Consider the following 55672-nt stretch of genomic DNA (forward strand, 5'->3'; position numbering starts at 1 on the left):
ACGGAATTGAAGCCACAACCACAGACCAGATCGCCGCATGACCGAGAACCCTCAAACACCAGATTTGACAATAACTCATATTTGTGAGCGCATTTGCTTAGGGTACTCTTCAAAAACGTACCTTAGGGTACTCTTCAAAAACGTACCAGGTGTCCAGAATCTTATCTCGGTCGCGTCCAAATTCTTGAAACTCTTCCGTAATGCCTTGAAGCTCGCCTTGCACTAGAAACATGGCGCAGAAAGGTTCGATAACTGCCTGAATGTATGGAGGATCGACGCGTGGGAGTTTTGCTGCGCACTGAAGCCGTTCATCGCGCAGTTTTATTTGAAGCTTAAAACACTCATACCTCAGCCAACGCTCTTCGGCCTTGATATCGCCCAGCCAAAATAACTGGAATACAAATAGCGCTAAAAGAGCTAATAAATTATGAGGCGCACCTAGACCTCTGTCGATAAATAAACCAACCCCTAAAATAATGCCCCAGAGACCCACCTGGGCCCACACATAACGACGTAAAGTGCCAATCGCTGCTTTTTGCTCCAAATCCTTAAAGTAGTGCGATCCTAACGATGCGGCATAGGAGAAGATTGCCATTTGAGCGGCATCCGCCTGTGCAAAGCAGCGGTCTCGCTCCTCTTCAGATAAGTTTTCTGCAACAGCCTTCCATAGGTCTTGATGGAATTCCGTATATGTATCTGGACCAGCCCTCATAATTGCAAGCTAGCTGGGCCATTCCAATTCAACAAGCAAGTATTCAGCAATATGCTAAGTGGTCAGTTTTTTCCAGAAATAGACTTAATACTAGCGTTTTCCGCTATAAGACGCGGATGTGGGACTTCCCACTCCGTTCCATCTTTCCACCGGATCGTGACGGTGTCACTTTCCAAAACGGCAACACGCTTGGCTTCAAGCTTTGCGAGACGAGCCTTTAATCTCATGTTTCTGCACTTTCAAGCGCAGACAAACGGATCTCAAGCTCGCTTGTTTCTAGTGTCTTGCGATATGCCTCCAACAAAGACATGATGTGCGCACCCTCGGTCGGCGTCAGGTCGCCCAGCGCGACAGCATCCAGGACAGCCCCAGCGGCTTTAGCGGCGTCAATCGCTGACTGCATGGGCGGCAGATCAAATTGCACCGGGGCGTCCCTTCGGACTGGCGCAATACGCTCAAGGCAAAGTCGGAGGGCGACGGTGTCGCCTTCTAAGGCAACCTCAATGGCTTTGCGGGATAGCGCTTCTGCCTCGCCTTCTAGAAGCGCCAGGGTCGCCTGTGTGGCCTTGTGACGGGTTCCCTTCGGCTTGCCCGGATTGCCTGGGCCAAACGTTCCATCCGCATTGCGTCCGCTTTTTCGGGGCATCTCAACACTCCAGCATTTGGGGTGTTTAAATACCACATATTTCACATTTGCGAAATATGTGAAGGATTAGAAAATATTGATCAGTAAACTGATGATGCTCCAAACTGAAATCAGACCTCCTAGGCACTGAAAAACATAGCCGAGCGAAGTACTTATTAACCTACCGTAAACTGCCCCAGCAATTTGGGCCTTCAACATGTTTTTTATGGCAAACTTATTTTCTGAGTAAACATAAGCAGAGTCTGTATTAAGATTTTTTCCTAATCGCTGAATCTCCGCGTTGTGCCGTGCCTCTGAAAGCATGAGATAACAGCCGGGTAAGTATAGACAAACCACGCCAGTAATAAGGGCCAACAAAGCTTGTTCAAGTCCGAGCATTATACCACCTTATTGACTGAAACATTGTATTCATGAGCGTGAACAGTTGTGAACAAATTTATTAGCCAATCAGCTCATAGGAAAGTAAGCATAGAACAACGACGTTCAAAAGCAGGCTGACTGTTACAAGCTTTCTTGCTCTGCAGATTTCTTGATAAGCGTCATGCGCTGCATACACTGCAAATGCAGCGTCTTCGCGGGCATGGGCTAGAAAGCGATTTTTCTGGATTTCTGTGAACTCATAAAATTCAGCAGTGCTTTCGTCTTCCAAACCATCTTCCCGATCTATGTGAAAAACATGGTTTGCCATCACACTCCACTCTCTCATTGGCGCTTTGCGCCCCTCCAACCGTTTAACGGCTTCCAGGCCAACCCGAAGCTGTTCAGCCCTTTCCTGCCGAACCTTTTCACTTACCATCAGGAAATCTCCTTCTAGTCCTACGTCGACGTTAGCAAATTACAGTTCCAACCATTTATCACTCAACTTTTTATAATATCTTTCAGCCATTTGCTTAGAGGCAAATAAACCGTCAAACTCATACCTAATGCCGCCTTGGCCTTCAGAATACCCCGTAAAACAAGCAAATATCTGGTAATCGGCACCGATAGCGAAGGAGGAACCCGAAACATACAGGCCTTCGCCTTCCATCGACATCAGCTGTTCCAACGCCAGCTCTTTTGCTGCAAGTCGCTCGAGGTCGCTGAGAACAGCACCGGCGTCAATTTGCTTGGCGCGCTCTTCGTCTACGGCACCCAGCACAGTTCGCAAGTGTTGCCCCAGCGAACAATCAGAATGAGAATCCAGCAAGTCATCCAACCATTCCTGATCAAGTACGAATGCTACGCCAAAAGCCTCGCTGTAGATTTCACAGATCAAGTCATCCAGGCTCTTGGAAGGGAAGTGGCTAAGCAACCAGCATGCCTGAAACTCTGGCTTCGTGTGCATCATATTCATATGCATACACCAAAATTTACTAGCCAGATAATCACCCAGATACGGCGGCCGCCCATCAGAAGTAGTGCAATCATATCCTACCAATCTTCGGCTCCCAGTCGCACTCATAGCCTTTCGTCGGCAACTCGGCGCCGTTGAAAAAGTCAACCAGCCCATAGATTTGGGAATTTGTAAGTTTCCATGCTTTGCATGTTGGCCGGTCGTCGAAAAACTCGACGTCTATATGCGACAGCCAACTTGGTTGGTAGCTCATCCCCCCAAGTGGGCTCGCCCATAAGACCATATCCGACTCTTCACCGTTATCAGGGCCAACGAAGCCATAACCTTTGAGGGCATCAATATTTGCGTGGAGGTCCATGCCGTTCATAGAGCCAAAGACCATTAGTTCGCCATCAAAATTTGAAGCTGGATTGACGCACTGAAACAATGCTCACCAACCAGCTGCAGAGATTTCTTGCTCTACGTCCACGCGCAGGATCAGTGTATAAAACGGCATCTCGATAATAGCCATGCACCCTCCAATTTAGCAGGCTTAAGACTGCACACATCTAGCCGCCACAGTAAAGGATCAACACTAAGAAAGCGTTTCAGCGCAGAAGAGCGGCCGCCTTAAAATTCCATTGCCGGCTCGGGGTCCAACTGTGGCGCTGGGGCTGGGAATAGGTGTGGATCTATCCTTTCACGTTTCGTGGTGCCGTCTGGGTGGCTGGCTACAAGCAAGCGTGTCGCGCTGTAGGAAACCAGCCGGCAGGCTGAAAAGCATTGGCAGAGAGCAAGCTGCATTATCTCGCAATGGGCTCTTTTGCTGCGCAGCGTTCAGATCTGTGGATCAGCGTTCTGGGGCTGAATAAGTCTGTTGATGGCCATAGCTATCTGACTGGCTGAACCCGGCGTAGCCTAACGATCCAACCTAGAATATAAATCACCAACGGCACCAGCGCCGCGCCTACGGCGAACAGCCCGAACGCCACCGGCATCGCTGGTGCATCCGCCAGCGCAGGAATGGCTTGTGTCATGAACCCCGGCAGCCCGCCTGTAACGGCGGCGGCGCCAAGGGTGGTCACAAACCAGCTAAAGACAACCCCGACCCCCGCCAGCATCGTCAGCTGCACGCCTCTACTGCGACAGCGCAGCCCGTGACGCAACGCAGCCCTAAGGCGGTCAATATCGTGCTGCATAGCAACGATGGCGGGGACCAGCAGCAGCACCAGAACCATGCCAAATCCAAGCCCGTAAACCAGAGTGATCACCGTGGGCTTGATGAATTGTGCCTGCGTGGATTGTTCGAACAAAAGCGGCGTCAGACCAATTACCGTGGTGAGCGTCGTCAACATCACGGGCCGCAAACGATCCGCCGCGCCGTCGATGATTGCGGGCATGATGCCGCGTTCACGGGAATGTTCATCAATCGTGGTCACCAGCACGATCGAATCGTTGATAATAATCCCAGTCATCCCCAAAAGCCCAACCACGGTGAACATCGAGAGCGGCACATCCCAGTGCGCATGGCCATAGATGGTACCGACAAGGCCGAAGGGAATGATCGCCATGACAACAGCGGGCCTGGCCCAGCTGGCAAAGACCCATGCCAGGACAAGGTAGATACCCAGTAGGGTCAGGATCAGCCCCGTTCGCGCATCGTTCAGAAAATCCCCCTCTTGCTCAGCTAACCCGCTAAGCTGCCATTCAACCTGATGCCAGCTGGCGATTTCAGGCAGGATCTCATCCCGCAGCGCCTCGTTGATTTCGGTGGCGCGCGCGGGGTTGTCTTCGGATATGTCGCCGGACACGCTGACGTGGCGGATGCCGTTTTCGCGGCGGATCGTAGAAAAACCAGTGCGCTGCTGGACGGAAACGATATCAGCCAACAGCACATATCCCCCGGCCGGGGTGCGGATCTGCATACGTTCAAGGAAATCGGCGGTCAGCTCCGCCTCGGGCAGTTCGACACGGATTTCGGCGCTGCGGGGCCCATAGGGATAGGTCGCCGCCTCGATCCCGTTTAGCCGCGCCCTCAGCGTTCGGCCTAGATCGTCGATGGTGAACCCAAGCGCCTTACCCTGCGGCGTTAGATCGAGGATCAGCTCCTCTTTGTCGTAGGAAAGGTTGTCCTGCAAGCCCGAGACCTCTGGAAAGCGGGAGACGGCCGTTTTCAGATCCTCTGCGGCAGCCTTGAGTGTTTCAGCGGAAGCACCGAAGAATTCGACATCCAGCGCATCGCCCCCCGGACCAGAGCGCCAGCCGCGAAAGCTGACTTCTTCGGCCAGCGGGTGGCGGTTTACCTTTTCTTGCAGATCGGCCACGAAGACAAAGCTGGAATAGGGGCGCAGGTCGGCGTCGATCAGTTCGATGGAAATGCCGCCCAACTGGTCGGGATCCTTGGTATCAGCCCCGGTCAGCCCGCGCCCGGCATTGCCGCCAAACTCGGCGATCACGAATTCCAGCGGATTGCGCCCATGCTCGGCCTCATATTCGCGGCCCAGCTCCTCTGTCGCGCGCTGCATCTCGGCCATCATCTCCAGCGTGTCTTCGCGGGTCGCGCCCGGCGCCATGCTGAAATTACCGGTCACGCTGCCCTGTTCGGGCGCGTTGAAAAAGCGCCATTGCACATCGCCACGGATGAACAGCGCCACCTGACTGGCCAAAAGCACGACCATCACGGCCACCACGACATAGCGCCCGCGCAGGACCAGCCCCATGAAGGGGCGGAACAGCCGTTCACGCACCCACGTAAAGCCGCGATTGACCGTGCGCGAGGGCCAGTCATACCAGTGATCGCGCTCACCATGGGCAAGCGCGTGAGACATGTGATGCGGCAGGATCAGAAAGCATTCCAAAAGTGAGGCGGTCAGCACGACAATCACGGTAAAGGGAATGTCGATGATCAGGTCGCCAAAGCGCCCACCGATCGCAACCAGCCCGAAAAACGCGATCAGGGTGGTCAGGGTCGCAGAAAACACTGGCAGGGCCATGCGTTGCGCTGCGCGCTCGGCGGCCTGCACCGGCGTTTCGCCGTATTTTCGCACCCGCGCATCGGCATGTTCGCCCACTACGATGGCATCATCCACCACGATGCCAAGGGTGATGATCAGCGCGAAAAGCGAGATCATGTTAAGCGTGATGCCCGCCGCGTACATCAGCGCGACCGCCGCGCACATCGCAACCGGAATGCCCGCCGCCACCCAAAAGGCCGTGCGCGCATTCAGAAACAGAAACAGCAGCCCCACCACCAGCGCCAGACCGGTCAGCGCGTTGTCCAGCAACATATCCAATCGCCCGGAAATCGCCTCGGACCGGGTGCGGATCAGCTTGATCTCCGTGCCCGCAGGCAGGGTGATTTCCATCTGCCCGGCAACCTCTTCGACCTGCCGCTGGATGCCGATGGCATCGCCGCGCGCGGAGCGGTCAACGCGGATCTGTATGGCCGGATCGTCGCCCACGAAATAGCTGCGGTTGCGGTCGATCCCCTCGATCCGCACATCCGCCACGTCGGCAACGGTCAGGTTGCTGCCATCGCGGTTGGATCGCAGCACCAGCGCACCGATCTGATCCACAGCACGGTTTTCAGCGCCCACGCGCACGCGCGTGGCCCCGCCGGTGATATCGCCCGCCGGGTCCGCATCGGCCTCGGCCCGGATGACGTTGGCAATTTCCGTCAGGGTGATATCGTAGGCGATAAGGTTGGTGCCGGGCACCTCGACAACCGTGTGCGGGGCCGCGACGCCGCGCACCGTGGTCCGGGTCACACCGGCATCATAAAGCCGCACCACCAGTTCGTCGGCGAATTGCCCCAGTTGTTCGACCGCGACGGGGCCGGTGATGACGATATCCGTCACCCGATCACGCCACGCGCCGCGTGTCACGGTTGGTTCCTCGGCCTCGTCGGGCAGGTCAGTGATCGTGTCGATGGCGGCCTGCACCTCGTCGGCGGCGCGGCCCATGTCCCAGCCCGGCTCGAAGTCCAGCGTGATGGTCGCGCGGTCCTCGCGGCTACTGGCAGAGCTTTCAGCCACGCCCTCGACAGCAAGCAAGGCAGGCTCCAGCACCTGTACAATGGCGCTGTCCACATCCTCGGCGCTGGCCCCGTCCCAGAACACGCCGACTGTCACGTTGTCGATGATCACATCGGGAAAAAACTGTGCCTGCATACGCGGCGCTGCGGCCAGTCCCAGCACGACAAGCACCACCAAAAGCAGGTTGGCCGCCGTCGGGTGGCGGGTAAAATAGGACAGCACCCCACTGGCCCGGACAGGCAGATCGCGCACCATGCCCTAGCCGCCCATCCGGCGTTCCAGCCGCTCGACGGTGCTGGTGGGCACGCGCCGTTCCGATAGTTCAGCCAGAAGGCGGGTGCGCATGGCATCGGGCATGTCGCTTGTCTGCACGAACCCGCGCAGCCGCGCGCGGCGTTCCTCGCTCAGCTCGATCAGGTCGGCGGCGGCTTCTTGTTCGGCGGCCTCGGCGCGCAGTGGGCGCACCTTTATGCCGGGCCCCAGAAGCGGGCTACGCTCAGCCACGATTTCGGCGCCATCAAGCCCGTCGCCGCGCACCAGTATATCATTGCCCTGCCGCCGCATCAGCGTCACTTCCAGCACGCGCAAACGGTCCTCACCCGACAATGCCAGCACCGTGCCATCAGCACCAAGCGCGGTGGCTGGAAGGCGCGCCACGTTTTCGATGGGTGGTTCCGTCACCTCGACAGTGACGAAATCGCCGGGCTTGAAGCCGTCCGGCTCGTCCATCCGCGCAAAGATCAACCGGCCGGTTTGACCCTCTGCGACAGAGGCACTGTCACGGGTGATATGCCCCGTGGTTTCGATATTTTCGCCATAGGCCTCAAGCTGGATGCGCACCGGCGCGCGCGTCAGTTCGCCATCCTCGTCCAAAAGGCGGGCATATTGCCCAGTCGAGATCCGGAACGCCACGTCAAGCGCGCGAGGATCCACAAGAACTGCCATTTTCTCGTTTGCGGACACAAAGCGCCCTCGCACCACCGCCACAGCGCGCAACGTGCCGCTGAATTCGGCGGTGATTTGGGTGTCGTCCAGCCGCTTTTCAGCCTCTGCATACGCAGTGCGCGCGCGCGCAAGCTGGGTCTGCGCTTGCGCCACACGGGCGTCAGCCGCCGCTTCGGCCTGTCGCCGCGAAACAACGGCCTGATTGCTTTGCGCGGCGACCAGTTCGGCGGTTTCGACCGCCGCCGATGTGCCGACCCCACGCTCCTGAAGGTCAAGCTGGCGTTGGAAGGCGCGCTGTTGCAGCTCTGCTTGTATCTCTGCCGCCTCAAGATCCTGTCCCGCCAAATCCAGCGCGCGGCTGGCCTCGCGCACTTCGTCGCGTGCATCGGTTAGGCCGCTTTCGGCGCGTTCCAGCGTGAATTGCGCCTCTGCCGGGTCGATCCGTGCCAAAAGCTGACCCCGGCGCACACGCCCGCCATTCTCGAAATTTTGTGCCAGATCGACGATCATACCACCTGTAAGCGCGCGGATTTCCAATGTGCGCCGGCTCTCAACGCTGCCATAAGCAGTCAAGAGAGGTGTCTGCGTTCCCAGATGCGCCTCGACAAGATTTACAGAAAACACCCGCTCGCGGCGTTGCGGCAAAGAGGGCTCGTCGTTCATGCGAGCCTGCACGGCGGAATATACAAGATGACCGGCGTACACCATCAGGCCCAGAGTCAGTGAAACGAGGAATAGACCCATCAGACTGAGACGAAGAAACCGCATTCGCAAACCCTTTCAACGTGTCGGCTTTACGCAGCCTTTTGGTAAACCGTACTGCTATCCGCTGAACTCTAAGGCATATGCGGCGCTTGCAGTTTTTTTTGGCATTTTTATCCGCGCGTACAAAACGAGACTAAGTGCGATATGTAGCAGTTTAGCACCGTTATAAACAGTTACACAGGAGCGCTTGCGGTAATTCATTGATCAACAAAACCTTTTTGTTGCGACACGCCACCACCCACCATCATGGTTTTTGACCAAGGCTGGTTTCGAAAGGCTGTGCTAAATATAGCAACATGACCAGACTAGCCAGCATCAGCAACAACCACCTCGGACTCCAGTGTAAAGCCTGTGAGCATAGCTCACTGTTGGCAGTTCAACTATTGATCGACAGGCTTGGGCGTGAGACCACTGTGCATAATGCTGTGGCTAAGCTGAGGTGTTCACACTGTGAGGTCAAAGGTCAGGCATCGTTCGTTATCACATATGTTGGTAGCTCAGGTCAGGCTATGCTTGGGGCTAAAACTAAAGGGGATTAGATTTGGCGAAGTGTGTGGAGTGCGGAACCGAGATAGGGATGCTAAACTCCTATGGGCCGGGTGGAACCTATTGCAAAAAATGCAACAAAGAACGCCTTGCTGACGACAACAGCCCCAAAGTCCAAGAAAGAAGGGCTAAAGACGTTGCAATCGAAGCGGTAATGCTAACAACCGAAACATATCCCGAGGGCCTAAAGATCACCAAACGCATAGAGATTGTGACAGCAGAATGTGCGTTCGGTATGAATGTTTTCAAAGACCTTTTTGCTGGTGTGCGTGACGTTGTGGGCGGTCGATCTGAGGCAGTCCAGAAGACGCTCAGGGATAGCAGGCGTACCGCTCTACACGAACTTAAGAAAGAAGCCTTTGAGGTCGGTGCCAACGCTGTGGTTGGCGTTGACTTGGATTATGTCGAGCTAAGCGCCTCTGGCAGTATGGTGTTGCTTGTCGCATCAGGAACGGCGGTTCACGTCGAATAGACGGTCGCCTGTTCCTCTCTCGCCAGCGCCTCTATGTCCTCAGCCTCGCGCCTCAGCGCAGCCGCCACCAGATCGAGTCGCTTCACATATTCCCGTGCCTGCGCGTCATTATTGCCTTGGGCGTGGGCGTCTAAGATGGTCTCAATTGCCTGTTCGACTTGGCGGCTGATCTTGATCTCGGTGGTGATCATACATCGTTTTCCTTTCGTGCGGTGGCGGGCCAGCGCCTCAAAAATCAATCTGCGGTTCGTCAGGCTTCGGCTGCGGCTCTGGAAACAGGTTCGGGTCAATGCGCTCACGTTTCGTGGTGCCGTCCGGGTGGCTGGCCACGAACCAGCGTGTGCCGTCTGGGGTGGTGACGATACGGTGTGTCATTCGTCAATGTCCTTTCGTGATGCTGCGTAGTGTCTGGCCACCTCCTCCGCCCAATCCCAGACAGCGTCTATCGCCTCGGGCGAACGGGCTACGCCGTCTGGATCAGCCAGCGACGCCACACGGGCTGCGATTGCAGCGAGGTTGTGCAACTGGTCTACCGGTATTGTTTTGGTATCCGGTGCTCGTATCGTTCCTACTTTTCCGACCTCGGCGGGCGATCCGTAGGAACTGTTGGAAGTGTAGGAAGGGCTCGACTTTTTGCGTGCTTGTTGCAGCGCCGCCTTGGCGTCGAAGGCAAAGACGTTCATGGCTGCACCTCGCGCACGATCCGCCATGCCTCGCGTCGGGGTCTGCATTCTACCTCTGCCCCGTTGGCCTCGATCAGCCAGCCGTGAGCTTCCAGCTTGCGCAGCGCCTTGCGCGCACGATCCGTCACCTTGAACGGGCCACGCTGCGCCGCCGCGCGGGCCGAGATATGCGGCTCACCCCATGATCCCAGCAGCCAAAGGCGCATCCGCTCCGCGTCGGCCACTTCGGGCGGCACGATTGCCGCATCCGCTAGGCGCGCGGCCTCGTTCGCGTAGAACGTGGCAACCTCGATTGCCCCGGCCATTGTCTCGCCTGTCACCTGCGCCGCGTCCGAATCCGCATAGATCGTCAACACCGCCGAGAGGCGCGCCGCGTGCTCTGCGGTCTTGCTGGCGAAGGCGCGCGCATCCTCGAAAGGTCCGCCCGGTGCCTGCGCCTTTTCCACCTCGCGGGCAAAGGCGGTCAGCACGTCGCGCGCCTCCCGGCTCATGGGCAGGATCGGCGGCGCAAGTTCGTTTCGCTTGTGATCCGCCAAGGGCAGATCGCGAGACAGAAGCGACCGGACTCGGGCGGCAAAGCTGGCAATCTCCGCCTCTGCGGCGGCGTCTTTTTCCATGCGCAGGCGGGTGCCGATGCGCGAGGCCGGGCGGCACGTCAGGAAGCGGGCGAGAAGGCCTTGTCCGTTTGCCATCGGATCCGATAGCAGCGCCTCCGCCGCGACCGGCTGGACGAGGATATGTGCCGAGAAGCGCCGCCCGGTATAGCTTTCCACGCCATCGCCCGCGCGCCACCTGTCGAGCGGTGATCCGTCCCACATGGCGCTGAAGCTAGCGCAGGTCGCCAGTTTGTTCTCGGCCTTCATGCTGTGGCCGCCGATCAGCGCGCCGCCTTCCTCGGTCATGATCCCGAGGCTGGCGCGCAATTCGGGCAAGTGCTTTGTGATCCCTTCGATGGTCGGCGCGCTTGCCACGATATGCGGCTTCAGCGGCGCGGGCGGCTCCGGCCCCAGCGCTTGCAGATCGGCCCGCTTCGCGGCGCTGTCGGCCTTCTTTTCGCCCACGATCTTCGCGCGGGTGGCCTTCCATACCTCGTGCTGATCGCGCCAATGATCGCGCTGGATGTCATAGTCGGTGCGCAGATCGGCCTCGAAGTCGCGCACGCCCCGCATGGCGAGGCGGTCGGCAGTGCTCTTGCGTTCGCCGCTCTCGGCCACCGTCAGCAGAAACAGGCTTGCGGGCGCGGTGCCGTTCAAGGTCTCCGCGTCCCGGTGCCCCTGCGCGGCCAGCGCCGCCGATGCCAGGACGGATGCCGCGCACATGGCAACGGGTGCCTCGGTCGCGCGGGCAATGGCCTCTGCAGGATCGCGCAGCGGCCCCAATGCGGCAACCGGAAAAGGTGCTGACTCAGGCATCTCGCGGATCAGGGGCGTTGGCTCTGGCGCCTTCGTTCCTACCTTTCCTACTTTTCCTACACTGGCGCTGCCTCGCGTCCGGTTGAAGGTCTCGTGCCATGCCGCCGTGAAACGATCCGGTCCCACGGCTTGTTTCAGAAGGCGGAGCGCCGGCCCGATGCCGGTGACTTTCTTTGCTTTGCCCGCCGAAGTCCAAACATGCCGCGCAGCCTCCACCGTGCAGGGATTCCGGCCGACATAGCCCAGACTAAAGTTGATGAAGTCGTCTCGCAGCGTGTCGCCGTATGCGGCGCGTAGAGAGAAGGCCAGCTTGACCCAATCCTCGCGGCAAAGATCGTTCGACGCTTCGGCCAGCAGTGCGCCGACAACCTCGATCGTTTCGGCATCCGTCGCCTCGGTGCGGTCGGCGGCTGTGTGGATAATGAAGCTCTCGCCATCGTCGCCCGTCGTGCTGGCCTTGGCCTTGCGCGCGGCAATGGCGGCCTCGACGACCTCGACGGGATAGGGTGGCAGATCGCCGGCCCGCAGCGCGGCTGCGAGATTACGGCTTTCATAGCGGTAGCTTGCCGCGTTTTGCATCCGCGCGCCGGGCGCGACGATGTAACCGCCCGCCCCGCGCGTGTCGATGTGCGGCGCGGCCTGCTTCGACGATGTGCGAGCGCCTTCGGCATGGCGGTAGAGCAATTGGACGCCGCCAGACTGCGTGCGGACGCGAACAGCGCCGGGAAGGTCTAAACCCAATGCGGCGATCTCCGACTCTCCCTCCGGCTCGCCGGTCTCTCGGTTGATGTCGCCGTCAATTACGGCAAGCCCGCTCGCATCACCTGTCGGGATGCCGGGAACAGCACCCGGCCATTGTGCCCACCATGCTGCGACCGTGTTGGCATCCGTTGTGGCATCGTGGAAGCCGCGAGGTGTGTAGGGCGCTTTTGCCCGCTTCGGCATACCGCCCTTGTCATGGGCGAGGCCATCGGCCTCAAGACAGGGGAACACGGGGAAACCGGCTCGGGCGAGAGCAAGTGCGAGGTCGCGGTTGGTGCTGCCTTGTGCGCTCATAGCAACCCCTCCGCCATTTCGAGGGGGCTGTAAGGTCCTCCGCCCTTAACGCGAGCCAGAACGCGCCCGTGGTCGTCTTTCAAGACCCGGTCTGGATTGCAGTTGCAAAGGCGCGTCGGCGTGTAGATCGCGCAGTCGTGATCGTGGCGGAATTCCACGTGATAAAGGTTGCCGCGCTTTATGTGCTTGCGGCGGGCGGCAGCCCATGCCCGGCGCGCCTGTCGGTTCGATTGTGTCATTGCTGGTGCCTTTCGGTTTGCCCAATCGGCGCGGCGGTGCTATTGTCAGGGTTCACTGTAAGACCCTCGACTGCCCCGTCCGCGCGTATGCGGGCGGGTTTTTTATTCAGTGGATCGGGTGTGATACCTCAAGAGGGAAGCGGTCATTTAGCACCGCCATCTGCTGGGAAGCAAAGACCGCAGCGTTCCTGCTTATAAACGGGAGCTTCTTTCATCTTGCGCTCAGCAAACGCCAGAAGCTCATCCACGACGTAGATCGCTGCCTTATTTGGGCGTCTAACCGTGATTGGCCAGCGCTCCAAAGTGCGCGGGCTGATGGGAAAATACAGATGCGTGATGATTGCCGCACCCGTGACTTTGTCCGCGAATTTGGGAAGGGGTTGGTCTGGTGACCAGGATGGTGAACGTTGCATTATGCAGCTCCTCGTTTGGAATTGCCGCAATGCTAACAACCAGCTTCGATTCAGAAATTTAGCCGCCTAAAATTCAAGTTTTCTATATTAATCAAATCCTTGCTTCCTGAACGCTCGCCATAAATATTCGACCTGTTTTGGCTTAAAGCCGGATACGTTAGCGATTTGGTTTTTGATTTTCTTTTCAGTACCCCGTGGTGGTTTCGCAGAGAGCGTAACCAGCCGTGATATTGGACCATCCGAATTATGATTGCCTTTCAAGAAGGCTAATTCCTCTTCAATGTCGTCTGTGTGATTTTGTGCGTCCTCACTCTGCCGGCGTTGTTTTCGTTCGCTGAGTGGCAGTAATCTAGGTCGTTGCCATAAGTGTCTTAACTCTGAGGCTTTATTGAAAAGTTGGTCCTTTTTCGCGTCTATAGCCTGTTTTTGTTCTTCCCGCCAAAGAGCTTCGCAAGCACTGCCAACTTCGAACATGGACCAGAAGTCGTATTTTGGACGGCGCCCTGCTCCTTGTCTCTGACCTCCATGACTAGGGCTGGAGCGACGAGCTTGGCTTGCAGGTTTTAAGACCCTCTTCATACCCAAGCCTCCAACAGCTCGCCCCACTGCTTCATCACGGCGCGTCGCTTCTCTAGGTTCTTCGCGTGTTGGTAATGCCGGATCACACCGCCGCGTGTGGCGCTCTGCTTATGGTTCAGCAAGCCATCGATGAGCGTCTCGGACACGTCTGTATGCTCGGACATCAATGTCGAGAAAGTTCGACGTAGGTCATGCAGGATGAAGTTGTGAATGCCTGTTGCCGCGCGCACCTGTTTGTTGAAATAACTCCACGATGTCATCGGCGTATTGATGATGGTTAGCGGGAAAACCAGTGACCTGTTTGCCCCATCTCCTTGGCTGATGATCGAGAGCGCTATTCGGCTCAGTGGCATTACAAAATACTCACTGTTTTTAACGTCGATCGCTTCAAGTTCTATCTGCGCACGGTTCAAGTCAATCTGCGACCAATTCAAGCTGGCTCCTTCGTCGGCGCGCAGCGGCGTGGTAATCATAAAGCGCAAATAGCGTTGGTATTCGGGCTTTATGCCTTGAGCATGCCAGAGCTGCACAAGCTGATCTGGTGTATAGTACGTTGTGCGTGGAGGAGGGGTCTTGGGTCGGCTGCGTTTGGAGACTGATAGCGCCGGATTTGCGTCAATCACTTCTTCATCTAGCAGATAATCCAAAAACCTTGAAAAGGCTCCAAACCTCTGGCGTCCCGTTGCAGGCCGGTCGCGGTGTAGCTCAACCAAGTTGCGCAGGTGCTTTGGTGTTATTTCCTCGGGATAAAACTGGCATATTGCTAGTTCCTCCAGCGCAAGCTTCACGTTTCGCACTTCGTCGCGTTGATACTTAGTCGCCCCATCAGCCATCTGCTCGGTGCTGTAGGTCGCTAGCCAAGCCGCATTGGACTTTTTCCGCGCCTCTTGAAGCTGGCGCGCAGCAGTGGCTTTTCGTTCTTCAACTGCTGGATCCCCACCAGAGCGCACTGCTGCTTTGATCTTCTCAGCGGCCAACCTCGCCTCAGCAGGCGACAAGGTCGAAGGGTCGCCTAGCTTCATTGTGCGTTGTGGATACCGTTTGCCGCCGTCCATATAACCGCGCTTGCGGTATGCATAGGTCCAGCTTGCACTCTGATTATTGATGGCCAGTTTCAACCCAGAGCACACCTGGTCCGCCAAGGTGATACGGGCGCCCAAAATGCGCTGCTCTTTTGTGTATTTGTCGACAGTTCTTTGATCGATCTTGCAGGGGATGATTTTTGAAGGCATTTTCAGCGAGACTACCAGCGAGACAAATTAGCGTTTCTAGGCGGACATTAGCGGAGATCTAAGGTGAGAAAAATACTTTTTTTATAGAATTAATGAGAGTTAATTAATATTTAAGCTAATTAGAGCAACTGATTTGTAATCAGTAGGTCGGGAGTTCGAGTCTCTCTGGGGGCACCATTTAAATGTCTTTCAGGTGATAGGCTCCGCGCGCCCCAGGTGGCGCGATGCGTATCTGTTGATGGCAAATCAGACGGGTGGCAGGTGGCTTTGGCCGCCGCGCGCCAAAAGCGGTTTAACTACCTGACAAAACGCCTATATTGAGCAATATCCAATCAAAGGAACTCAACAGGCATGCAAGTCGTTCTTCACGCAGGCGCGCACATGACCGACGATGACAGGCTGGTCAAATGCCTTGGCGACAACAGCGCGATGCTGTCAGACCTTGGAACAGCCGTTCCGCACCCATCAACCTATCGCAAACTGATCCGTGATACCTTGCAAGAAGCCCAGCATGGCGGCCTGTCGCCCGACGCGCGCGACGTGTTGCTGGATTCGATCCTCGAAGACGACACGGCCGACCGTATCATTTTGTCGAATCCGGGGCTTTTCGGCACCCCCAAGATGGCGGCGTCTTCGGGCGTATTTTATGGGGCCGCCAATCTTCGATTGAAAACCCTAGGGCAGATTTTTCACAAAGATCAGTTGGAACTGTTCATCGCGATCCGAAATCCGGCAACATTTCTACCGGCGATTTATCGCGACACACCGTTCAAAACCTTTGCGGATTTTCTGCGCGGCAGCGATCCAATGGCGTTTCGGTGGTCTGAATTGATCGGACGTATCCGCACGGCCTGCCCGGATATGCCCATCACCGTTTGGTGCAACGAAGACACGCCGTTGATCTGGGCCGAGGTCATACGCGAGCTTGCAGCGCTGGAGCCGACGACGCGTTTCGAGGGCGAATTCGCCCTCTTGTCCGAAATCATGACGGCCCCCGGAATGAAGCGTTTTCAAACCTATCTGGCAAGCCACCCAGGCATGAACGAAACACAAAAACGTCGGGTGATCGCGGCGTTTCTGGACAAGTTCGCCGACGATGACGCCATAGAAGAAGAATTGGACGTGCCCGGCTGGACCGACGAATTCATCGAGCACCTGAGCACGATCTACGATGATGATCTGGCTGAAATACAGCGTATCCCGGCCGTGAACCTGATCACCCCCTGAGCGCCGATATAATCATGCGCCGGACGGCCGGTCAGCTCATGCCAAGGGCTTCCTTGTACATCTCCAGAACGGCTTCTTCTTCGGCGATATCATCGCGGTCGCGCTTGCGCAGGGCGATAACCTTGCGCATGACCTTGGTGTCATAACCGCGCGCCTTAGCCTCGGCCATGACCTCTTTTTGCTGATCGGCGATGTCTTTTTTCTCGGCTTCCAGCCGCTCGAACCGTTCTATGAACTGGCGCAATTCGTCCGCTGTAACACGGTAGCTCGACTGTGGGTTCGACTCGTCCATTTTATCCTCCGATCGCTAGAGAGTTTTCTCCTACCCGCGTGGCAAGCCACCTGCAAGGCGCAACTGGCCCCCGCATATGGTTGCAGTTTATCGCCGCCTCGGCTACGCGCAGAATGGTCTAAGGCACTGCGAAAGGGACAGAACATGGAATGGCTGATCTGGCTGGGGGCGCTTGTCTCGCTCATTGGGCTTGCGGGGCTTGTGTGGTGCATCATCAAGGTCTGGCGTGCGCGCAAGGCCGGGCTGGATGACGAAACCCTCCGCGCTGAAATTCGCAAGGTCGTGCCCCTGAATACCGGCGCGCTGTTTTTGTCTGTCATTGGGTTGATGCTGGTGGTCATCGGTATCTTGCTGGGCTGAGTATCGCCCAACGCACACCCGAAGGTTACACCGCCCGCCCAAAGAAGCCCTGACCGGTCTTGACCATTTCCTCAATCCGGGGGTGCGGGTGCCAAATATCGGGGCGCACTGGCTCCAAGCCACGTAAAGCCTTGAGAACTGGCAACACGCCTTGCAGGTCCGCTTGCAGCAAAGGCCCGCCTTTGCGTCGATCAAACCCTAACCCGTGAACCGCGACCACATCAATATCTGACGCGCGCTGCACGTCATTTGCCGCGATCAAACCTGCGGCGGCGTTTGCAAGCGCCGACAATAACGCGGCTCCCAGATAGACGGGCGATGCTGGCGAACGGCTGTCATCCTTATGTTCTTCACACCATGATAATACGGCCCGATCAGGCATCGGCGGCGCATCTGCCGGATAAAGGTAAATGCCCTTGCCCGCTCTTTTACCAAGTGCCCCAGCCGCAATGCGCGCCTGCAACAGGTTATCGTTGGACAGGCCCGGCAGGCCATCCAACCGGCCCATTCCGGCAAGGCGTGCCGTAACGCGCCCCAAACCCTCGATATCCATCATTTCAAAAGGACCATGGGCAAAGCCAAGGTGGTCGCGCGCGGCCTTATCAATGTCGTAGGGCGATGCGCCGCCACCGACCAAAGCCAAAGCAGCGTGATACAATGTGGCCTTGAGGCGATCACCCACACCGCCCGGCGCGTCCGATGTGCGGATCGCAATGCGCCCAAGGCCCTGTATCATCTTCACAAACCCGGCAACCGCCGCAGGGTCTGACCCGTTTGGCACGTTCACTTCAACCGCGCGCATGCTGTGCGCAGGTCTGTAAAAGCGCACGCCCAAGCCCCCCAGCGCGCGTGTTTTTTCTACCATGGTGGCCGAAACACCCGGCCCCTCCCCCATGACGGCCCAGACCGACCCCAAGCCGCGCTGCGCCATATCCTCTGGCGTGATCTGCATACCCGCATCAAGAACAAGATCAGCCTCTGCTATGGCTGGCCCCGGCTCGGACCGGCGCAACCGGGTCAAACGGTCATCCCGCTGCGCGACTTGCAACCGTTTGCGGGCCACTGCGCCATGATAGACGCTCACCACCTGTTTCAGCACTTTGTCAGTGGCGTCCGGTGTCGGGGCGGCCAACAGAACCTCTTTGCCGCCATCAAGCAAGGCCACAATGACCTCGGACACCAAAGGCCCTGACCCAAGGATCGCAACCTTGCTCAGCGGGCGCGACGCGGGGGCTTGCGCCAGTTCGGGCCAGATGCTGGCCCGCTTTTCTGCGGTGTATATGTGGCGGCGCGCACGGGCCGACGGGGCGGCCAAGCGATCTTGAAACAAAGCCTGCTCAAATTCCAATCCCCGCTCGAAGGGCAAAAGCGGCGCAGCTTCTACACATCGCACAAGATCCATCTCGGGCCCGTCGTCCTTGGGCAGTTGGCTTTGAAGCGTGCGGACTGCTTTTTGATAGGCGTCCGGGTCGGAAAACCCGCGGTCATGGTCGCGGGTCCGGCGCCATGTCCCTCGCGTTGCCAAATCCCGGGCCAGATCAATTGCCGCCGGCAAGGGGTCGCGCTCGACCAAGCGGTCGCAGACCCGCGCCATCCGCGGGTCAGTCACGCTGATACTCTGCCCTGATAGCATGAATTCCAAGGCCGCCTGCGCCCCCACGATGCGGGGCAAACGCTGTGTTGCACCCGCGCCGGGGATCAACCCAAGCGTCACTTCGGGCAGGGCCAGCCGCGCGCTTTGACAGGCGACACGGGCATGCGCTGCAAGCGCCAGTTCAAACCCGGCCCCAAGAACCGCCCCATGCAAGCACGCCACCACCGGCTTGTCGGCAGTCTCGATCAGGGTGCACAGGTCTGACACCCAAGGAACGGACAGCGGGCCGTCATATTCGGTAATATCGACGCCTGACGAAAACCCGGTGCCCGCCCCTTGCAACACAATGGCGCAGACCGCAGGATCGGCTGACGTTTGTCTGAGACTGTCCTGCAAAGCGTGACGGACAGACGGCGCAAGGGCATTCGCAACCGGGCGGTCCAAAGTGACAACAGCTATACCATCATGGAGTTCATGGTGGACGTCTGATGCCAAATTGGGCCCCGCTCGTGTTCAGCCGAAATCTATACCCCTGATTAGTACGAAGAATTGGACCAGACGCAAGCGCAGGATGCGCCCGCGCTTGGGATAAAAGCTTAAACAGGCATATTGTCGAACTGCGCCTCGATCGTCTCGTTCACAAGTTCCTCGTGCAAGCAACGGATATCCGGCGGAATGCGCTGGCCCTGCTGCTCAAGCTCGGCCATGAGTTTTGCAAGCAAGGGCGCATGGGTATAGCGTGCGCCCGAATCGTCCTCCAAGATGTCCGCTTTAAGCTGTGCAAGCTGCTGTTCTAAATCGGCCATTCCGTCTCCTCCCAAACCGCATTTGTAAAACGCCCACCAAGGGGCAACTTTATACTATCAAATTGTTGCAACACATTCTTTACACAACGGCGTTTCGGGCAGCGTCGCCAACCGTTCGCTCGAAATTTGAGCACCACAGCGCACACATTCACCATAAGTACCATCGCGCATGCGCTGCAACGCCGCCCGGATACGCGCAATTTCCTGCTGCCCGGACTTACCAAGCTGCTCCAGAACCTCGTCGCTTTCATGCTCGATCGCCGCGTCGTCCCAGTCTTTGGAATGCTCGGCATCAAGCTCGGCTTCGATCTTGTGCAACCGGCTGTCCAACTCTCCCAAGCGGGACATCAGCGCAGCGCGGTATTGTTGAAGTGATTGCATATTGGCACCTCCTTGCCGGGCATCACGATGCCATGAAGCTTGCGGCGATGCTTTGACTCAGGTCAACACCTGTGGTTGTCCGAGGCTGCACACCCGCGTCGCGCCCAATCATTTGGGCGCTCTGCCGCGCAGGCCGGGTATGCGCCGCGACATTTGTGGCCGTCAGATCAAACAACCTCGGGGCTGCTTTGTCCTGCGGCGGGGCGATACTGGTTTGGCTTGGCGTCGTCATCCGGGCCTGTTAACGCCGCTGGCGTAGGGGCATCGCGCCGCCGGTCATCGGAAGGGGTTTCAAAACCTGCACCCGTCACCGGTTCTGTTTCCCGTTGATCGGCAGGCGATGTGCCCATGAATTGAGGCGGGTCATCTGGCACCCCTTCAGGCCCCAGCAAACGCACGGCCCGCCAGCCGTTCAACTGACCAAGCTTGACCGAGGCCACCAAGTGATTGTCGGCTCCCAGTAGCTGCAAGTCGGAAATAGCCTCATGCGCGATTGTCAGAACTTGCCCTTCGGACAGGCGGCAGACCTGATCCAACGGCATTGAAATCCGCGCCATCACGGCATTCAAAACCACCGGGGCGTTCATTGCGCTGCCTTGTAACGTATCGGCGTTTTCTGCTGCATCCGGTCGCGGCACATCGGGCCGCACCGGGGCGGGGGTTTTGGGCAACAAGATATCCAGAACGCCGGTTTTTGCCCCCTGCCCCAAATCAGCCGTGATGCGAAACCGGTCGTAGTCCGGCTGCTCCATGGCAAGCGCCAAGGCGCGCGTCTCTTCGATCATGTCCCCAAAGCGAAATGCAGCCGGGGTATAGGTCGCCGAGGCCTCCGCCATGTGGACATCGAACAGGCGCAGCATTTCATCTATCAAAGGCGCGGCAATCGCCGCATCTGTGCGCGTCAGGGGCCGGTCCTGCACCTTGGCCTTGCGGACATAGCCTATGGTCTGCACCTCGATCAAAGCGGACAAAAAGGACTGATCCACCATAGCCGCCCCGCGGCGTCCGCTAGGACCATCCAGCAAAATCAACAGGCCAGTGTTGGCAATATCACTTTCAATGGCGGTTTGTGGCAGTTTGACCTGTTCCACGGTCGAGACAGTCACCGCCAACCCCAAAAGCCCGTCCGCCGCCTTGGACAAAGCAAGGCGCAGCGCCTTCGATGACGACATCCCACGGGCATCGAAATCTTCGCGCGCGACCTGTGTCTTGCGGTGTAGAATTGAATTGCCGTTGTCGTGGGTCATCACAGTGTCGCTATTGCCTTCCATACCCGAGCGTCCTCACCCTACAGCGCGGAAGGTTACCAATTGCTTTACATGGTTTCATCTGCAGGGCTGGAGACCACAGATGCCGGCAGTGTGACCCTGAACGCGCCGCCAGATTGGCCGGGCAAATACGAGATATCACCGCCAAGACGCGTCATGATTTCGCGGCAGATCGCCAGCCCCAGCCCCGCGCCACCGGCCTTGGTTGCGCCGATCTGGGCAAATTTTTCAAAGATCACAGACTGCTGATCCGTCGCAATCCCCGAGCCGTTATCGACAAAATCTATCTTCAACTCGGCACCGTCCTGCTTTGTGGAAATGGACAAACAGGGCGTTTCAGCGTCGCAATATTTCCGCGCGTTGGCGATCAGATTGATAAAGACCTGCGCCAACCTGTCCAGATCGGTTGTCAAAACCACGTCTTCCTTGTCACGGTCGCGCTTGATCTCAAGGCTGTCCGCCTCGCCCCCACCTGCGGCGGCTATGGTGCGGTCCAAAAGATCAGCCAAGCGGCCCGTTTGCGTATTCATAACCACCTGCCCGTTTTCCAAGACGCTGAGATCCAGCAGATCATCCAACAGGCGTGTCAGGCGAACCGCCTCATCGTGAATGATCGTGGAATACTTGGCCTGTTCTTCGGGGCTTAGCCCGCCGGTGTCGCGCAAAATCTCGGAAAAGGCCCGGATCGAGGTCATCGGGGTCCGTAACTCGTGGCTGATCTGGCTGAGAAAAGAATCTTTTTGCACCGACAATTGGGTCAGCTTCTGGTTGGCGGCCCGCAACTGACGCGCCGTGCGGGCCTGTTCCTGTGTCTTGGCTTCCAGCCTGCTGGAATACTCCATGATCTGCGCGGTCTCATCCGCCACCGCCAGCAAATCCTCGACCGAAACGGTCGCGCCCCCCACGATCTGCGAGATCATCGCATGCGCCGTGGCGGTGCCGACCGACCCTGACAATTCGCGTTCCAGTTCAAGCAGGAAATCCGGTGTCGGCTCGGGCAGGTAGCCCGCCAGTCCTTGGCACTGTGCCGCCCCGGAAAACAGCGCCTGCGCCTGCCGCGAGCCGATGATGCGCTGTGACATGATCATCAGGTCTTCGCTGCGCGCCAAATCCCCCGACCAGCCGGTTGCGGTGCTGGAGTGGCGAAATACGTTCACGAACTGCGCGCCTTGCAAGCGCTCGACCGGGCGGGGAAAGGTCAAAAGCGAGACGCATATGAACACGGCAGTGTTCAAAAGCACGCTCCACATCACGGCATGCACAAGCGGGTCCATGCCCTCGGCCCCGAACAGGGCGTATGGGCGCAACCAATCCAGCCCGAACAGGCCGTGATCAAAGATGTGTTGCGGCAAGATGGAAGACGTGCCGAAACTGGGCAGGAACATGGAATACATCCACACCACGAACCCCACGCCAAGCCCGGAAATCGCACCGGTCCTGTTGGCCGCGCGCCAAAACAATCCCCCCATCAGCGCCGGCAAAAACTGTGCGACCCCCGCGAACGAGACCAGACCGATGGCGGCCAGAGACTCGCCTCCGCCCGACACGCGGAAATAGAGGTAGCCCAAAAACACGATCCCACCGATCGACAAGCGCCGAGCCATTAGCGCCACATGACGGACGTCCCCCGACATCACCGCCGTGCCCCCTTTGGCCCAAAGCCAGAGCGGCATCACCACATGGTTCGACACCATCGTCGACAAGGCAATCGCCGCGACGATCACCATGGAAGTCGCCGACGAAAACCCGCCGATGAAAGACAAGATCGCCAATCCGTCGCGCCCCGCGTGCAAGGGCAGCGTAAGAACAAAAAGGTCGGGATTCACGCCCGCTGGCATCGTCTGTAGGCCAATTGCCGCAATCGGAACGACAAACAGGCTCATCAGCATCAAGTATCCGGGAAACGCCCAAGCGGCGGTGCGCAGGTCGTCTTCGTTCTCATTTTCGACCACCATCACCTGAAACATGCGCGGCAGGCACAAAAAGGCCGCCGCCGACAGCATCGTCAACCCGACCCACCGGCCACCCGACACCTCCCAATGCATGATAGGAGAGGCATCAATGCGGGCAATGGTTTCCGAAATCCCGCCGGCCAACCCCCAGACTACGAAGACGCCGACAGCCAGAAGCGCAAACAGCTTGACCACGGCCTCAAGCGCAATGGCAATCACAACGCCGTGATGGCGTTCGTTCGCATCCAGATTGCGGGTGCCGAACAAGATCGTGAACAGCGTCAGACCAAGCGCAACCCAAAGGGCGGTTGATTGCTGGTCGGGCAACTCCGCCGAGGTAGGGTCGCTGGCGGCGAATGTGGCGAAAGACAAGGTGACCGATTGCAATTGAAGCGCGATATACGGCGTCGTGCCGATCACCGCCAGCAAGGTCACGCAGACCGCAAGCGTGTTGGACTTGCCGTAGCGCGACGAGATCAGATCGGCAATCGATGTGACCCTCTGGCTGCGGCCAACACGGACCATCTTGCGTAGTGTCCACCACCAGCCGATCATGACAAGGGTTGGCCCAAGATATATTGTAGCAAACTCAAGCCCAGACCGGGCGGCAAAACCGACCGCGCCGTAAAACGTCCAGGCGGTGCAGTAGATCGACAGCGACAGGGTGTAGATTATCGGTGATCGCAGCCACATGCCGCGGCCACGCCGCGCCGCATGATCAGCCGCGAAGGCGACCACGAACAAAAACGCCACATATGTCAGGCAAACCAGAACAAGGACGTTCAGCGGCGCCATTCAAACACCGGTCTTGCTCTGGGTTTGATTATCCGCGCTGCGGGTTTCCTCCTCGCGCAACTTGCGCGAGATGACAGCCGACAGACCTACCAAAAGCCCCCAGATCACAAACAGATACAGCATCACTTTGGTTGTTAACGCCGCTCCGCTCCCATCCTGCCCCCAAAGCAAGGGAACACTGAACAAGATTGCCCCGAGCACGGGCAAGACGCGGGCCGCATCCGCCATGCGGCGGCGGCGATAGGCGCGCTGTTCTAAAAACAGCGGTCCGGGTTTGGATTTCATTGTGCAACCATGCTTCTGACCGCGTCCAGCACTTCGGCGTTGGAAAACGGTTTGGTCATGTAGCGGCTTGCCCCGGCTTTTTCCGCCATCTCGCGGTCTTTGACCTGCCCGCGCGCCGTCAACATCAGGACAGGTGTCAGCGCGAACTGTTGGTCGGATCGGATTTCCTTCAGAATCTCGAAGCCGCTTTTGCCAGGCAGCATGACATCCAAAATGATCAAATCGGGGTGACGGTTGCGCACGGCATCAACGGCATCATGCCCATTGGAATGCGTTTTCACGTCCCAGCCATCGCGCGACAGGATAAAGCTGACCGCCTCGATGATATTGGGCTCATCTTCGATCAAAAGCACTTTCTTATTCAATCAACCGGCCTCCCCTCCGAATGATACGCGACCGCAGTCGCCCTGCATTTATCGTCAAACTGCGGGGTCGTGTCAAAACTATCAAAATCCGTCCATGATGATCGAAGGTTCGCGCCGGGCCGGGCAATTGCGCAAAGGGCAAATGCGGCAGCTTGATCCGACATCCTGCAACGGCGAGCCTTGTTCGCTGTCCGCATCCGGCAAAAGCAACATATGCCCCCGCATCAGGGCCGGGCGCACGAATGTGGCGGCGGCCACCTGCTCGGCCACGGCAAAGGCCAAAACGACATTCTGCCCCCGGCCGGATTGACGCAAGCGCCGACGCATCGGCACCTGCGGTTGCCCAAGCACCTGAAACAACGGCCAAAGCGCACAAGCCCCGGCATCGCGGGGCATGGCAAACCCATCCATTGGCTTGCGAAACAGCACAGTGCCCGCGGCATCGCATGTCAAAAGCCCGACCGGGCCAACCAAATCGGCTGGCAAGGCGGCCAGACGACGGAAGACCGTTGGCAGATCACAGTCAAAGGCCATCGAGATTTGTTCCGGGTCCGGGCCGCAGTCTTGAACCTTGGCCAGCATTTCAGACAATGGCAAACGCCGCGCATCCGCTTGATATTGCGCCAGCGCATCGCGCGCCAAACGACGGGCCACATCGGAATGCATGATGGCGTCCTGATCCAGAACAGCCTTGATCGCGGCGGCCTCTGCGGTGCCTTCCAGTTGCGGGAAATGAAACCCGTGATGATCAAGAAATGCGACCATTTCGTCCTGCGGCGATCTGATCTCGGCCTCACTGTTGGCCGCGCCTTCCAGATAGCGCACCAGCGCCTCGGCGCCTTCGGCCAACCGGCTGCTTTCCTCATTGATGTTGCGATGAAAGCGATTCTGCCACTCGGGCTCCAGCGACTCGGTTTCCACCAAGATGGAAGAGGTCGACCGGATCGCCGTGACCGTCGAGATCACCTCGTGCAGGGAGGCCGCCAAATGCGGATCATGGGCCAAACGATCGGTCAGTGTTTCAACCGTCCGCTCCAGATCGGTCACCCGAGCATTCAAAGACGACAACAGCTGCGCCCAGCCCGGAAACCGGCCTGCAAATTCCTCTGTGCGATCCAATTCTGCGGTATGGCCATCGGGCCGCCCGGCAGCTTCGCGCAAGGCGGAAATCAAAGTCGCCTCGGCCCCTTCGGACAGCAGGGTTGGCTCGACCTGCAGGGCGTCCGCCAGTTTTATCAAGGTTTTGCCGCCGATTCTGCGCCGATTGTGTTCGATCAGATTTAAATACGACGGTGAAATACCGACCTGTCGCGCAAGATCAGACTGTTTTAAGCCATTGATCACACGCCGCTCACGGATACGCGTGCCTATCATCGAGCTTTCAGACATGCCGAATTTCCCTGCATTTCGCGTGACTTCCTTACTGTGTTAGCAATATTTTTACAGGATTTGGCAAAAAATTGTCTAATTTTTTACAAAAAAAATGTTTTGCAAAAAGCAGTTGTTGCGAAATTTTCTTAGGCCCTGCGATAATGCCTTTGCACACTTGTGCTGTCTGGGGAGGCGCGGAGGAGGCGTATCCCCAAACCAATCTAACGGGAGGATATCAATGTCCAAGAGCAACCTGACTCGTCGTGGTCTGCTGAAAACCAGCGCCGTCGCTGGTGCCGGCGTCGCGCTACCGACAATCTTTACCGCCTCGTCGGCGGCCGCCTACACCAACGAACCCACCGGGTCGACGGTCACGCTGGGCTTTAACGTGCCGCAATCTGGCCCCTATGCCGATGAAGGCGCCGACGAATTGCGCGCCTATGAACTGGCTGTCGAACACCTGAACGGTGAAGGCGACGGTGGCATGATGGGCACCTTTTCGTCGAAGGCGCTGCAAGGCAACGGCATCCTCGGCAAGAAGGTCGAGTTTGTCACAGGCGACACGCAAACCAAATCCGACGCCGCCCGCGCCTCGGCCAAGTCGATGATCGAAAAAGACGGTGCTGTGATGATCACAGGCGGCTCGTCCTCGGGTGTGGCCGTCGCCGTTCAGGCGCTGTGCCAAGAGGCCGGCATCATCTTCATGTCCGGCTTGACCCACTCGAACGACACCACGGGTAAAGACAAGCGCGCCAACGGCTTCCGCCACTTCTTTAACTCGTATATGTCGGGTGCCGCTTTAGCCCCCGTGCTTGAGAAGATGTATGGCTCGGACCGCAAAGCCTATCACCTGACCGCCGACTATAACTGGGGCTACACCACCGAAGAGGCGATCAAATCGTCGACCGAGGCGATGGGCTGGGAAACCGTGAACACGGTCAAAACCCCGCTGACGCAGACCGACTTCAGCTCGTATATCGCGCCGGTTCTGCAATCGGGTGCGGACGTTCTGGTTCTCAACCACTACGGCGGCAACATGGTCAACTCGCTGACCAACGCGGTTCAGTTCGGCCTGCGTGACAAAGAAGTGAACGGCAAGAACTTCGAAATCGTCGTTCCGCTGTATTCGCGTCTGATGGCGAAAGGGGCCGGTGCGAACGTCAAGGGCATCTTTGGGTCCACCAACTGGCACTGGTCGCTGACCGATGAAGGCTCGAAGGCGTTCGTCAAATCCTTCGGCACCAAATACGGCTTCCCGCCCAGCCAGGCCGCGCACACCTGCTATGTGCAGACCATGCTGTATGCCGACGCGGTTCAGCGTGCGGGATCCTTCGCGCCCTGCGCTGTGGCCGAGGCGCTGGAAGGTTTCGAGTTCGACGGTTTGGGCAACGGCCCGACGCTGTATCGCGCCGAAGATCACCAGTGCTTCAAGGACGTGCTTGTCGTGAAAGGGAAAGAGAACCCCACCTCGGAGTTCGACCTTCTGGAAATCGTCGAAGTGACGCCCGCCGAGCAGGTCACCTACGCGCCCGACCACCCGCAGTTTGCGGGCGGTGCCTTGGGCAACTGCAACAACGGCGCATAAGCCAATGTAGCAGTGCGGGATGGGCCATGCGTCCATCCCGCCACTTTGCCACGGCGGCATCACGCCTGTGGCTTCTCCACCATAAAAAATCCGCAAAGGTGGGACCGGACCCATGGACGCAATTATTCTTCAAATCCTGAACGGCCTGGACAAGGGATCGGCATACGCCCTGATCGCTTTGGGCCTGACATTGATCTTCGGCACGCTTGGCGTGGTCAACTTTGCCCACGGCGCGCTTTTCATGATCGGGGCTTTCTGCGCCGTCACCCTCAGCCGCATCCTGACTTGGAGCTACACCGTCATCGACGAGACCAAAACCGATTTTCTTGGCAATCCACTGAAAGTCGAAGTTCCATATGTGCACGGCCTGTTCGGCCAAGCGACGGGGGACGCCATCATCGACTGGGCTGTTCCGCTGTCGATCCTGTTCTCGATCCCGATCATGCTGTTCGTCGGGTACGCGATGGAACGCGGCCTGATCAAACACTTCTACAAGCGTCCGCATGCAGATCAGATCCTTGTCACCTTCGGTCTGGCAATCGTCTTGCAGGAAATCATCAAGTATTTCTACGGTGCCAATCCCATCCCCACCCCCGCCCCCGAGGTCTTTACCGGATCGTTCGATTTCGGTGCCATGGTCGGGTTTGAGGCCAACCAGATCATCTATCCCTACTGGCGGCTTGTGTATTTCGGGTTTGCGGCTGTGATCATCGGTGCGGTCTTTGCCTTCTTGCAGTTCACAACGTTCGGGATGGTCGTCCGGGCCGGGATGGCCGACCGCGAAACCGTCGGGCTGTTGGGCATCAATATCGACAAGCGCTTTACCATCATGTTCGGGATCGCCGCCGCCGTAGCCGGTGTGGCCGGGGTGATGTATGCGCCGATCAACTCTCCCAACTATCACATGGGCATGGATTTCCTCGTGCTCAGCTTCGTGGTGGTGGTTGTTGGTGGCATGGGCAGCTTGCCGGGGGCTGTTCTGGCGGGATTCCTGCTGGGCATTCTGGAAAGCTTTGCCTCGATGTCGGCCGTGATCGACCTGCTGCCCGGCATCAACCAGATCATCATCTATCTGGTGGCCATCATAATTTTGCTGACACGTCCCCGTGGCCTGATGGGCCGCAAGGGCGTGATGGAGGACTAAGCCCATGTTGGGACTGGAAAAGAAAGACATCCGGATTCTGCTGATCGTGGCGGTGCTGACACTGTTTGCCCCGTTCATCCTAAATCCGTTTCCCGCCGGCAGCGGCTGGGCGCAATTTAACGCGGGCTACCCCGACCTGATGCAGCGCTTTGTGATCTTCGGGATCTTCGCCATCGGTTTCAACATCCTGTTCGGCCTGACCGGATACCTTAGCTTTGGCCACGCCGCCTTTCTGGGGATCGGCAGTTACTCGGCCGTTTGGATGTTCAAACTGCTCAGCATGAATGTGCTGCCTGCCATTGCGCTTGCCGTCATCACCTCGGGCCTGTTTGCCTTGCTGATCGGCTATATCTCGTTGCGGCGCTCTGGCATTTACTTTTCGATCCTCACGCTGGCCTTTGCCCAGATGACCTATGCCTTGGCCTATTCGGTTCTGACCCCGATCACCGGGGGCGAAACAGGCCTGCAACTGGCGCTGGATGACCCACGGGTTCTCGATGGGGCCAGCACGGGCAGCAATATACCTGTGCCCGGAATTTTCGGACTGGAAATGCGCTCGAACTCGCAGCTTGAGATGGGCGATTGGGTGTTCAACCTGTCGACCGGGTATTACTTCAGCGGCATCATTATGCTGCTGGCCTTCTACCTGTCGATCCGCATTTTCCGGTCGCCCTTTGGTATGATGCTGCGGGCGATCAAATCCAACCAACAGCGCCTGAACTACACCGGGTTGAACGCCCGCCCCTACACGTTGGCGGCCTTCATGATCTCGGGCATGTATGCCGGTTTGGCCGGTGGCCTGATGGCCGCGATGGACCCGCTGGCCGGGGCCGAGCGGATGTTCTGGACCGCCTCGGGTGAAGTTGTCTTGATGACCATTCTAGGCGGTGCCGGCACGTTGATCGGCCCTGTTCTGGGCGCGGGCCTGATCAAGTACATGGAAAACATCCTGTCCAAGATCAACTCGGACATCCTGCACACCTGGTTTGCGTTCCTGCCCGATGGCCTTGAGGATTTCGTCGTCAGCATGGTCTACCCCTTCATCGGTAAGGGCTGGCACCTGACGCTTGGCCTGATGTTCATGGCTGTGGTGATCTTTTTGCCCGGTGGATTGGTCGAAGCCGGTCAGCGTATCTCGCGGATTTTCAAACGCAAGAAAACTGACGAGACCTCGAAGAAATCCACCACCACCGAACCTGCGGAATAAGGAGAGCCACAAATGGGCATTCTTGAAGTCAAGGACGTGAACAAGCGCTTCGGTGGTCTGCAAGCCTTGGGCAACGTGAACCTTAGCGTCGAAGAAAACAGCTGTCATGCCATCATCGGCCCGAACGGCGCTGGCAAATCGACCTTGCTGAACTGTCTTGTGGGCAAGCTGATCCCCGATACCGGCAGCGTCATGTTTGACGGGCAGTCGGTCTTGGGGCGCAAACCCTACGAGATCAATCAAATGGGCATTTCCCGCGTGTTTCAGACGCCCGAAATTTTCGGCGATCTAAGCGTGCTGGAAAACATGATGATCCCGATCTTTGCCCGACGCGACGGCGCGTTTCGGATGCATGCGGTGGAATCCACCAGCACCGAAAAAGCGATTTTGGAGCAGGCGGAACACATGCTGGACAGCCTGAACATGGCCGACAAACGCCACATGCATTCCGCCTCGATGAGCCGGGGTGACAAGCGGCGCCTTGAAATCGGCATGTGCCTTGCGCAAAATCCACGGCTTTTGCTGTTGGACGAACCCACTGCCGGTATGGCGCGGGCCGACACCAACAACACCATCGACCTGCTCAAGCAGATCAAGGATGAGCGCGACATCACCATCGCCATCATCGAACACGACATGCATGTTGTCTTTAGTCTGGCGGAACGCATCACCGTTCTGGCACAGGGGACACCGCTGGTCGAAGACACGCCCGAAAAGATCAAGGGCCACCCCAAGGTGCGCGAAGCCTATCTTGGCGAATCCGCGTAACAAGGAGAATACGAGATGAACGTCAAACCCGACTTCTCGAAGGGCAAAAACTACGCCGAGACCGCCCCGGCCTTTCTGTCGATCTGGGATATGCAATCCTATTACGGCGAAAGCTATATCGTGCAGAACATCAGCTTCAACGTGCACGAGGGGGAAATCCTGGCCCTTCTGGGCCGCAACGGCGCGGGAAAAACCACCACGCTACGCTCCATCGCGCGGATGGACAGCCCACAGGTCACGCATGGCGAGATTTGGCTGGATCACCAGCCGCTTCACAATATGAAAAGCCACGAAGCTGCCTGCGTCGGGATCGGCCTTGTTCCCGAGGATCGTTGCATCATTCCCGGCCTCACGGTCGAGGAAAACCTGCAACTGGCGCAAATCGCTCCGCCAATCGGCTGGTCGCTTGAGCGTCTGTACGATCTGTTCCCGCGTCTTGCCGAACGCCGCAAACAAGACGGCACCACCCTGTCGGGCGGCGAACAGCAAATGCTGGCCGTGGCCCGCGCCCTTGCGCGCGACATCAAGGTACTTTTGCTTGATGAGCCCTACGAGGGTCTTGCCCCGGTGATCGTCGATGAAATCGAGAAAACCCTGCGCGTCATTAAAGAACAGGGCATGACAACCATTCTGGTCGAACAGAATGCCGTGCGCGCCCTTGAACTGGCAGACCGGGCCGTGATCCTTGATACCGGATCAATCGTATTTGACGGCTCGGCTGCTGAAGTTCTGGAAAACGAGGAACTCCGCGCCGAATATCTGGCGATTTAAATCGCCGATCACGATGGCGGTGGCGGCTTAAACAGGTGCCACCGCCCGCATAGCATGCAATAAATTCAAGAACGCAAAGGTCAGATATGTCCGATAAATCCTACCCCCCTTCCGCCGATTTTGCAGCCAACGCCCATGTCGACGCCGACCGCTACAATGAGATGTATCAGGCGTCGATCAGCGACCCTGAGGGGTTTTGGGCCGAACACGGCAAGCGCGTCGATTGGATGACGCCCTTCACCAAGGTGAAAAACGTCAGTTTCGATCCGGGCAATGTCGCGATCAAGTGGTTCGAGGACGGCACACTGAACGTCGCGGCAAACTGCATCGACCGTCACCTTGAAACGCGCGGCGACCAAACCGCCATCATCTGGGAACCCGACGAGCCGGGCGACCCGGCCCAGCACATCACCTACCGCCAGTTGCACGAGAACGTCTGCAAGATGGCCAATGTATTCAAGAACCTTGGCGTCGGCAAAGGTGATCGTGTGGTCATTTACCTGCCGATGATCCCCGAAGCGGCCTATGCCATGCTGGCCTGCGCGCGGATCGGGGCGATTCATTCGATTGTTTTTGCGGGCTTTTCCCCGGATGCCCTTGGCGCACGGATCAACGGCTGCGACGCCAAGCTGGTGATCACCGCCGACACCGCCCCGCGCGGTGGCCGCAAGACCAAGCTGAAAGACAACGTGAACCAAGCGCTTTTGCATGACGTTGACGATGTGAAATGCCTTGTCGTCAAACGCACCGGCGATCAGATCGCGTGGCGCTCGGAAGGCGATTTCTGGCTGCACGAAGAGTTGGACAAGGTCGACGGCGATTGCCCGCCTGAAGAAATGAACGCCGAAGATCCGCTGTTCGTCCTCTACACCTCGGGCTCGACGGGGCAGCCCAAGGGCGTTGTGCATACATCGGGCGGCTATCTTGTGTGGGCGTCGATGACCCATGAGATCAGCTTTGATTACCACGAAGGCGATATCTTCTGGTGTACGGCAGATGTCGGCTGGGTCACCGGGCACAGCTATATCGTCTACGGCCCCTTGGCCAATGGCGCGACCACGCTGATGTTCGAAGGCGTGCCCACCTATCCCGATGCAGGACGGTTCTGGGCGGTCTGTGAAAAGCACAAGGTCAACCAGTTCTACACCGCACCAACGGCGATCCGCGCGCTGATGGGGCAAGGCACCGAGTTTGTCGAGAAATACGACCTGAGCGATCTGAAAGTGTTGGGCACCGTCGGTGAGCCGATCAACCCCGAGGCATGGAACTGGTATAACGACGTCGTCGGCAAGGGCAATTGCCCGATCGTTGACACATGGTGGCAGACCGAGACCGGCGGTCACATGATGACCCCCCTACCCGGTGCCCATGCCACCAAACCCGGCGCGGCGATGAAGCCGTTCTTTGGCGTGCAGCCGGTGGTTCTTGAACCCACATCGGGCGACGAAATCCACGATTATCCGACCGAAGGCGTCTTGTGCATCAAGGACAGCTGGCCGGGCCAGATGCGCACCGTTTGGGGCGATCATGAACGCTTCGAGAAAACCTATTTCTCGGATTACAAAGGCTACTATTTCGCCGGCGACGGCTGCCGCCGGGACGAGGATGGCGATTTCTGGATCACCGGCCGTGTCGATGACGTGATCAACGTGTCCGGCCACCGCATGGGCACAGCCGAGGTGGAAAGCGCGTTGGTGGCCCATGCCAAGGTCGCCGAGGCGGCGGTTGTGGGCTATCCGCACGACATCAAGGGGCAAGGCATCTATTGCTACGTCACCCTGATGACAGGCGAAGAGCCAAGCGACGAGCTGCGCAAGGAACTGCGCACTTGGGTCCGCACCGAGATCGGGCCGATCGCTGCGCCTGACCTGATCCAGTGGGCACCGGGCCTTCCGAAAACCCGCTCGGGCAAAATCATGCGCCGCATCCTGCGCAAAATCGCCGAAAACGACTTTGGCAGCCTTGGCGACACCTCGACCTTGGCCGACCCCAGTGTGGTGGACGACCTGATCGAAAACCGCATGAACCGCGGATAACCTCCGCGCCAAGCCTAAAAAATATCACCCCGCAGGGCTTGGGCCGTGCGGGGTGTTTTCGTTCCGAACCAACGCTTTGGTCCATCAATCTGGACAAACTGACGACCGCGTGGCGTCGGCCTGAAACGCAAGGATGCAACAGCGTCTGTGCCGTGTTACCCTATGTCATGCATTTATTAGAATGCGACAGATAAGGAGGCCTTTATTATGCGTAAATTTCTTACGATCGCCGCACTCACCGGCAGCATGGCGCTGGCGGGCTGCGTCAGCGAAAATCAGGAACGTCAGGTGACCGGCGCAGTCATCGGGGGCGGGCTTGGCCTGATGACGGCCAAGGTTCTTGGCGCCGATAACGACTGGGTGGTTGTCTCCACACTGGCCGGTGCCGCGGCTGGCGCGCTGGTTGCGAAGAACCAGCAAACCGGACAATGCGCCTATGCCCGAGGCGACGGCACGTATTACAGTGCGCCTTGTCCTTGATCTGACGTCAGTTGGGCGGCGCACATAGCGCCGCCCCTCAGCCGCGCCCGCGATAGGGCGCAACGCCCTGATCGGGAATCCAGACACCCTCGGGCATCGGGCCCGTCTGATAGAATACGTCAATCGGGATACCGCCACGCGGATACCAATAGCCGCCAATGCGCAGCCATTGCGGGTCTAGAAACTCGGCCAAACGGCGCGCGATGGTGATGGTGCAATCCTCGTGAAAGGCACCGTGATTGCGGAAACTGCCCAAGAACAGCTTGAGCGATTTGCTTTCCACCAGCCATTCGCCGGGCACGTAATCTATTACCAGATGCGCGAAATCCGGCTGCCCTGTCATCGGGCAGAGCGATGTAAATTCCGGTGCCACAAAGCGCACGTTATAGGCCACCTCGGCCTGCGGGTTTTTCACCCGTTCCAGCACCGCCTCTTCCGGGTGTTGCGGCAAATCCGACGCACCACCCAACTGCTTGAGGTCTTTATAGATATTCTCGCTCATCGGCTTTCTCCGTCAAACACCGCGTTTGTTGCCCCACAGCGTCACGTGCAATTGCGGCAGCACGCGCGCTTGATACCATTTGTCCTGCATAACCCGGTCCACCAGCCAGCGCATCCGCGCATCCACTCCGACCTGATCGACGGTCGCGCTGTCATCTCCCGGCGGGGGCGGCGTATGGTTGCCCGGCTGCAAAAACAGCGGCAATTGCGGATAACGCCCGGCCACATCGCGCGCCCATTGGTAATCGGCCTCATCAAAGATCACGATCTTGAGGACCATGTCAGCGCCCTGCCCTGCAGCCAAACAGGCGTCAAACGCATCCCAATCCACTTGCATCTTGCTTGACGGCGGCTTGGGGCTTAGCACAAGCATATCCAAGTCCGAGAACCAGCCCTGCGCAACCGACCCTTGGGTTTCCAAGGCAAAGCCATAGCCCTGTGCGTGCCCAAGGCGGATCACCTCGGCCAAGGGCTGAATGGCCGGGTTACCCCCAGAGAGAGACACAAGCAGCGGCTGCCCACCCGATAGCCGGGCGACCTCGTCCATGATGTCTTGGGCGGTCATGGGCGTCCATGTTGCGCGATACGCTGAATCGACCGCGTGCAGGCTATCGCACCAGTCGCAGCGATAGTCGCAGCCGCCGGTGCGCACGAACACCGTCGGCACCCCGATCAGCGCGCCTTCACCCTGAATGGTCGGGCCGAATATCTCGGACACGCGGATGAGACTGGCCTCGCTCATGGCCGGTATTCGGCCCATGTCTTGGGGGTCTCGCTGACCTTGACCGCCGAAACCTCGGGCCAGCGCGCGGCGCACCAATCATAAAAATGCTTGGCCATGCGTTCCGCGGTCACACCGTCATCGCCCAGAATGTCATTCAGGTGACGGTGATCCAGCTCATCGTCGATATAGCGTTTGAACGCGCCCAGATCGAGGTAGTCGCGCACAAACCCATGCGCGTTCAGCTCCGCCGCGCGCATTTCGACCACAACGATGTAATTATGGCCGTGCAGGCGCGCGCATTGGTGGTCGTCCGGCAATCCGAACAACTGATGCGAGGCGGAAAAATGGAATTCTTTGGTGATCGTATACATTCAGCGGCCCTCCACCACACTGCGCCAATAGTCGGGATCGGCATACACCGTCGGGTCATCCACCCCGGCCAGATGAAACGCCTCGCGCCGCTCAACACAGGTTCCACAGCGCCCGCAATGCAGATCGCCGCCCTTGTAACAGGACCATGTGTCGGCAAAGGGCGTATTATGCCGCGCGCCCTCGGTCACGATGTCAGCCTTCGAGATGGTGACAAACGGTGTGTACAGATCCACCTTGGCCACCCCGTCAAGCGCCTTGGTTTCCATGGCCTGAAAGGCGTCGATGAAATCGGGGCGGCAATCGGGATAGATGAAATGATCACCCCCATGCACAGCCGCCGCGATCGCACTGGCCCCTTGCGCCGCCGCCATACCAAAGCCAACGGCCAGCATGATGGCGTTGCGGTTGGGCACCACGGTGATGCGCATCGTGTCCTCTTGGTAGTGCCCGTCTGGCACATCCACATCATCGGTCAACGCCGATCCGGACAGCGCCGCGCCCACGCTGCGCAGATCAACCACGTGATGCGCCACATCCAAGCGCTGTGCACAGGCTGCCGCAAAATCCAGTTCTTTCGCGTGACGCTGACCATAATCAAACGACAGCAAAGCCGTCAGATCGCGTTCAGCCGCGACTTTATGGGCAAGCGATACGGAATCCAGCCCGCCCGAGCAGATAACAATAGTCTTCATATGTCTTGTCCTTGTTTTGAGCGGGTAGGCTGCGACCGCATGGGGCGCATCTAGGCCTTTCGCGACCAAATGGCAAGAACACGCCCTTGGATCACCCCATGATCCGGGCCATAACAGGTATATGGAGATTTCCGACCTTGCCTTTGAACATGCCCCGATTGGACTGGCCGTTTTGGAAAAACGGATCATCCGGCATTGTAATCGGCAATTCGCAGCCACGTTCGGCGGGCAAACATCGGATTTTAGCGATGTCCCGCTTGCGCGCTATTATCCATCCATCGAAGATTACAGCCGGATCGGCGAACGCGCCTTGGCGGCAATGCGCGCCACCGGGCGTTACAGCGACGAACGGATCATGAAACGCAGCAACGGCACGCTTTTCTGGTGCCGTGCGCGCGGACAATCGCTCACCCCCGACGATCCGTTTCAGCGCGGGGTCTGGTCCTTTACCGACTTGTCCGATGAACGCCCGCTGGTCGAACTGACCCACCGCGAACGCGAGGTTGCGATTCTGACCTGCCGGGGCCTGACCTCAAAGGAAATCGGCCTTGAACTGGGGCTGAGCTATCGCACCATCGAAGTCTATCGCGCCCGCCTGCTAGAGAAGTTTCAGGCGCGCAAACTGGCCGAACTGGTGGCCAAACTGTCGGGCATGCCGCTCTAGACTTGACCTCGGGGCGCTTTTCCGGCTTTTCCCCCTCGAAATTAAGGGCCATATCCCCCATGTTGTGAGGGGAATGCCCGCTTTTCTATGCTCCAAGCTTGCCCTATAAGCGGCAAAAACCAGTGAAACGCGTTGGCGCAGGCAAGCCATCGCAAGCGGTCGAGGAACCCGATGCCGAATAAAAACCATGAAACGGATGTGGCCTTTATCAAGGCGCTGGCCGAATTGCTGAATGACAACGATCTGACCGAACTTCAGGTCAAACGCGACTACGGCGAAAACGACAGTCTGAATGTCCGCGTCAGTCGGCAAAAAGAAATTGTCACGCAGATGCAAGCGGCCCCGGCGCCGGCGGCACAAATGGCCGCCCCCGCGCCTGCCGCTGCGGCCCCGGCGCCGGCGGCACAAATGGCCGCCCCCGCGCCTGCCGCTGCGGCCCCAGCCCCCGTCGAAACGGCCGAAGACCCCGCCAGCCATCCCGGCGCGGTCACCTCTCCGATGGTGGGCACCGTCTATACGCAGGCCGAGCCCGGCGCGCCCGCATTCGTCAGTGTTGGCGACAGCGTCGCCGAGGGTGACACGCTGCTGATCATCGAAGCGATGAAAACAATGAACCATATCCCCGCGACGCGGGCTGGCACCGTCAAACGCATCTTGGTCGAAGATGGCGCGGCGGTCGAGTATGGCGCACCTTTGATGATCATCGAATAAGGACAGGCTGATGTTCGACAAGATCCTCATCGCCAACAGGGGCGAAATTGCCCTGCGGGTGATCCGTGCGGCGCGCGAAATGGGCATCCAAAGCGTTGCGGTGCATTCCACGGCCGATGCCGATGCCATGCATGTGCGCATGGCCGACGAGTCGGTTTGCATCGGCCCGCCGCCTGCGACCGACAGCTATCTGTCCATTCCCGCGATCATCGCAGCCTGCGAGGTCACGGGCGCACAGGCGATCCACCCCGGCTATGGGTTCTTGTCGGAAAATGCCAATTTTGTTCAGATCGTCGAAGATCATGACCTGAAGTTTATCGGACCAACCGCCGAGCATATTCGTATCATGGGCGACAAGATCACCGCCAAGGATACGATGAAAAACCTAGGTGTGCCCTGTGTTCCCGGCTCGGATGGGGGCGTGGCGACACTGGACGCCGCCCGAAAACTTGGGGACGACATCGGCTACCCAGTGATCATCAAGGCCACCGCTGGCGGCGGCGGGCGTGGTATGAAAGTGGCCAATTCCCCGGCCGAGATGGAACATGCCTTCATGACCGCGCGGTCAGAAGGCAAGGCCGCGTTCGGCAATGACGAAGTCTATATCGAAAAGTATCTGCAAAAGCCGCGCCATATCGAAATTCAGGTGTTCGGCGATGGCAAGGGCCGCGCGGTGCACTTGGGCGAACGCGATTGTTCGCTGCAACGCCGGCATCAGAAGGTCTTTGAAGAGGCCCCCGGCCCAAGCATCACCGAAGAGGAACGCGCACGCATTGGCGCGACCTGCGCCGAGGCTGTGGCGGCCATCAACTATGCCGGGGCTGGCACAATCGAGTTTCTCTACGAAGATGGTGAGTTTTACTTCATCGAAATGAACACCCGCCTGCAGGTGGAACACCCGGTGACCGAGGCGATTTTCGGGGTTGATCTGGTGCAAGAGCAAATCCGAGTGGCCGAAGGCCACCCGATGTCCTTCACCCAAGAAGATCTGAAAATCAACGGTCACGCGATCGAGGTGCGCATCAACGCCGAGAGGCTGCCGGATTTTGCACCGCGCCCCGGTAAGATCACCCAATTTCATGCGCCCGGTGGCTTGGGCGTGCGCATGGATTCGGCGCTGTATGACGGCTATACAATCCCGCCTTACTACGATTCGTTAATCGGGAAGTTGATCGTGCATGCCCCAGACCGGCACAGCGCTTTGACGCGCTTGAACCGGGCCTTGGGGGAATTGATCGTCGATGGTGTGGAAACCACCGTGCCGCTGTTCCATGCGCTGCTGCAGGAACCCGATATCCAATCTGGCAATTACTCCATTCACTGGTTGGAAAAATGGCTGGCTGCCAATCTTGAGCAAGGTGACTGACGCTTAATTCCGGTCCGGATCATTCTTTGGCATCAGCATAAAGCTGCCGCGGCTTTTTGATCCGTTTTGGTAATAGTCGGATAACCCCAGCCTGCCGTCGTCGTGCAGTCGCCCCCAATCGATTCAATCCAGATCGAACCCGGCATCACGGGATGCCATGGCAATCGCCCCGTGACTGGGAATAAGGCGCGTCGCGGTTGCCCCGTGTATCGGGCGGCGGGGTTTTTCCAAGGCCATGATCGGATCGTGGGTGGTCGCAAAAAGCCCATCACCGATCACAAGACGCGGATGCAAAGCCATGATTGCGTGGAACCAATCGTGTAACGGCGCAGCACCTTCCAGCACGTCGAACAGAACGACCACATCATATCTGCGCCCGGCATGCGCTTCGGCAATGATTTCCGCCAACACATCGGCACTGCGCAGATCAATCCTTTCGCGCAGCCCGATATCCGGCAAGCGCGAAAACCGCTCAACCAATGCGCTGCAAGGCTCAACCCCCACCACTTGCAAGGCCCCTGCCGCCGCAAAACTGTAGCACCAGCGCCCATCCTCGGCCCCCAATAGCAAAACCGTAGAATCCGCGATCACGTGCCGAAACCCATCGACCAACATCGCGTGCCGCGCCTGCATGCGATTGGCCATCATGTTGATGTCGCTTTCAAAAAATCCGTTTGGGGTTTGATCTTGAACTGTCATTTCCTTTGCCCCTTTCCTGCAACGGTCTTGCAGGCTTAGCACGGCTAGGGCTACTGAGGGATTAACGCCCGCGCCCCACCTTTGAAAAAGTATCCTGCATATAAATGACGCTGCCCTCGCTACAGATCACCCCCGACCTTTTGCTCAAGGCCTATTCGGCCGGTGTGTTCCCCATGTCCGAGCATCGCGATGACCCAGAAATTTTCTGGGTCGATCCACGCCGCAGGGGTATCCTGCCCTTGAATGGATTTCATATCTCGCGGTCCTTGGCCCGGCGCATGCGCCGAGGCGGCTATACGGTCACTCTGAACGCTGATTTCAGCGGCGTTCTTGATGGCTGCGCCGATCGGCCAGACACGTGGATCAATTGTGAAATCAGACGTTTATACCTTGATCTTCATGCCTTGGGGCACGCCCACTCGATCGAGGTGTCAAAAGATGGCGTCTTGATCGGAGGGGTGTATGGTGTGGCACTCGGCGCGGCTTTTTTTGGCGAAAGCATGTTTTCAAGGCGCACCGACGCGTCAAAGCTGGCATTGGCCCACCTTACAGATCACCTGCGGCGCTGTGGCTTTACCCTGTTTGATACGCAGTTCATCACACCGCATCTGGCCAGTCTGGGTGGCGTCGAAATCAGCCGGTCTGAGTATCATGAACTTTTGTCAAAAGCCTTGGAAAAGACCGCCTCGATTACATCCAGACCGCTTGAAAACGATCCTCATTCGGTCGTGCAGCGCAATACCCAAACATCATAGCGGGGGTGCTCCATGGCGCTCAGCGCCGGGGATGAGGCGATCATCCACCCTTTGAAAATCGGATCGGTTCCGTTGCTGTCTTGAATGGTCAGAAATGCAAAGGCATCACCGGCAAGGTCGTCCGCAGGGTAGCGGCATTCGCTCAAGATCACCGTCAGCCGACCCAATTCCGTCTTTTCGCCGTTGGCCAGCACCATGTCCACTGAGGTGCCGTTCAATTTGTCCAACCCGCGCAACACTGCGCCAGTGCCGACAACGACGTCTTGCGCCATGCTGGCCGCCGGCAAAAAAAGTCCGAGCAACAGGCACAGCGAGCGCAGGTTCATTCGGCCGTCCCCTCGTCATCACCGGCGACAAACTTCATCAACAATGACACAAGGCTGATCGACCCCTGAGTGAACTCAATCTCATCCCCTGCCGCGAAAGAAAACGGTGATCCGCCGGGCAGAATTTCAACAAAGTTGCCCCCCAACAGACCTTCGGAACTGATGGCAACAGCGCTATCGTCGGGCACTTCGATGCCGTCGGTGACAGTAAATGTGGTGTCCGCGCGATAGGTCGCCGGATCAAGTTCGATCCCCGTGACCCGGCCCACTTTGACACCAGCCATCCGTACATCCGTGCCGACATCGACGCCATCCGCGCTGCGGAAACTGGCGCTCAGAGGATATTCCGTGCTGCCACCGGAAAACCCCGTCACTTGCCCGGCGTAAACCAGAAACCCAATGGCCACGGCCAATACGGCGCCGCCTACAACAACTTCGGTGGTGCTTTCAGACATCTGTCTTGCGCCCTTATTCGGGTGTCCATGCCTCGTAGTCGCGGCGCTCTGCGGGGGCTTCGCGCCGGATCGAGCCTGCGGGCGCATAGGCCAAGGCCGTGCCCGTCAGGTTTTCTTCGTGCGGTTTTTCCCACGGCTTGTGGGCCAAGGGCGTTTCTGACGGCAGCTCATCAAAGGTGTGATGCAACCAGCCATGCCAATCCGGGCTGACCCGGCTTGCCTCGGCCTCGCCGTTGTAAATCACCCAGCGACGGTCACCCTCACGGGATCGGTAAAAAATATTGCCCTGCTCGTCTTCGCCAACTTTCACACCTTTGCGCCACGTATAAAATTGTGTGTTGAGCGTTTGCCCATTCCACCACGTAACAGAGCGAAGAAGCGTATTGAGAATGCCCATTGGGAACCTCCGGTAAAACCTTGTTCTGATATGGCCCAAATGCGCCAGAAGGTCCAGTGTCGGTTTGCGCCTCATCCCGATCAGCGCGCCCCCGCGTAAAAAAGGCCCGCTGAACCAGCGGGCCTTATGCGTCGGGAGGTCACAACGCGTTCACCCGGCGCTGGTGCCTTCTTTTTTCTGATCCGCGTAGATCATCAGCGGTGCGGCATCTGACGTTGCCGCCTCTTCGTTGACAACCACTTCTTCCACATCGTCTTGGCCCGGCAATTCAAACATCGTGTCCAGCAAGATATCTTCGAGGATCGACCGCAGGCCGCGCGCGCCGGTCTTACGTTCGATGGCCCGTTTCGCGATGGCCTGCAGGGCATCATCGGTAAAGGTCAATTGCGCGTCTTCCAGTTCAAACAAACGCTGATACTGCTTGATCAAAGCGTTCTTGGGCTGCGTGAGGATCGTTACCAACGCGTCTTCGTCCAGATCTTCCAGCGTCGCGATGACAGGCAAACGCCCCACAAACTCGGGAATCAGGCCAAACTTCAACAAGTCCTCAGGTTCAAGATCTGTAAAGATCTCGCCGATCCCGCGCGCTTCATCATCGCGGACATCCGCGCCAAAGCCCATTGCACTGCCTTTGCCACGCTGCGCGATGATCCTGTCCAGACCGGCGAATGCACCGCCGCAGATGAACAGGATATTCGTTGTATCCACCTGAAGGAATTCTTGTTGCGGATGCTTGCGCCCGCCCTGCGGCGGCACTGCGGCAACAGTGCCTTCCATCAGCTTGAGCAACGCTTGCTGCACGCCTTCGCCCGACACGTCACGGGTGATTGACGGGTTTTCGGATTTCCGCGTGATCTTATCGACCTCGTCGATATACACGATCCCGCGCTGTGCGCGTTCAACATTGTATTCACTGGCCTGAAGCAGCTTGAGGATGATGTTTTCAACATCTTCCCCCACATAACCTGCCTCGGTCAATGTGGTTGCATCCGCCATGGTAAACGGCACATCCAGAATTCGGGCAAGTGTCTGCGCCAGCAATGTCTTGCCGCAGCCTGTCGGCCCAATCAGCAAGATATTCGACTTTTGAAGTTCGATATCGCTTTTGCCTGAATTGTTCAGGCGTTTGTAGTGATTGTGAACCGCAACCGACAGCACGCGTTTCGCAGTGGCCTGCCCGATCACGTAATCGTCCAGAACATTGCAGATATCGCGCGGTGTTGGCACGCCTTCGCTGGATTTCAGCCCGGCGCTTTTGGTTTCTTCGCGGATGATGTCCATGCACAGCTCGACGCATTCGTCGCAGATGAACACCGTGGGGCCCGCGATCAGCTTACGCACCTCGTGCTGGCTTTTGCCGCAGAAGCTGCAGTAAAGTGTATTCTTGCTGTCGCTGCCATTGTTGTTCGACATTCCGTACCTTTCGGGCGGTGCCCAGCAATTGATCGACAGTTCAGTGCCGATCTCATGGTCGTTTCGAGCCAGCTTAAAACAGGTGACAAGTCACCACAATGTCAAAATGGGCGCCGCGATTTCAACCGCGGCGCGCTGACCCGTTAGCCTTTCTCGTCGTCCGTTTTCGCACGGTTTTCGACGATCTCGTCAATCAGGCCCCAGTCTTTGGCGTCTTCAGGCGACATGAAGTTATCGCGCTCCAAAGCATCTTCGACTTTTTCAAGGGTTTGACCTGTATGACGCACGTAAATTTCATTCAAGCGCCGCTTCAACTTCAGGGTTTCTTCGGCGTGGATCATGATATCCGTGGCCTGACCCTGATAGCCGCCTGATGGCTGGTGCACCATGATTCGGCTATTGGGCAAAGAAAAGCGCATTCCATGTGCCCCTGCGGTCAACAGCAGCGACCCCATCGACGCCGCCTGCCCGATCACCAATGTGCTGACCTTCGGCTTGATGTATTGCATCGTGTCATAGATCGACAGACCACTGGTGACGACGCCACCGGGGCTGTTGATATACATGCTGATTTCCTTGCTTGGGTTTTCAGCTTCCAAGTGCAGCAACTGCGCCACGATCAGGCTGGACATGCCATCATGCACCGGACCGTTCACAAAGATAATCCGCTCCTTCAACAGGCGCGAGAAGATGTCATAGGCGCGCTCCCCCCGGCTGGTCTGCTCGACCACCATCGGGACAAGGGTATTCATATAAGTCTCATAAGGGTCTGTCATGTTCGCCTGCCTATTGGGGAAGTTTCGGTGTTTACCGCTCAGGTGCTAAGGGAGTCTTAGTCTTGCGCCCCGACCCCTGCAAGGGGAAGACGTATTGTTTTAGTCATGATCTCGCCCTTGAAGGGGCCTCTGCCCGTCCTAGGCTTGCGTCATGGAAAACGCTTTCGGCCCTCTCCCGGCAACACGCATCGCGGCGTTGGAGCACTTGCAAAGGTTTGTGCCCAAGGCAGGCCGCGACTACGCGCGCCTGCGTAACTATGATTTGGGACCGGGCGGGCACGCTCATGTCTCCATGCTGTCCCCCTACCTGCGTCACCGGCTTGTCACCGAAGAAGAGGTCTTGCGCAGCGTTTTAGCCCGCCACACGGCCGCCGGCGCCGAAAAATTCATCCAAGAAGTGTTTTGGCGGAGCTATTGGAAGGGCTGGCTTGAGATGCGGCCCGAGGTTTGGGCAGATTACCAAGCCGGGCTGCACGCGGCGATCAATCGTACAAAATCCGAATCCGGCTTGCGGCAGTGCTGGTCAGATGCCTGTCACGGCCAAACCGGACTAACCGCTTTCGATCACTGGGCGCAGGAGTTGATGCAAACCGGCTATCTGCACAATCACGCGCGCCTGTGGTTCGCGTCAATCTGGATCTTCACGCTGAAATTGCCGTGGGAGTTGGGGGCAGATTTTTTCCTGCGCCATCTTCTGGATGGCGATCCGGCCTCCAACACCTTGGGCTGGCGGTGGGTGGCGGGCCTGCAAACCAAAGGCAAAACCTATCTCGCCCGCCCCGATAACATCGCACAGTTTACCGAGCGTCGGTTTCAGCCGTCTGGGCTGGCCACACATGCCCCGGCGCTGTCCGGCCCGGACCATCCACCGCGCCGTCCATTGCCCGGCCCGTCCACTTGGCCCAAAGATAAACGCACGGGCCTTTTACTTCACGAAGACGACCTCAGCCCCGGCTTCTTGTTCGATGCCGGCCTGTCGCCGGTATCGGTGGCCGGCCTGCAAACGTCAGCGCATCGCTCGCCCTTGGCTGTATCGGATCTGGTGCAGGGGTTCACACGGGACGCACTGAACGACGCGGCACAGCGTTGGCAATCGCGCAGCGGCAATAATGGCGGGGTCCACGACACGGTCACAACGCTGGTCACATGGGCCCGGTCAAACACCTTACGGCAAATCGTGACCCCCTACGCCCCCACAGGCCCCGCCGCCGAAGGCTTGAACGATCTTGAGGAGGCGCTGCACCAGCACGACATCACTCTGATCCGTCCGATGCGCGATTATGACAGCCGCGCGTGGCCGCATGCCACGCATGGGTTTTTCCGGTTCAAGGAAAAAATCCCACAGCTTCTGGCCGCCATGGGGCTGTAAAATTTGCTTCAGCGGCCATCATAGCCTTTTTTCTGGGCCTGATAGAGCCGGGCATAAAGTCCGTCCTTGGCCAGCAACTCTGCGTGGCGGCCGTCTTCAATCAAAGCCCCCGCTTCCAACACAAAGATCCGGTCCGCATCTGCGATGGACGACAACCGGTGGGCCACAACGATTGTAGTTCTGCCTTTGGTCAAACGATCCAACGCCGATTTGATCCGCTCTTCGGTGGCTTGATCCAAAGCGCTTGTCGCCTCGTCCAGCAACAAAATCGGCGCATCGCGCAAGAACGCGCGCGCGATGGCAATGCGTTGCTTTTGCCCGCCCGACAGCTGCGCGCCCTTCGGTCCCACGGTGGCACCGCCGCGCGCACGGATCAGGTCTGCAATTTCAGCAGCCTCTGCTGCGCGCCAGACTTCTTCATCGCTGGCCTCTGGTTTGACGTAGCGAATGTTTTCCCAGATCGAATTGTTGAAAATCACGATATCTTGGGCAACAACCGAAAAACTCTCGCGCAAGGATCTGACTTTCAGGTCGCAGATAGACTGCCCTGCAATCGAAATCTTGCCGCCCTGCACATCATAAAGGCGCGACAGCAGTGACAGAATTGTCGTTTTGCCCGATCCAGTGGCCCCGACGATGGCCGACATTTTGCCGCCCTCGAATGTCATATCAAGGCCCCGGAACAAAGGCTGATCCGCACTGTAAGAAAAGCGCACGTCGCTCAGCACGATATCGCCGGCGACATCAAATTCATCGACCGCGCCGGGCACGTCCTGAATCGAGGGCACCTCATCATAGATGCTGCGGATCCTGTCCAGAACGACCAGTTGCGATTGCAGCTGTCCAAAGAACTGGGCCAACAATCGCGCAGGATCAAAGACCATGACCATCCCCAAAAGGAACGTGATAATGCCCGCCCCATCGACATCGAAATCGGGGCTCAGCACCATGTAGCCCCCGCCGCCGATCACCAGCACGTAAACAAAAGCCGAACTCAGGTCGATTGTCGGCATCACCAAGGCCTGCGTGACCTGTAGCCGTGCACTGATTTCGCGCAGGTGGCGGGTACCCGCCTTCAGGCGCCCGGCCTCCATATGTTCCTGGCTGGCGATCTTGACCGTGCGCATCCCGTTCACGGTTTCCTCGATCCCGTTCATATATTCGGCCATCGCATGTTCAACCTGGCCTTGGGTCTCTTTGACCCTGTCGGACACGTAATTCATCACCCAAATGATGAACGGCAAGACAACGACGGCGGTGCCAAACAAGATGGGGTTTTTCCAAATCAAATAGCCAGAAACGATCAAAACCGTCACCGCATCGCGAACGGCGTTGGCCAGTTGCACACCGACAAAGCCACCGATCGATTGCGTCTGCCCAACCAGACGCTGCAAAATCTGGCCCGAGCGTGTGCGCTCGAAATAGGCCAGATCCAACGCCATCAAGTGGTCGATCATGTCGCTGCGCATGTCGTGTACGGCGGCATTGCTGACCCGGATTGCCACAATCGGCACCAAAAACGACATCAGCCCACGCAAGGCAAACAGCCCAAAGACAATGATGCAGACAATCACCAGATCACGCACCGCCCCGGATTCAAAAATGACCCGCAGGCCGCTTTCGGTCATCGCCAAAAACTGTTGATAAACAAACCCCTGCACCAAGATCATCATCAGGATCAACAGCAACCATTTGACCCGGTGACGCAGGTAACGCGTCCAGAACCAACGCAGGTTCTCGCGGTCCCGGATCGAAAACAACGGGCCTTTCACATGCGCCGCGGTTTCGTATCCGGCGGGAATCTCCGATCCGCCTGCCGACTTGGCAGTGCCTTGCGTCTGCCCGGATGCTTGCGCTGTGTCGGACGTCTGTTCGGTCTTGTCGCTCATGCGCTTCATGCGCTCCTGTTTAACCACTCGGGGCCGCTATACGCGCTTTGCCCGAAAAGGTCAGCCCCCGGTTTTGCCGGGGCCCGAATGACCGCACGACAATAACCAGCGGCACAACGACAAACCCCCGACAAACTGCCGGGGGTTTGAACGGGTGTATAGTCCGGTCGACCTTAACCAAACATGTCCTCGGTGATCCCCGCGTACCATCCCAAAGATTCTTCATACGTGGCTTTGCGCAGGGCCGAATCCTCTCCGGTCTGGCTGATGAATCCATCGACCTTTGCGATCTTTTCATCGGTCGCCTGATACGATGCGCCCACTTTCACGCCGTCATCGGTGTTGATCAAACTCCAGCACGTGTTGGAAAATTTCGCCGGGAACACCCGCGAGCCTGTCAGCGCACCCCGGATTGCCATCACAGCGACCTTGGCCTGACTGTTGGCGGAATATCCCGATTTCGGCATGTCGCCTTGATTGGTCGAATCCCCCAGAACATGGATATTTTCATCCATCCGGCTTTGCATCGTGGCGGGCACCACGGGGGCCCAATTGCCTTCTGTAATGCCGGCCATCTCGCAGATGCGGCCCGCTTTTTGCGCCGGAATTACGTTACAAACGTCAACGTTTTCCACCACCCCATCGATATCAAGGTTCATTTCGTCGGGGTTGACGCTAACATTGCCCCCCCCAAAGTCCGGGCCGATCCAGTCGATCATGCCGCCATAGTGCTTTTGCCAGCCCTCTTGGAACAACGCCATTTTCGAGAACTTGGCCTTTGGGTCGGCGATCAGGATCTTGGCCGTGGGGTTAATCTCTTTCAGCAGATGCGCCACCATGCTGACCCGCTCATAGGGGCCCGGCGGGCAACGATAGGGATTGGGCGGCGCGACCATCGCATAAAGCCCACCCTCTGGCATCGCCTCGATCTGGGCCTTCAGCAATTCGGTCTGGCTGCCCGCCTTGTAGGCATGCGGCATCTTGTTTTGCGCGGCAACACTCCAGCCCGGCACGGCATCGTCCACAAAATCAATGCCGGGGCTCAGGATCAACCGATCATAAGGCAGCACAGCGCCACCTGCCAAGCTCACGGTCTTGGCGTCGCGGTCAATTCCAACGGCCCAGTCATGCACCACGTTCACGCCAAAATCGCTGGCCAAGGTGCCATAGCTATGGCCAATCGAACTCAGATCGCGGAAACCGCCGATATAAAGGTTCGAGAAAAAACACGTGTAATAGGCGCGGGTTGGCTCAACCAATGTCACGTCGATTGCGCCGTCACTGTCCTTGGCGGCATAGCGCGCAGCGGTCGCACCACCGGCGCCGCCGCCCACAACCACGACACGTGGCTTGCCTTGCGCCCCCAGCATCGGGGCAGATAGCACTGTCGCAGCGGCGGCACCTGTGCCGATAAAGGCTCTTCTGTTCAAAGTCATTTTAGTCTCCTCCCTTCAAAACGCCCGGTTGGCCCGGAGCTACTCAATCTCAGCGAAATACGCGGCGAGGGCCGCGATTTCCTCGTCACTCAACCGCCCGGCCATCATTTGCATGACAGGGTGCGGCCTGAGCTTGCGCTTGTAGGCATGCATCGCGACGATAAAATCTTCTTCCGGCCAATTGGTAATCGACGGAATCCCATCGTCATTTCCATCGGCCTGATGACAGGTCTTGCATTCGCTGGACAGATACTCGCCATAGGCCGGATCACCTGCCAGTGCCAAGACCTCGTCGGGCAGGTCAACTTCGGGCGGCAGCGCGGTTGGGTCGGCCTCAGGTATGTTCTGTGGATTGTCCGAATAAATCCTGAGATACGCCAGAACATCCGCGCGGTCCTGCGGTTTCTTGATCCCGCGAAAGCTCATCCGCGTGCCACTGACCAATGCCTTGGGGTTTTCAATATAGGCGTCCAACGTGTCCAGATGCCATTCCAGCCCGTCATTCCCGGCCCGTTCCAGCCCCTTGGAATACCTGTAGTCCCCGCCGACGGATCCGGCGCGGCGGCCGAAAATCCCGTTCAGATGTGGCCCGATCGCATTTTCTGCTCCACGCCCCACCTGATGGCAGCCCGAGCATTGGTTGAACACCTCTTTGCCGCGTTCGGCATTACCGATCTCTTCGGCCATGACCGGCCAACCGATCACCGCAAAAATACACGCGAAAACGACGCGGCCTTTGGTCATTGGTCCTCCTCCCGAAAGGTCCAAAACCAGCTTAGCCGGTTCATCAGCTCAAGGCAAAGAAAACAGGGCCACCCGATGGGGTGGCCCTGCAACCTTCACGCGTGTGTTGCGCAAAGGGTTATTGCGAGAAGGATTTCAGATATTCCGTGACTGCGGCGATATCTTCATCTTTGCGCAGACCGGCGAAAGACATTTTGGTGCCTTTGATGTAGCCGCGCGGATCCTCCATGAATTCGGCCATGGTTTCCTCGTTCCAGACCATGCCGTCGGCGCCCATCTGTTCCAATGTCTTGGAATAGCGGAAGCTGTCAACGGCAGCCATCTCGCGCCCCATCACACCGTTCAGCTGCGGGCCGACGCGGTTTTGCGCGCCCTCGCCTACTTGGTGACAGGCCTTGCACTGGCGGAACACTTGTTCACCATCTTCGACCAACCCCATGTCCAACGCCGCGGTCTCGGCCTCGGGCTCAGAGGCGGTGTCGGCAATTGCCGTCTGCTCGTTCGCTTCTTCAGCATCCGCACCAGTGTTTGCCTCTTCCATCGCCTCTTTGGCCTCGGCCTCACCCTCGTCTTCCGGGGTCACATCCAGAACCGCAGCGCGCATGGTGATTTCCACGCTATCTTTGCAGTCCTCCATGCAGGCCGCCTCGCTAAAGCGCGGGTACTCGGTCTCGGGCCGATCATCGACGATAAAGCCGTTGGCATTCGGCATTTCGACCTCAAGGAAGTTTTCATTCGACAACACGAAATCATCTTCCACTATGAAGTTCGAATACAGGATATAGGCAACGATCGCGTAGGTCTCGTCTGTCGATAGCGTCTGCGCCGCGCCATAGGGCATCGACCGATGCACGTAATCCCATGCGGTGGACAGATACGGCCAATACGACCCGACGGTCTTCAACGGGTCTTCATCCGCCAAAGTTCCGTCACCGCCTGCCAGTTTTGGCCAGTTGCCAACGCCTTCGGCAAAATCACCGTGGCATACGGCACATTGCGCGATGAACACCTCTTCACCATCTAGAACCGATCCCGACCCAACAGGCAGGCCCGTGCCATCCGGGGCCACGTCCAGATCCCACGCCGCGATTTCCTCGGGCAGGGCTTCACGGCCAAGCCCGATACGTTTGGCATCTGCGGCGGCCTCGGCACGCGCAGCGGCGATGAACATCATGTCCGGCGACCCGGCATCAGCGGCCACAAACGAAACCTCCGACGGCATCGGCGCCACGTTGCGGTCGGCAAAGTTATAGGCCGCCGTGAGCAGCGCAACCGCGCTCACCCCGGTCAGACCGTAAAGTTTAAGAGACTTCGACATTCTCTGCCTCCCCGTTTTCCTTCACCCACCAAGTCTGGATGCAGTTGTTGTGATAGATCGAGTTTTCGCCGCGCACGTCACGCAACGCATCCTTGCTGGGCTGGACATAACCGGTTTCGTCATGGGCCCGCGATTGCAACAGCATCTCGCTGCCGTCCCAGTCAATTTCCAGATAAAACCGCGACAGCGCCTTGGATTGTCCCTCGGCGGCCAGTCGGGCCTGCTGCCAGTTCTTGCCGCCATCCGTGGACACATCCACACGGGTGATGGCACCGTGACCGGACCACGCCAAGCCGGTGATCACCAGCGGGCCGGGGCCGTGTTTGATCGGGGCTTGCGGGCTGGGGCTGGTGACGACCGATTTGGCGTCCATGACCCATGTCCACTTGCGGCTGGTGCCATCTTCCATGGTGTCGGTGTATTTCGAGGTTTCCTCGCGGCTTTCGATTGCCTGATCGGTCACCTCAACACGACGCAGCCACTTGACCCACATGTTGCCTTCCCAACCGGGAACGACCAAACGCACGGGATAGCCATGTTCTTTGCGCAGTGCCTCGCCGTTGGCCTTGAACGCCACCAGAACATCGTCCAGCGCCTTTTCCATCGGGATCGAACGCCCGTTCGAGGAGGCGTCCGCGCCTTCGACATAGACCCACTTGTCCGATAGATCGCCGGTGGTTTCCAAGCCCGCTTCGGTCAGAAGCGTGCGCAAGGACACACCGGAATATTCCATGTTGTGAATCATGCCATGGGTAAACTGCGCGCCGTTCAACTGCGCACCGGCCCATTCCATGCCCGTGTTCGCCGCGCATTCGCAGAAATACACATGGTTTTCCCGCGGGAAACGCTCAAGATCCTCGTAGGTAAAGACCAGCGGCTTGTCGACCAAACCATTGATCATCAGGCGGTAATCTTCTTTCTTAAGCTCAATCGCGCCCGAGTGGTGGCGTTCAAACGCGCAGCCCTGCGGTGTGATCGTCCCATCCAAGGCATGGATCGGCGTAAAGTTGATCGAACTGATCGTATCGGCCGTCAGCCATTCCACGTTCCGGCGGATCACGTCGCTCTCGAACCGGATCGGCATCCCGTAAGGTGTCTCATCCACCGCGTCGCCAAAGCCGGTGGCCCAATACTGGACCTCGGTGATCAACGGGTCCGGCTCTGCGGCGCGGGCCATACCTGCCCCGGCCACAGCCCCGCCAGCAGCGACCGCGCCCTTCAGGAATGCGCGGCGCGAGGCCCCTGAGTTTTCATTGTCGGCTGTCATTTGTCCTAAGCCTCCTCTTATAACATCAAATTCGTTTATATGAATATGATGAAACCATGGTATCGGTCAAAGGGTCGCGGCACAGATTATGTGCCGCTTACCTTCACGCTTGTGTTCGGCTCCAGCGAAATGGTGCCTTGCTTTCGAATGTGGCTTTCCACCACATCCCAAATCTGCGGGCCTTCGGTGCCTTCGTTGACACTGGCCCAACCAGCCACAACGTAGTTACGCGCCGGGTCAATCGCCTCGCCCGTGCTTAGCAACGTCATGTCGGAAATCCGCTCACCCTGCGGCTTGGAGATGTCGATCGAATAGCCCATGCCACCGATGCGCACCATGTCGCCGCCCTGCTGGTAGTAGGGATCGGGGTTAAAGATGTTGTCGGCCACGTCTTCCAGAATCACCTTGATGAATTCGCCTGTCATCTCGCTGCGATAGGCTTCACCATAGGACATCGACGTCACGTTCCAGATATCGTCACGCGTGATGTCGTCACCGGGGATCAGGCTGGGGCCCCACCGCACACCGGGGCTCATCGCGATCTCGGCGTCGCGTTCACTCAGCAGCGCATCACAGATCAGATCGTCCCACGAGCCGTTGAAGTTCCCGCGACGGTATAGCAAGCTGTCGGTCGTGCCGATCACTTCGTCCAGCTCGGCCAGATAGGGCGCGCGCTGTTCGTCAATCAAGGCTGTCATGTCGGCATCTGGCTCGATCACATCGCTGAAAATCGGGATCAGCTTGTGACGGAAGCCCATCATCTTGCCGTCACGCACGTCTAGATCAACGCGGCTGACGAATTTCCCGTTCGAGCCCGAGGCAATAATGATCGTATCATCCACCAAAACCGGCTCAGGCAGCGCATCATGGGTATGGCCCGACAGGATCACGTCAATCCCGCTGACGACGCCAGCCATCTTCTTGTCCACGTCAAATCCGTTATGGCTCAGACAGACAACCAATTCGGCACCTTGGCTGCGCACTTCGTCGACCATCTTCTGCATATTCGCGTCGCGGATGCCAAAGCTATAATCGGGGAACATCCAGCCGGGGTTCGCAATTGGCATGTAGGGGAACGCCTGACCGATCACAGCAATCTTGACGCCGCCACGTTCGTAGAATTCGTAGGGTTTGAATTCAGCCGCCGGTTCATCCCACATCGCGTCAAAGATGTTCTGACCAAGCGCATCAAACGGCAAACCTTCCACAATCTCGCGCACACGATCCTGACCAAGCGTGAATTCCCAGTGGAACGTCATCGCGTCCGGCTTCAACGCGTTCATCACGTTGACCATGTCCTGACCTTCGGTGTGATAGCATGTGTAAGAGCCATGCCACGTATCGCCACCATCCAGCAGCAATGCGTCAGGCCGCGCGGCTCGGATCGAATTCACGACAGTTGCGACCCGATCCAGACCGCCGACGCGGCCATATTCCTTGGCGAGCGATGAAAAATCATTATAGGTCAGCGCATAATGCGACGGGCTGCCATCTTCGATACCGTACAGCTTGCGGAATTCGGCCCCGGTCACATGGGGCACCTCGCCTTTGTTGCTACCGACGCCGATGTTAATCTCCGGCTCGCGGAAATAGACCGGCTTCATTTGCGCATGAATGTCTGTGATATGGATCAGCGACACGTTTCCGAACGTGTCAAATTCCAAAAGTTGGTCCTGAGTCAGCGCTTGTTGCGCGGCAAGTTTGGCCCAATTACCAAACCCACTGGCACCGTACAACGCCGAGGCCGCCATGCTGACCTGTAGAAAATCGCGACGAGAGATCATTTCAGTCTCCGAAAGTTAAAGTTATCCTGTCCCGCCCCCGAAGTCCCGGATGCGGATCGGCCCAAAGGCCAAGAATTTCAATGTCATGCAAGGCAGCGGCGGGGCCGGGGCAGACAAAGCCGCCCCGGCCGTCGTCATATCAGTTGCGGACCGACGGCCCCTCGACCGACAGGCCGTTGCCGCGGCTTGCAACATACAGCTCCAGCGCGACGAATTCGTCACTGCCCGGCGCGAACGTCTCGGCACGCGTATCACGCACACAGCCTTTGAAACGCCCGTGAACGGTGTTCAGCTTGGCATTCTTCAAACGATATGTCGGGAAGCCGTTGATCTGCCCCTGGCTGAGGTGATCGGCGCGGATCATCATGCCATAGCTGTCTTCGTGACAGTTGGCACAAGACAGCTCAAGCTGACCAGTACGCGTGTAATACAGCTCTTTGCCCTTTTCCCAAGTTTCCTTGGCAGGGCCGTCGATTGCCACATTCACCGGCATCCCGCGCGATTGCACCGCGATCAGCGCTTCCATGTTCGCCATCTGACCGCCCGCGTATTTGTAGGGTTCTGCGCCCATGTTGTTTTCGCGGCAGTCATTGATCTGCATGGCCAGTGTCTGAACCTCGCCAGCGTCCTCATCCCACTTGGGATAAACAGCGCGGACGCCTTCCATGCTTTCCGGACCTTCGTGGCACGACGCACATGAATTGCCTTCACTGCCTTCGACAGCGTTCCATTGCGCTATGCCCTCATCGACGAAGATCATGCCAGAATTGTCAAAATCATCCATCTGCAAGGCCTGTGTCTCGTCCGAGCGGAAGTGCCAACCGGACATGATCTGGTCCATGTTCGCGTCTTCCATGTGCGCGGGCAGCTCGGCCTTGGTGGTCATCTCGATTTCACCATTGATGATCAAAGTGTCATCATCCGGTTCTGCCGATGCCACGCCAGGCACGGCCAGCATAAGCGCGGCCACTGCTGTCATTGCATTGAATTTCATACGTTTCCTCCCTTTTGGTTACCCTGCAGCCCAATCAAGGGCCAGCAGGGCACCTTTATTGTTCGCAACGATTAACCAACAGCAACCGCTTTTGTATCTTCGTAAACGTCACCGTCATCGTCATACCAAGTGAATTTGAATTCACCGGCTTCAGGGACTTGTGCCTCAAACTCGAAATACGGGTTGGTGGAAATCGCGGGTTCCATTTTGAAGTCAACAACGCTCTCGCCGTTGAATTCGCAAGTGAAACGGTGGATGATCGACCGCGGGATGACATTGCCATCGCTGTCTTTGCGCTGACCCGATTCCATCTTGTGGCTGATCAGGGTCTTGATCACGATCACCTCGCCGGCATCGGCCGACTTGGGAACCTTCACGCGGGGGCGTACACCTTCTGCCATTGTGTTCTCTCCTTCTCGCTTAGCCGCCGCAGCCGCCGATTGTGACCTTTACGGTCTTCGATACTTTGGCAAAGCTGCCATCCGACATTTTCGCCACTGCGACCACGTCCTGCGTTCCAGCAAGCCGGATACGGGTTTTGGCGCGCTGCGCTCCGGCCAGAGGGCCAAAGTTGAAGGTCGCAACGCCCGGGGTCGGGTTGCCAGCGGCCAGAACCATGATGGCTTCTGCACCTTCGGCGGACACTTCGATCGGAACGGTGTTGCCGTTTTCGGCAATCTCGGGCGCATCCAGTTCAACGCCACCGTCGGCCACATCGGCACCGCCGGTGAATTCGTTGATCGCATCGTCCACAGCCGAGGCCATGGCGGGCATGGGCAGCACGGTCACCGCAGCAGCGGCAGCCCCGAGTGCCATTGTTTCACGTCGTGTGATTTGCATTTTCATCTCCTTGGATAATCCGTGACGGGATCATTCTTCCTTGAGGGTAACAAGGAAGGCGACCACATCTTCGATTTGCTGGGCCGTCAGCAGCGGATCCAGCGGGCCTTCGGGCGCTTTGCCAGTGTAGGCATCGCCCGGCCGCGTGAAGCCTTCAACCTTGAAGTAGGCTGGCATCATTGTTCCCGGATAGGTCTTCTTGGCATTGGCCACGATACCGCGAATTTCGGCTTCGCCCCAGCGATCGCCAACACCGTCCAGCGGCGGGCCGATTTCACCATGGAACGGTGCATCATCAAGTGCGGACACCTTGTGGCACGATATGCAGTTGCCGACCGACTTGGACTTCATGACCACAGCGCCATTTTCGACATCCCCGGGTTGACCGGTGAGCGATTCGGCAACCGCGCCATATTCGTCGAACTGCACGTCGCCCGGCGCAACCGG

Annotated in this window: 60 protein-coding genes (1 of these 60 cut by a window edge); 15 read left to right on the forward strand and 45 right to left on the reverse strand. The window is 58.1% G+C overall.

Annotation, left to right across the window (positions count from 1 at the left end):
* Positions 1-109: 109 nt before the first annotated feature.
* The 8 genes from HAT86_RS06865 to HAT86_RS06900 form a co-directional block, all read right to left on the reverse strand.
* Positions 110-712, reverse strand: a complete 603-nt coding sequence (locus HAT86_RS06865) for a hypothetical protein (RefSeq protein WP_167194887.1) — start codon at positions 710-712, stop codon at positions 110-112.
* 223 nt (positions 713-935) lie between these two features.
* On the reverse strand, positions 936-1403 hold the full coding sequence (locus HAT86_RS06870) for a hypothetical protein (protein WP_331272512.1): 468 nt from the start codon (positions 1401-1403) through the stop codon (positions 936-938).
* Between the two features lie 21 nt (positions 1404-1424).
* Entirely contained in the window at positions 1425-1736 is a 312-nt protein-coding gene (locus HAT86_RS06875; RefSeq protein WP_167194890.1) for a hypothetical protein, read from the reverse strand.
* Between the two features lie 61 nt (positions 1737-1797).
* Positions 1798-2154: a hypothetical protein gene (locus HAT86_RS06880; RefSeq protein ID WP_167194893.1), complete on the reverse strand. Its 357-nt coding sequence runs from the start codon at positions 2152-2154 to the stop codon at positions 1798-1800.
* Between the two features lie 39 nt (positions 2155-2193).
* On the reverse strand, positions 2194-2691 hold the full coding sequence (locus HAT86_RS06885) for a hypothetical protein (RefSeq protein WP_167194896.1): 498 nt from the start codon (positions 2689-2691) through the stop codon (positions 2194-2196).
* Between the two features lie 70 nt (positions 2692-2761).
* Positions 2762-3058, reverse strand: a complete 297-nt coding sequence (locus tag HAT86_RS06890) for a hypothetical protein (protein WP_167194899.1) — start codon at positions 3056-3058, stop codon at positions 2762-2764.
* 502 nt (positions 3059-3560) lie between these two features.
* Positions 3561-6959 (reverse strand): efflux RND transporter permease subunit, encoded by a 3399-nt coding sequence (locus HAT86_RS06895; RefSeq protein WP_167194902.1) that lies wholly within the window; start codon positions 6957-6959, stop codon positions 3561-3563.
* A gap of 3 nt (positions 6960-6962) precedes the next feature.
* Positions 6963-8417 carry an efflux RND transporter periplasmic adaptor subunit gene (locus tag HAT86_RS06900; RefSeq protein WP_167194905.1) on the reverse strand — a complete coding sequence of 485 codons (1455 nt, stop codon included), beginning with the start codon at positions 8415-8417 and terminating at the stop codon, positions 6963-6965.
* A 574-nt stretch (positions 8418-8991) separates the two neighbouring features.
* Between HAT86_RS06900 and HAT86_RS06905 the strand changes: the two genes are divergently transcribed.
* Positions 8992-9432, forward strand: coding sequence for a YbjQ family protein (locus tag HAT86_RS06905; protein ID WP_167194908.1), 441 nt, complete (start codon positions 8992-8994; stop codon positions 9430-9432).
* Here HAT86_RS06905 and HAT86_RS06910 read toward each other — a convergent pair.
* From HAT86_RS06910 to HAT86_RS06945, 8 genes are all read right to left on the reverse strand, one after another.
* Positions 9420-9623 carry a hypothetical protein gene (locus HAT86_RS06910; RefSeq protein ID WP_167194911.1) on the reverse strand — a complete coding sequence of 68 codons (204 nt, stop codon included), beginning with the start codon at positions 9621-9623 and terminating at the stop codon, positions 9420-9422. The genes HAT86_RS06905 and HAT86_RS06910 overlap by 13 nt on opposite strands.
* Before the next feature lie 37 nt (positions 9624-9660).
* Complete coding sequence (locus HAT86_RS06915) at positions 9661-9807, reverse strand: hypothetical protein (protein WP_167194914.1); 147 nt, start codon at positions 9805-9807, stop codon at positions 9661-9663.
* Complete coding sequence (locus HAT86_RS06920; RefSeq protein ID WP_167194916.1) at positions 9804-10115, reverse strand: hypothetical protein; 312 nt, start codon at positions 10113-10115, stop codon at positions 9804-9806. The genes HAT86_RS06915 and HAT86_RS06920 overlap by 4 nt, the downstream gene beginning before the upstream one ends.
* Positions 10112-12583: a DUF3987 domain-containing protein gene (locus HAT86_RS06925; RefSeq protein ID WP_167194919.1), complete on the reverse strand. Its 2472-nt coding sequence runs from the start codon at positions 12581-12583 to the stop codon at positions 10112-10114. The genes HAT86_RS06920 and HAT86_RS06925 overlap by 4 nt, the downstream gene beginning before the upstream one ends.
* Entirely contained in the window at positions 12580-12822 is a 243-nt protein-coding gene (locus tag HAT86_RS06930) for a hypothetical protein (RefSeq protein WP_167194922.1), read from the reverse strand. Before HAT86_RS06930 ends, HAT86_RS06925 begins: the two co-directional genes overlap by 4 nt.
* Before the next feature lie 143 nt (positions 12823-12965).
* Positions 12966-13235 (reverse strand): hypothetical protein, encoded by a 270-nt coding sequence (locus tag HAT86_RS06935; protein WP_167194925.1) that lies wholly within the window; start codon positions 13233-13235, stop codon positions 12966-12968.
* 87 nt (positions 13236-13322) lie between these two features.
* Positions 13323-13709, reverse strand: a complete 387-nt coding sequence (locus HAT86_RS06940; protein WP_167194928.1) for a hypothetical protein — start codon at positions 13707-13709, stop codon at positions 13323-13325.
* A gap of 101 nt (positions 13710-13810) precedes the next feature.
* Positions 13811-15046, reverse strand: a complete 1236-nt coding sequence (locus HAT86_RS06945) for a tyrosine-type recombinase/integrase (protein WP_167194931.1) — start codon at positions 15044-15046, stop codon at positions 13811-13813.
* Between the two features lie 381 nt (positions 15047-15427).
* Here HAT86_RS06945 and HAT86_RS06950 point away from each other — a divergent pair, with 381 nt between their 5' ends.
* Positions 15428-16273, forward strand: a complete 846-nt coding sequence (locus tag HAT86_RS06950; protein ID WP_231125849.1) for a hypothetical protein — start codon at positions 15428-15430, stop codon at positions 16271-16273.
* Between the two features lie 31 nt (positions 16274-16304).
* Here the strand turns inward: HAT86_RS06950 and HAT86_RS06955 are convergent, their stop codons facing one another.
* Positions 16305-16565, reverse strand: a complete 261-nt coding sequence (locus tag HAT86_RS06955) for a DUF2312 domain-containing protein (protein ID WP_167194938.1) — start codon at positions 16563-16565, stop codon at positions 16305-16307.
* Positions 16566-16709: 144 nt separating this feature from the next.
* Here HAT86_RS06955 and HAT86_RS06960 point away from each other — a divergent pair, with 144 nt between their 5' ends.
* Positions 16710-16925, forward strand: a complete 216-nt coding sequence (locus tag HAT86_RS06960) for a hypothetical protein (RefSeq protein ID WP_167194941.1) — start codon at positions 16710-16712, stop codon at positions 16923-16925.
* Between the two features lie 25 nt (positions 16926-16950).
* On the opposite strand, the gene HAT86_RS06965 is transcribed toward HAT86_RS06960, so the two are convergent.
* The 8 genes from HAT86_RS06965 to HAT86_RS07000 form a co-directional block, all read right to left on the reverse strand.
* The gene (locus HAT86_RS06965) at positions 16951-19014 is read right to left on the reverse strand and encodes an enoyl-CoA hydratase/isomerase family protein (protein ID WP_167194944.1); all 2064 of its coding nucleotides are present in this window, start codon (positions 19012-19014) and stop codon (positions 16951-16953) included.
* Between the two features lie 101 nt (positions 19015-19115).
* A complete protein-coding gene (locus HAT86_RS06970; protein ID WP_167194948.1) occupies positions 19116-19325 on the reverse strand; it encodes a hypothetical protein in 210 nt (69 codons plus the stop codon).
* A 57-nt stretch (positions 19326-19382) separates the two neighbouring features.
* Positions 19383-19706 carry a TraR/DksA family transcriptional regulator gene (locus tag HAT86_RS06975; protein WP_167194952.1) on the reverse strand — a complete coding sequence of 108 codons (324 nt, stop codon included), beginning with the start codon at positions 19704-19706 and terminating at the stop codon, positions 19383-19385.
* Between the two features lie 167 nt (positions 19707-19873).
* Positions 19874-20953: a FliM/FliN family flagellar motor switch protein gene (locus tag HAT86_RS06980; protein ID WP_167194955.1), complete on the reverse strand. Its 1080-nt coding sequence runs from the start codon at positions 20951-20953 to the stop codon at positions 19874-19876.
* Positions 20954-21021: 68 nt separating this feature from the next.
* Entirely contained in the window at positions 21022-23721 is a 2700-nt protein-coding gene (locus HAT86_RS06985; protein WP_167194958.1) for a sensor histidine kinase, read from the reverse strand.
* Positions 23722-24006 (reverse strand): hypothetical protein, encoded by a 285-nt coding sequence (locus tag HAT86_RS06990; RefSeq protein WP_167194961.1) that lies wholly within the window; start codon positions 24004-24006, stop codon positions 23722-23724.
* Positions 24003-24371, reverse strand: a complete 369-nt coding sequence (locus tag HAT86_RS06995; RefSeq protein WP_167194964.1) for a response regulator transcription factor — start codon at positions 24369-24371, stop codon at positions 24003-24005. The genes HAT86_RS06990 and HAT86_RS06995 overlap by 4 nt, the downstream gene beginning before the upstream one ends.
* An 81-nt stretch (positions 24372-24452) precedes the next feature.
* Positions 24453-25760, reverse strand: a complete 1308-nt coding sequence (locus HAT86_RS07000) for a helix-turn-helix domain-containing protein (RefSeq protein WP_167194968.1) — start codon at positions 25758-25760, stop codon at positions 24453-24455.
* Between the two features lie 220 nt (positions 25761-25980).
* Between HAT86_RS07000 and HAT86_RS07005 the strand changes: the two genes are divergently transcribed.
* From HAT86_RS07005 to HAT86_RS07035, 7 genes are all read left to right on the forward strand, one after another.
* Positions 25981-27327: a substrate-binding protein gene (locus HAT86_RS07005; RefSeq protein WP_167194971.1), complete on the forward strand. Its 1347-nt coding sequence runs from the start codon at positions 25981-25983 to the stop codon at positions 27325-27327.
* Between the two features lie 112 nt (positions 27328-27439).
* A complete protein-coding gene (locus HAT86_RS07010) occupies positions 27440-28471 on the forward strand; it encodes a branched-chain amino acid ABC transporter permease (RefSeq protein WP_167194974.1) in 1032 nt (343 codons plus the stop codon).
* Between the two features lie 4 nt (positions 28472-28475).
* A complete protein-coding gene (locus HAT86_RS07015) occupies positions 28476-29678 on the forward strand; it encodes a branched-chain amino acid ABC transporter permease (RefSeq protein ID WP_167194977.1) in 1203 nt (400 codons plus the stop codon).
* A 12-nt stretch (positions 29679-29690) separates the two neighbouring features.
* On the forward strand, positions 29691-30446 hold the full coding sequence (locus tag HAT86_RS07020; RefSeq protein ID WP_167194980.1) for an ABC transporter ATP-binding protein: 756 nt from the start codon (positions 29691-29693) through the stop codon (positions 30444-30446).
* A 15-nt stretch (positions 30447-30461) separates the two neighbouring features.
* Positions 30462-31217: an ABC transporter ATP-binding protein gene (locus HAT86_RS07025; protein WP_167194984.1), complete on the forward strand. Its 756-nt coding sequence runs from the start codon at positions 30462-30464 to the stop codon at positions 31215-31217.
* An 86-nt stretch (positions 31218-31303) separates the two neighbouring features.
* Positions 31304-33253 carry an acetate--CoA ligase gene (acs, locus tag HAT86_RS07030; RefSeq protein WP_167194987.1) on the forward strand — a complete coding sequence of 650 codons (1950 nt, stop codon included), beginning with the start codon at positions 31304-31306 and terminating at the stop codon, positions 33251-33253.
* A 207-nt stretch (positions 33254-33460) separates the two neighbouring features.
* The gene (locus tag HAT86_RS07035; RefSeq protein WP_167194990.1) at positions 33461-33733 is read left to right on the forward strand and encodes a glucose-6-phosphate isomerase; all 273 of its coding nucleotides are present in this window, start codon (positions 33461-33463) and stop codon (positions 33731-33733) included.
* A gap of 37 nt (positions 33734-33770) precedes the next feature.
* Here the strand turns inward: HAT86_RS07035 and queF are convergent, their stop codons facing one another.
* The 4 genes from queF to queC are packed head-to-tail and all read right to left on the reverse strand — an operon-like array spanning position 33771 to position 36022.
* Positions 33771-34235: a preQ(1) synthase gene (gene queF / locus HAT86_RS07040; protein ID WP_167194992.1), complete on the reverse strand. Its 465-nt coding sequence runs from the start codon at positions 34233-34235 to the stop codon at positions 33771-33773.
* 12 nt (positions 34236-34247) lie between these two features.
* The gene (gene queE / locus HAT86_RS07045) at positions 34248-34976 is read right to left on the reverse strand and encodes a 7-carboxy-7-deazaguanine synthase QueE (protein ID WP_196780541.1); all 729 of its coding nucleotides are present in this window, start codon (positions 34974-34976) and stop codon (positions 34248-34250) included.
* Complete coding sequence (queD, locus tag HAT86_RS07050) at positions 34973-35329, reverse strand: 6-carboxytetrahydropterin synthase QueD (RefSeq protein WP_167194997.1); 357 nt, start codon at positions 35327-35329, stop codon at positions 34973-34975. The genes queE and queD overlap by 4 nt, the downstream gene beginning before the upstream one ends.
* Complete coding sequence (gene queC, locus HAT86_RS07055; protein WP_167195000.1) at positions 35330-36022, reverse strand: 7-cyano-7-deazaguanine synthase QueC; 693 nt, start codon at positions 36020-36022, stop codon at positions 35330-35332.
* Between the two features lie 127 nt (positions 36023-36149).
* Here queC and HAT86_RS07060 point away from each other — a divergent pair, with 127 nt between their 5' ends.
* From HAT86_RS07060 to accC, 3 genes are all read left to right on the forward strand, one after another.
* Positions 36150-36686, forward strand: coding sequence for a LuxR C-terminal-related transcriptional regulator (locus tag HAT86_RS07060; RefSeq protein ID WP_167195178.1), 537 nt, complete (start codon positions 36150-36152; stop codon positions 36684-36686).
* Between the two features lie 171 nt (positions 36687-36857).
* Positions 36858-37397: an acetyl-CoA carboxylase biotin carboxyl carrier protein gene (accB, locus tag HAT86_RS07065; RefSeq protein WP_167195003.1), complete on the forward strand. Its 540-nt coding sequence runs from the start codon at positions 36858-36860 to the stop codon at positions 37395-37397.
* Between the two features lie 10 nt (positions 37398-37407).
* Entirely contained in the window at positions 37408-38763 is a 1356-nt protein-coding gene (accC, locus tag HAT86_RS07070) for an acetyl-CoA carboxylase biotin carboxylase subunit (protein ID WP_167195006.1), read from the forward strand.
* A 123-nt stretch (positions 38764-38886) separates the two neighbouring features.
* Here the strand turns inward: accC and HAT86_RS07075 are convergent, their stop codons facing one another.
* On the reverse strand, positions 38887-39462 hold the full coding sequence (locus tag HAT86_RS07075) for a methyltransferase domain-containing protein (RefSeq protein ID WP_167195009.1): 576 nt from the start codon (positions 39460-39462) through the stop codon (positions 38887-38889).
* Between the two features lie 104 nt (positions 39463-39566).
* Here HAT86_RS07075 and aat point away from each other — a divergent pair, with 104 nt between their 5' ends.
* Entirely contained in the window at positions 39567-40217 is a 651-nt protein-coding gene (gene aat / locus HAT86_RS07080) for a leucyl/phenylalanyl-tRNA--protein transferase (RefSeq protein WP_167195012.1), read from the forward strand.
* Here aat and HAT86_RS07085 read toward each other — a convergent pair.
* The 5 genes from HAT86_RS07085 to HAT86_RS07105 all read right to left on the reverse strand — a co-directional run bounded on the left by HAT86_RS07085 (position 40181) and on the right by HAT86_RS07105 (position 43584).
* Positions 40181-40537 carry a DUF2155 domain-containing protein gene (locus tag HAT86_RS07085; protein ID WP_167195181.1) on the reverse strand — a complete coding sequence of 119 codons (357 nt, stop codon included), beginning with the start codon at positions 40535-40537 and terminating at the stop codon, positions 40181-40183. The two genes, aat and HAT86_RS07085, sit on opposite strands and share 37 nt — an antisense overlap.
* 2 nt (positions 40538-40539) lie before the next feature.
* Positions 40540-40998, reverse strand: a complete 459-nt coding sequence (gene mlaD, locus HAT86_RS07090; RefSeq protein ID WP_167195015.1) for an outer membrane lipid asymmetry maintenance protein MlaD — start codon at positions 40996-40998, stop codon at positions 40540-40542.
* Between the two features lie 13 nt (positions 40999-41011).
* Positions 41012-41395, reverse strand: a complete 384-nt coding sequence (locus tag HAT86_RS07095; protein WP_167195019.1) for an NADH:ubiquinone oxidoreductase subunit NDUFA12 — start codon at positions 41393-41395, stop codon at positions 41012-41014.
* Positions 41396-41545: 150 nt separating this feature from the next.
* The gene (clpX, locus tag HAT86_RS07100; RefSeq protein ID WP_167195022.1) at positions 41546-42808 is read right to left on the reverse strand and encodes an ATP-dependent Clp protease ATP-binding subunit ClpX; all 1263 of its coding nucleotides are present in this window, start codon (positions 42806-42808) and stop codon (positions 41546-41548) included.
* 143 nt (positions 42809-42951) lie between these two features.
* Entirely contained in the window at positions 42952-43584 is a 633-nt protein-coding gene (locus HAT86_RS07105; protein WP_167195025.1) for an ATP-dependent Clp protease proteolytic subunit, read from the reverse strand.
* 151 nt (positions 43585-43735) lie between these two features.
* On the opposite strand from HAT86_RS07105, the gene HAT86_RS07110 reads away from it, so the two are divergent.
* The gene (locus HAT86_RS07110) at positions 43736-44953 is read left to right on the forward strand and encodes an FAD-binding domain-containing protein (RefSeq protein WP_167195028.1); all 1218 of its coding nucleotides are present in this window, start codon (positions 43736-43738) and stop codon (positions 44951-44953) included.
* A gap of 8 nt (positions 44954-44961) precedes the next feature.
* Here the strand turns inward: HAT86_RS07110 and HAT86_RS07115 are convergent, their stop codons facing one another.
* The 10 genes from HAT86_RS07115 to soxX all read right to left on the reverse strand — a co-directional run.
* A complete protein-coding gene (locus HAT86_RS07115) occupies positions 44962-46842 on the reverse strand; it encodes an ABC transporter ATP-binding protein (protein WP_167195031.1) in 1881 nt (626 codons plus the stop codon).
* A gap of 173 nt (positions 46843-47015) precedes the next feature.
* Positions 47016-48278 (reverse strand): FCSD flavin-binding domain-containing protein, encoded by a 1263-nt coding sequence (locus HAT86_RS07120; protein WP_167195034.1) that lies wholly within the window; start codon positions 48276-48278, stop codon positions 47016-47018.
* Between the two features lie 39 nt (positions 48279-48317).
* The gene (locus HAT86_RS07125; RefSeq protein ID WP_167195037.1) at positions 48318-49022 is read right to left on the reverse strand and encodes a c-type cytochrome; all 705 of its coding nucleotides are present in this window, start codon (positions 49020-49022) and stop codon (positions 48318-48320) included.
* A gap of 118 nt (positions 49023-49140) precedes the next feature.
* On the reverse strand, positions 49141-50340 hold the full coding sequence (locus tag HAT86_RS07130; protein WP_167195040.1) for a c-type cytochrome: 1200 nt from the start codon (positions 50338-50340) through the stop codon (positions 49141-49143).
* Positions 50324-51607 (reverse strand): sulfite dehydrogenase, encoded by a 1284-nt coding sequence (soxC, locus tag HAT86_RS07135; RefSeq protein WP_167195043.1) that lies wholly within the window; start codon positions 51605-51607, stop codon positions 50324-50326. Before soxC ends, HAT86_RS07130 begins: the two co-directional genes overlap by 17 nt.
* An 86-nt stretch (positions 51608-51693) precedes the next feature.
* The gene (soxB, locus tag HAT86_RS07140) at positions 51694-53391 is read right to left on the reverse strand and encodes a thiosulfohydrolase SoxB (protein ID WP_167195046.1); all 1698 of its coding nucleotides are present in this window, start codon (positions 53389-53391) and stop codon (positions 51694-51696) included.
* Positions 53392-53530: 139 nt separating this feature from the next.
* Entirely contained in the window at positions 53531-54385 is an 855-nt protein-coding gene (gene soxA / locus HAT86_RS07145) for a sulfur oxidation c-type cytochrome SoxA (protein WP_167195049.1), read from the reverse strand.
* A 71-nt stretch (positions 54386-54456) separates the two neighbouring features.
* Positions 54457-54786 (reverse strand): thiosulfate oxidation carrier complex protein SoxZ, encoded by a 330-nt coding sequence (gene soxZ, locus HAT86_RS07150; protein WP_167195053.1) that lies wholly within the window; start codon positions 54784-54786, stop codon positions 54457-54459.
* A gap of 19 nt (positions 54787-54805) precedes the next feature.
* Positions 54806-55225, reverse strand: a complete 420-nt coding sequence (gene soxY / locus HAT86_RS07155) for a thiosulfate oxidation carrier protein SoxY (RefSeq protein ID WP_167195057.1) — start codon at positions 55223-55225, stop codon at positions 54806-54808.
* A gap of 30 nt (positions 55226-55255) precedes the next feature.
* Positions 55256-55672, reverse strand: the 3' portion of a protein-coding gene (gene soxX / locus HAT86_RS07160) for a sulfur oxidation c-type cytochrome SoxX (protein WP_167195060.1). Its footprint extends 63 nt past the window's final position; only the last 417 of its 480 coding nucleotides appear in the window; its start codon lies beyond the right edge, outside the window — the gene reads right to left on this strand; the stop codon is at positions 55256-55258.

It is taken from the genome of Roseovarius gahaiensis (assembly GCF_011601345.1).
Classification (GTDB): domain Bacteria; phylum Pseudomonadota; class Alphaproteobacteria; order Rhodobacterales; family Rhodobacteraceae; genus Roseovarius; species Roseovarius gahaiensis.

What these genes read in the sequence shown, in the direction of transcription:
- HAT86_RS07130 (WP_167195040.1), bottom strand. Translation starts at nt 50,340, where the DNA reads ATGTCGAAGTCTCTTAAACTTTACGGTCTGACCGGGGTGAGCGCGGTT.
- HAT86_RS06970 (WP_167194948.1), bottom strand. Translation starts at nt 19,325, where the DNA reads ATGGCCGATTTAGAACAGCAGCTTGCACAGCTTAAAGCGGACATCTTG.
- HAT86_RS07010 (WP_167194974.1), top strand. Translation starts at nt 27,440, where the DNA reads ATGGACGCAATTATTCTTCAAATCCTGAACGGCCTGGACAAGGGATCG.
- HAT86_RS07000 (WP_167194968.1), bottom strand. Translation starts at nt 25,760, where the DNA reads ATGTCTGAAAGCTCGATGATAGGCACGCGTATCCGTGAGCGGCGTGTG.
- HAT86_RS06935 (WP_167194925.1), bottom strand. Translation starts at nt 13,235, where the DNA reads ATGCAACGTTCACCATCCTGGTCACCAGACCAACCCCTTCCCAAATTC.
- HAT86_RS07125 (WP_167195037.1), bottom strand. Translation starts at nt 49,022, where the DNA reads ATGACCAAAGGCCGCGTCGTTTTCGCGTGTATTTTTGCGGTGATCGGT.
- HAT86_RS07095 (WP_167195019.1), bottom strand. Translation starts at nt 41,395, where the DNA reads ATGGGCATTCTCAATACGCTTCTTCGCTCTGTTACGTGGTGGAATGGG.
- queF (WP_167194992.1), bottom strand. Translation starts at nt 34,235, where the DNA reads ATGAGCGAGAATATCTATAAAGACCTCAAGCAGTTGGGTGGTGCGTCG.
- accC (WP_167195006.1), top strand. Translation starts at nt 37,408, where the DNA reads ATGTTCGACAAGATCCTCATCGCCAACAGGGGCGAAATTGCCCTGCGG.
- HAT86_RS06990 (WP_167194961.1), bottom strand. Translation starts at nt 24,006, where the DNA reads ATGAAATCCAAACCCGGACCGCTGTTTTTAGAACAGCGCGCCTATCGC.
- HAT86_RS07025 (WP_167194984.1), top strand. Translation starts at nt 30,462, where the DNA reads ATGAACGTCAAACCCGACTTCTCGAAGGGCAAAAACTACGCCGAGACC.
- HAT86_RS06930 (WP_167194922.1), bottom strand. Translation starts at nt 12,822, where the DNA reads ATGACACAATCGAACCGACAGGCGCGCCGGGCATGGGCTGCCGCCCGC.
- HAT86_RS06925 (WP_167194919.1), bottom strand. Translation starts at nt 12,583, where the DNA reads ATGAGCGCACAAGGCAGCACCAACCGCGACCTCGCACTTGCTCTCGCC.
- HAT86_RS06945 (WP_167194931.1), bottom strand. Translation starts at nt 15,046, where the DNA reads ATGCCTTCAAAAATCATCCCCTGCAAGATCGATCAAAGAACTGTCGAC.
- soxZ (WP_167195053.1), bottom strand. Translation starts at nt 54,786, where the DNA reads ATGGCAGAAGGTGTACGCCCCCGCGTGAAGGTTCCCAAGTCGGCCGAT.
- HAT86_RS06865 (WP_167194887.1), bottom strand. Translation starts at nt 712, where the DNA reads ATGAGGGCTGGTCCAGATACATATACGGAATTCCATCAAGACCTATGG.
- soxB (WP_167195046.1), bottom strand. Translation starts at nt 53,391, where the DNA reads ATGATCTCTCGTCGCGATTTTCTACAGGTCAGCATGGCGGCCTCGGCG.
- queC (WP_167195000.1), bottom strand. Translation starts at nt 36,022, where the DNA reads ATGAAGACTATTGTTATCTGCTCGGGCGGGCTGGATTCCGTATCGCTT.
- HAT86_RS06950 (WP_231125849.1), top strand. Translation starts at nt 15,428, where the DNA reads ATGACCGACGATGACAGGCTGGTCAAATGCCTTGGCGACAACAGCGCG.
- HAT86_RS06920 (WP_167194916.1), bottom strand. Translation starts at nt 10,115, where the DNA reads ATGAACGTCTTTGCCTTCGACGCCAAGGCGGCGCTGCAACAAGCACGC.
- clpX (WP_167195022.1), bottom strand. Translation starts at nt 42,808, where the DNA reads ATGTCGAACAACAATGGCAGCGACAGCAAGAATACACTTTACTGCAGC.
- HAT86_RS07120 (WP_167195034.1), bottom strand. Translation starts at nt 48,278, where the DNA reads ATGACTTTGAACAGAAGAGCCTTTATCGGCACAGGTGCCGCCGCTGCG.
- HAT86_RS06955 (WP_167194938.1), bottom strand. Translation starts at nt 16,565, where the DNA reads ATGGACGAGTCGAACCCACAGTCGAGCTACCGTGTTACAGCGGACGAA.
- queD (WP_167194997.1), bottom strand. Translation starts at nt 35,329, where the DNA reads ATGTATACGATCACCAAAGAATTCCATTTTTCCGCCTCGCATCAGTTG.
- acs (WP_167194987.1), top strand. Translation starts at nt 31,304, where the DNA reads ATGTCCGATAAATCCTACCCCCCTTCCGCCGATTTTGCAGCCAACGCC.
- HAT86_RS06895 (WP_167194902.1), bottom strand. Translation starts at nt 6,959, where the DNA reads ATGGTGCGCGATCTGCCTGTCCGGGCCAGTGGGGTGCTGTCCTATTTT.
- accB (WP_167195003.1), top strand. Translation starts at nt 36,858, where the DNA reads ATGCCGAATAAAAACCATGAAACGGATGTGGCCTTTATCAAGGCGCTG.
- HAT86_RS06915 (WP_167194914.1), bottom strand. Translation starts at nt 9,807, where the DNA reads ATGACACACCGTATCGTCACCACCCCAGACGGCACACGCTGGTTCGTG.
- HAT86_RS07015 (WP_167194977.1), top strand. Translation starts at nt 28,476, where the DNA reads ATGTTGGGACTGGAAAAGAAAGACATCCGGATTCTGCTGATCGTGGCG.
- HAT86_RS06985 (WP_167194958.1), bottom strand. Translation starts at nt 23,721, where the DNA reads ATGGCGCCGCTGAACGTCCTTGTTCTGGTTTGCCTGACATATGTGGCG.
- queE (WP_196780541.1), bottom strand. Translation starts at nt 34,976, where the DNA reads ATGAGCGAGGCCAGTCTCATCCGCGTGTCCGAGATATTCGGCCCGACC.
- HAT86_RS07115 (WP_167195031.1), bottom strand. Translation starts at nt 46,842, where the DNA reads ATGAGCGACAAGACCGAACAGACGTCCGACACAGCGCAAGCATCCGGG.
- HAT86_RS06960 (WP_167194941.1), top strand. Translation starts at nt 16,710, where the DNA reads ATGGAATGGCTGATCTGGCTGGGGGCGCTTGTCTCGCTCATTGGGCTT.
- HAT86_RS07035 (WP_167194990.1), top strand. Translation starts at nt 33,461, where the DNA reads ATGCGTAAATTTCTTACGATCGCCGCACTCACCGGCAGCATGGCGCTG.
- HAT86_RS07110 (WP_167195028.1), top strand. Translation starts at nt 43,736, where the DNA reads ATGGAAAACGCTTTCGGCCCTCTCCCGGCAACACGCATCGCGGCGTTG.
- HAT86_RS06940 (WP_167194928.1), bottom strand. Translation starts at nt 13,709, where the DNA reads ATGTTCGAAGTTGGCAGTGCTTGCGAAGCTCTTTGGCGGGAAGAACAA.
- HAT86_RS06905 (WP_167194908.1), top strand. Translation starts at nt 8,992, where the DNA reads ATGCTAAACTCCTATGGGCCGGGTGGAACCTATTGCAAAAAATGCAAC.
- HAT86_RS07005 (WP_167194971.1), top strand. Translation starts at nt 25,981, where the DNA reads ATGTCCAAGAGCAACCTGACTCGTCGTGGTCTGCTGAAAACCAGCGCC.
- aat (WP_167195012.1), top strand. Translation starts at nt 39,567, where the DNA reads ATGACGCTGCCCTCGCTACAGATCACCCCCGACCTTTTGCTCAAGGCC.
- HAT86_RS07075 (WP_167195009.1), bottom strand. Translation starts at nt 39,462, where the DNA reads ATGACAGTTCAAGATCAAACCCCAAACGGATTTTTTGAAAGCGACATC.
- HAT86_RS06910 (WP_167194911.1), bottom strand. Translation starts at nt 9,623, where the DNA reads ATGATCACCACCGAGATCAAGATCAGCCGCCAAGTCGAACAGGCAATT.
- HAT86_RS07105 (WP_167195025.1), bottom strand. Translation starts at nt 43,584, where the DNA reads ATGACAGACCCTTATGAGACTTATATGAATACCCTTGTCCCGATGGTG.
- mlaD (WP_167195015.1), bottom strand. Translation starts at nt 40,998, where the DNA reads ATGTCTGAAAGCACCACCGAAGTTGTTGTAGGCGGCGCCGTATTGGCC.
- HAT86_RS07020 (WP_167194980.1), top strand. Translation starts at nt 29,691, where the DNA reads ATGGGCATTCTTGAAGTCAAGGACGTGAACAAGCGCTTCGGTGGTCTG.
- HAT86_RS06900 (WP_167194905.1), bottom strand. Translation starts at nt 8,417, where the DNA reads ATGCGGTTTCTTCGTCTCAGTCTGATGGGTCTATTCCTCGTTTCACTG.
- soxY (WP_167195057.1), bottom strand. Translation starts at nt 55,225, where the DNA reads ATGCAAATCACACGACGTGAAACAATGGCACTCGGGGCTGCCGCTGCT.
- HAT86_RS06885 (WP_167194896.1), bottom strand. Translation starts at nt 2,691, where the DNA reads ATGAATATGATGCACACGAAGCCAGAGTTTCAGGCATGCTGGTTGCTT.
- soxA (WP_167195049.1), bottom strand. Translation starts at nt 54,385, where the DNA reads ATGAAATTCAATGCAATGACAGCAGTGGCCGCGCTTATGCTGGCCGTG.
- soxC (WP_167195043.1), bottom strand. Translation starts at nt 51,607, where the DNA reads ATGACAGCCGACAATGAAAACTCAGGGGCCTCGCGCCGCGCATTCCTG.
- HAT86_RS06975 (WP_167194952.1), bottom strand. Translation starts at nt 19,706, where the DNA reads ATGCAATCACTTCAACAATACCGCGCTGCGCTGATGTCCCGCTTGGGA.
- HAT86_RS06875 (WP_167194890.1), bottom strand. Translation starts at nt 1,736, where the DNA reads ATGCTCGGACTTGAACAAGCTTTGTTGGCCCTTATTACTGGCGTGGTT.
- HAT86_RS06880 (WP_167194893.1), bottom strand. Translation starts at nt 2,154, where the DNA reads ATGGTAAGTGAAAAGGTTCGGCAGGAAAGGGCTGAACAGCTTCGGGTT.
- HAT86_RS06890 (WP_167194899.1), bottom strand. Translation starts at nt 3,058, where the DNA reads ATGAACGGCATGGACCTCCACGCAAATATTGATGCCCTCAAAGGTTAT.
- HAT86_RS06980 (WP_167194955.1), bottom strand. Translation starts at nt 20,953, where the DNA reads ATGACCCACGACAACGGCAATTCAATTCTACACCGCAAGACACAGGTC.